At 64.1% G+C, this 54,862-nt stretch carries 54 protein-coding genes; 24 read left to right on the top strand and 30 right to left on the bottom strand.

Features of this window, described 5'->3' with window-relative positions:
- Positions 1-194: 194 nt before the first annotated feature.
- Entirely contained in the window at positions 195-731 is a 537-nt protein-coding gene (locus D3227_RS25120) for a MarR family winged helix-turn-helix transcriptional regulator (RefSeq protein WP_120016960.1), read from the bottom strand.
- A gap of 204 nt (positions 732-935) precedes the next feature.
- On the opposite strand from D3227_RS25120, the gene D3227_RS25115 reads away from it, so the two are divergent.
- From D3227_RS25115 to D3227_RS25105, 3 genes are all read left to right on the top strand, one after another.
- Positions 936-1,220, top strand: coding sequence for an acylphosphatase (locus D3227_RS25115; protein WP_120016959.1), 285 nt, complete (start codon positions 936-938; stop codon positions 1,218-1,220).
- Between the two features lie 72 nt (positions 1,221-1,292).
- Positions 1,293-1,949: a TetR/AcrR family transcriptional regulator gene (locus D3227_RS25110; protein WP_120016958.1), complete on the top strand. Its 657-nt coding sequence runs from the start codon at positions 1,293-1,295 to the stop codon at positions 1,947-1,949.
- A gap of 65 nt (positions 1,950-2,014) precedes the next feature.
- Positions 2,015-3,178 (top strand): isovaleryl-CoA dehydrogenase, encoded by a 1,164-nt coding sequence (locus tag D3227_RS25105; RefSeq protein ID WP_120016957.1) that lies wholly within the window; start codon positions 2,015-2,017, stop codon positions 3,176-3,178.
- Positions 3,179-3,195: 17 nt separating this feature from the next.
- On the opposite strand, the gene D3227_RS25100 is transcribed toward D3227_RS25105, so the two are convergent.
- Positions 3,196-3,543, bottom strand: coding sequence for a hypothetical protein (locus D3227_RS25100; RefSeq protein ID WP_208646425.1), 348 nt, complete (start codon positions 3,541-3,543; stop codon positions 3,196-3,198).
- A gap of 297 nt (positions 3,544-3,840) precedes the next feature.
- Between D3227_RS25100 and D3227_RS25095 the strand changes: the two genes are divergently transcribed.
- From D3227_RS25095 to D3227_RS25080, 4 genes are all read left to right on the top strand, one after another.
- A complete protein-coding gene (locus tag D3227_RS25095) occupies positions 3,841-5,448 on the top strand; it encodes a carboxyl transferase domain-containing protein (protein ID WP_120016956.1) in 1,608 nt (535 codons plus the stop codon).
- Position 5,449: 1 nt separating this feature from the next.
- Entirely contained in the window at positions 5,450-5,980 is a 531-nt protein-coding gene (locus D3227_RS25090) for an O-acetyl-ADP-ribose deacetylase (protein WP_120016955.1), read from the top strand.
- 120 nt (positions 5,981-6,100) lie between these two features.
- Positions 6,101-6,475: a hypothetical protein gene (locus tag D3227_RS25085; RefSeq protein ID WP_120016954.1), complete on the top strand. Its 375-nt coding sequence runs from the start codon at positions 6,101-6,103 to the stop codon at positions 6,473-6,475.
- A 49-nt stretch (positions 6,476-6,524) separates the two neighbouring features.
- Positions 6,525-8,489, top strand: coding sequence for an acetyl/propionyl/methylcrotonyl-CoA carboxylase subunit alpha (locus D3227_RS25080; RefSeq protein WP_120016953.1), 1,965 nt, complete (start codon positions 6,525-6,527; stop codon positions 8,487-8,489).
- A gap of 62 nt (positions 8,490-8,551) precedes the next feature.
- On the opposite strand, the gene D3227_RS25075 is transcribed toward D3227_RS25080, so the two are convergent.
- The 3 genes from D3227_RS25075 to D3227_RS25065 form a co-directional block, all read right to left on the bottom strand.
- Positions 8,552-9,673, bottom strand: coding sequence for an ABC transporter substrate-binding protein (locus D3227_RS25075; RefSeq protein WP_120016952.1), 1,122 nt, complete (start codon positions 9,671-9,673; stop codon positions 8,552-8,554).
- Positions 9,674-9,741: 68 nt separating this feature from the next.
- Positions 9,742-9,924: a hypothetical protein gene (locus D3227_RS25070; RefSeq protein ID WP_120016951.1), complete on the bottom strand. Its 183-nt coding sequence runs from the start codon at positions 9,922-9,924 to the stop codon at positions 9,742-9,744.
- A gap of 223 nt (positions 9,925-10,147) precedes the next feature.
- Entirely contained in the window at positions 10,148-10,414 is a 267-nt protein-coding gene (locus D3227_RS25065) for an SEL1-like repeat protein (protein ID WP_006199745.1), read from the bottom strand.
- 437 nt (positions 10,415-10,851) lie between these two features.
- Here D3227_RS25065 and D3227_RS25060 point away from each other — a divergent pair, with 437 nt between their 5' ends.
- The 5 genes from D3227_RS25060 to D3227_RS25045 all read left to right on the top strand — a co-directional run bounded on the left by D3227_RS25060 (position 10,852) and on the right by D3227_RS25045 (position 14,540).
- Entirely contained in the window at positions 10,852-11,193 is a 342-nt protein-coding gene (locus D3227_RS25060; RefSeq protein WP_120016950.1) for a DUF2147 domain-containing protein, read from the top strand.
- A gap of 250 nt (positions 11,194-11,443) precedes the next feature.
- Positions 11,444-11,596: a hypothetical protein gene (locus tag D3227_RS41755; protein WP_167480829.1), complete on the top strand. Its 153-nt coding sequence runs from the start codon at positions 11,444-11,446 to the stop codon at positions 11,594-11,596.
- A gap of 40 nt (positions 11,597-11,636) precedes the next feature.
- The gene (locus D3227_RS25055; RefSeq protein ID WP_120016949.1) at positions 11,637-11,831 is read left to right on the top strand and encodes a hypothetical protein; all 195 of its coding nucleotides are present in this window, start codon (positions 11,637-11,639) and stop codon (positions 11,829-11,831) included.
- Between the two features lie 117 nt (positions 11,832-11,948).
- Positions 11,949-13,409 (top strand): AMP nucleosidase, encoded by a 1,461-nt coding sequence (locus D3227_RS25050; RefSeq protein ID WP_245451861.1) that lies wholly within the window; start codon positions 11,949-11,951, stop codon positions 13,407-13,409.
- Positions 13,410-13,511: 102 nt separating this feature from the next.
- Positions 13,512-14,540, top strand: coding sequence for an endonuclease/exonuclease/phosphatase family protein (locus D3227_RS25045; protein ID WP_120016976.1), 1,029 nt, complete (start codon positions 13,512-13,514; stop codon positions 14,538-14,540).
- A gap of 62 nt (positions 14,541-14,602) precedes the next feature.
- On the opposite strand, the gene D3227_RS25040 is transcribed toward D3227_RS25045, so the two are convergent.
- Entirely contained in the window at positions 14,603-15,202 is a 600-nt protein-coding gene (locus D3227_RS25040) for a DUF922 domain-containing protein (RefSeq protein ID WP_120016947.1), read from the bottom strand.
- A 143-nt stretch (positions 15,203-15,345) separates the two neighbouring features.
- On the bottom strand, positions 15,346-17,025 hold the full coding sequence (locus D3227_RS25035) for an electron transfer flavoprotein-ubiquinone oxidoreductase (protein WP_120016946.1): 1,680 nt from the start codon (positions 17,023-17,025) through the stop codon (positions 15,346-15,348).
- Positions 17,026-17,222: 197 nt separating this feature from the next.
- On the opposite strand from D3227_RS25035, the gene D3227_RS25030 reads away from it, so the two are divergent.
- The 3 genes from D3227_RS25030 to D3227_RS25015 all read left to right on the top strand — a co-directional run bounded on the left by D3227_RS25030 (position 17,223) and on the right by D3227_RS25015 (position 19,840).
- The gene (locus tag D3227_RS25030; protein WP_120016945.1) at positions 17,223-17,867 is read left to right on the top strand and encodes a hypothetical protein; all 645 of its coding nucleotides are present in this window, start codon (positions 17,223-17,225) and stop codon (positions 17,865-17,867) included.
- 218 nt (positions 17,868-18,085) lie between these two features.
- A complete protein-coding gene (locus D3227_RS25020) occupies positions 18,086-18,967 on the top strand; it encodes a uracil-DNA glycosylase (RefSeq protein ID WP_120016943.1) in 882 nt (293 codons plus the stop codon).
- A 54-nt stretch (positions 18,968-19,021) separates the two neighbouring features.
- The gene (locus D3227_RS25015) at positions 19,022-19,840 is read left to right on the top strand and encodes a helix-turn-helix domain-containing protein (protein WP_120016942.1); all 819 of its coding nucleotides are present in this window, start codon (positions 19,022-19,024) and stop codon (positions 19,838-19,840) included.
- Positions 19,841-19,888: 48 nt separating this feature from the next.
- On the opposite strand, the gene D3227_RS25010 is transcribed toward D3227_RS25015, so the two are convergent.
- Both D3227_RS25010 and D3227_RS25005 read right to left on the bottom strand, forming a co-directional pair.
- Positions 19,889-20,866 (bottom strand): DMT family transporter, encoded by a 978-nt coding sequence (locus D3227_RS25010; RefSeq protein ID WP_120016941.1) that lies wholly within the window; start codon positions 20,864-20,866, stop codon positions 19,889-19,891.
- Positions 20,863-23,169: a xanthine dehydrogenase family protein molybdopterin-binding subunit gene (locus tag D3227_RS25005; protein ID WP_120016940.1), complete on the bottom strand. Its 2,307-nt coding sequence runs from the start codon at positions 23,167-23,169 to the stop codon at positions 20,863-20,865. Before D3227_RS25005 ends, D3227_RS25010 begins: the two co-directional genes overlap by 4 nt.
- Positions 23,170-23,324: 155 nt before the next feature.
- Between D3227_RS25005 and pepN the strand changes: the two genes are divergently transcribed.
- Complete coding sequence (gene pepN, locus D3227_RS25000; RefSeq protein WP_120016939.1) at positions 23,325-25,970, top strand: aminopeptidase N; 2,646 nt, start codon at positions 23,325-23,327, stop codon at positions 25,968-25,970.
- 306 nt (positions 25,971-26,276) lie between these two features.
- Entirely contained in the window at positions 26,277-28,598 is a 2,322-nt protein-coding gene (locus tag D3227_RS24995; protein WP_120016938.1) for a PAS domain-containing sensor histidine kinase, read from the top strand.
- On the opposite strand, the gene D3227_RS24990 is transcribed toward D3227_RS24995, so the two are convergent.
- From D3227_RS24990 to D3227_RS24965, 6 genes are all read right to left on the bottom strand, one after another.
- Positions 28,595-28,981, bottom strand: coding sequence for an ester cyclase (locus tag D3227_RS24990; protein WP_120016937.1), 387 nt, complete (start codon positions 28,979-28,981; stop codon positions 28,595-28,597). The two genes, D3227_RS24995 and D3227_RS24990, sit on opposite strands and share 4 nt — an antisense overlap.
- A 62-nt stretch (positions 28,982-29,043) precedes the next feature.
- Positions 29,044-29,520: an EF-hand domain-containing protein gene (locus D3227_RS24985; protein ID WP_120016936.1), complete on the bottom strand. Its 477-nt coding sequence runs from the start codon at positions 29,518-29,520 to the stop codon at positions 29,044-29,046.
- A gap of 61 nt (positions 29,521-29,581) precedes the next feature.
- Positions 29,582-32,548, bottom strand: coding sequence for a bifunctional [glutamine synthetase] adenylyltransferase/[glutamine synthetase]-adenylyl-L-tyrosine phosphorylase (locus D3227_RS24980; protein WP_120016935.1), 2,967 nt, complete (start codon positions 32,546-32,548; stop codon positions 29,582-29,584).
- Complete coding sequence (locus D3227_RS24975; RefSeq protein WP_120016934.1) at positions 32,548-34,023, bottom strand: sensor histidine kinase; 1,476 nt, start codon at positions 34,021-34,023, stop codon at positions 32,548-32,550. The genes D3227_RS24980 and D3227_RS24975 overlap by 1 nt, the downstream gene beginning before the upstream one ends.
- A gap of 7 nt (positions 34,024-34,030) precedes the next feature.
- Positions 34,031-34,705 carry a response regulator transcription factor gene (locus tag D3227_RS24970; RefSeq protein WP_006199726.1) on the bottom strand — a complete coding sequence of 225 codons (675 nt, stop codon included), beginning with the start codon at positions 34,703-34,705 and terminating at the stop codon, positions 34,031-34,033.
- A 260-nt stretch (positions 34,706-34,965) separates the two neighbouring features.
- Complete coding sequence (locus D3227_RS24965; protein ID WP_120016933.1) at positions 34,966-36,516, bottom strand: Do family serine endopeptidase; 1,551 nt, start codon at positions 36,514-36,516, stop codon at positions 34,966-34,968.
- Positions 36,517-36,713: 197 nt separating this feature from the next.
- Here D3227_RS24965 and D3227_RS24960 point away from each other — a divergent pair, with 197 nt between their 5' ends.
- Complete coding sequence (locus tag D3227_RS24960) at positions 36,714-36,983, top strand: CopG family ribbon-helix-helix protein (protein WP_120016932.1); 270 nt, start codon at positions 36,714-36,716, stop codon at positions 36,981-36,983.
- Positions 36,980-37,288, top strand: a complete 309-nt coding sequence (locus D3227_RS24955; protein ID WP_120016931.1) for a type II toxin-antitoxin system RelE/ParE family toxin — start codon at positions 36,980-36,982, stop codon at positions 37,286-37,288. Before D3227_RS24960 ends, D3227_RS24955 begins: the two co-directional genes overlap by 4 nt.
- On the opposite strand, the gene D3227_RS24950 is transcribed toward D3227_RS24955, so the two are convergent.
- From D3227_RS24950 to D3227_RS24905, 10 genes are all read right to left on the bottom strand, one after another.
- Complete coding sequence (locus D3227_RS24950; RefSeq protein ID WP_120016930.1) at positions 37,285-37,749, bottom strand: cytochrome c-type biogenesis protein; 465 nt, start codon at positions 37,747-37,749, stop codon at positions 37,285-37,287. The two genes, D3227_RS24955 and D3227_RS24950, sit on opposite strands and share 4 nt — an antisense overlap.
- Positions 37,746-39,728, bottom strand: coding sequence for a heme lyase CcmF/NrfE family subunit (locus tag D3227_RS24945; protein ID WP_120016929.1), 1,983 nt, complete (start codon positions 39,726-39,728; stop codon positions 37,746-37,748). The genes D3227_RS24950 and D3227_RS24945 overlap by 4 nt, the downstream gene beginning before the upstream one ends.
- Before the next feature lie 5 nt (positions 39,729-39,733).
- Positions 39,734-40,177 carry a cytochrome c maturation protein CcmE gene (ccmE, locus tag D3227_RS24940; protein ID WP_120016928.1) on the bottom strand — a complete coding sequence of 148 codons (444 nt, stop codon included), beginning with the start codon at positions 40,175-40,177 and terminating at the stop codon, positions 39,734-39,736.
- A gap of 2 nt (positions 40,178-40,179) precedes the next feature.
- Positions 40,180-41,316: a c-type cytochrome biogenesis protein CcmI gene (gene ccmI, locus D3227_RS24935; RefSeq protein ID WP_120016927.1), complete on the bottom strand. Its 1,137-nt coding sequence runs from the start codon at positions 41,314-41,316 to the stop codon at positions 40,180-40,182.
- A gap of 125 nt (positions 41,317-41,441) precedes the next feature.
- A complete protein-coding gene (locus D3227_RS24930) occupies positions 41,442-41,885 on the bottom strand; it encodes a hypothetical protein (RefSeq protein WP_120016926.1) in 444 nt (147 codons plus the stop codon).
- A 111-nt stretch (positions 41,886-41,996) separates the two neighbouring features.
- Positions 41,997-43,430 carry an ATP-binding protein gene (locus tag D3227_RS24925; protein ID WP_120016925.1) on the bottom strand — a complete coding sequence of 478 codons (1,434 nt, stop codon included), beginning with the start codon at positions 43,428-43,430 and terminating at the stop codon, positions 41,997-41,999.
- A complete protein-coding gene (locus tag D3227_RS24920; RefSeq protein ID WP_006199718.1) occupies positions 43,414-44,079 on the bottom strand; it encodes a response regulator transcription factor in 666 nt (221 codons plus the stop codon). The genes D3227_RS24925 and D3227_RS24920 overlap by 17 nt, the downstream gene beginning before the upstream one ends.
- 90 nt (positions 44,080-44,169) lie before the next feature.
- Positions 44,170-44,469, bottom strand: coding sequence for a hypothetical protein (locus tag D3227_RS24915; protein ID WP_120016924.1), 300 nt, complete (start codon positions 44,467-44,469; stop codon positions 44,170-44,172).
- Positions 44,470-44,582: 113 nt separating this feature from the next.
- Positions 44,583-44,990: a DUF3168 domain-containing protein gene (locus tag D3227_RS24910; protein ID WP_120016923.1), complete on the bottom strand. Its 408-nt coding sequence runs from the start codon at positions 44,988-44,990 to the stop codon at positions 44,583-44,585.
- Between the two features lie 133 nt (positions 44,991-45,123).
- Positions 45,124-45,909, bottom strand: coding sequence for a TetR/AcrR family transcriptional regulator (locus D3227_RS24905; RefSeq protein WP_147377669.1), 786 nt, complete (start codon positions 45,907-45,909; stop codon positions 45,124-45,126).
- A gap of 161 nt (positions 45,910-46,070) precedes the next feature.
- Here D3227_RS24905 and D3227_RS24900 point away from each other — a divergent pair, with 161 nt between their 5' ends.
- A complete protein-coding gene (locus D3227_RS24900; RefSeq protein ID WP_208646424.1) occupies positions 46,071-46,373 on the top strand; it encodes a cupin domain-containing protein in 303 nt (100 codons plus the stop codon).
- Between the two features lie 135 nt (positions 46,374-46,508).
- Here the strand turns inward: D3227_RS24900 and D3227_RS24895 are convergent, their stop codons facing one another.
- Positions 46,509-47,420 carry a LysR family transcriptional regulator gene (locus D3227_RS24895; RefSeq protein ID WP_120016921.1) on the bottom strand — a complete coding sequence of 304 codons (912 nt, stop codon included), beginning with the start codon at positions 47,418-47,420 and terminating at the stop codon, positions 46,509-46,511.
- A gap of 98 nt (positions 47,421-47,518) precedes the next feature.
- On the opposite strand from D3227_RS24895, the gene D3227_RS24890 reads away from it, so the two are divergent.
- Both D3227_RS24890 and D3227_RS24885 read left to right on the top strand, forming a co-directional pair.
- On the top strand, positions 47,519-48,448 hold the full coding sequence (locus tag D3227_RS24890) for an SAM-dependent methyltransferase (protein WP_167480828.1): 930 nt from the start codon (positions 47,519-47,521) through the stop codon (positions 48,446-48,448).
- A gap of 17 nt (positions 48,449-48,465) precedes the next feature.
- Complete coding sequence (locus tag D3227_RS24885; protein ID WP_167480827.1) at positions 48,466-49,098, top strand: NAD(P)-dependent oxidoreductase; 633 nt, start codon at positions 48,466-48,468, stop codon at positions 49,096-49,098.
- 223 nt (positions 49,099-49,321) lie between these two features.
- Here D3227_RS24885 and D3227_RS24880 read toward each other — a convergent pair whose 3' ends face one another.
- Positions 49,322-49,588: a DUF1488 family protein gene (locus tag D3227_RS24880; protein WP_120016918.1), complete on the bottom strand. Its 267-nt coding sequence runs from the start codon at positions 49,586-49,588 to the stop codon at positions 49,322-49,324.
- Entirely contained in the window at positions 49,585-49,839 is a 255-nt protein-coding gene (locus D3227_RS24875; RefSeq protein ID WP_120016975.1) for a hypothetical protein, read from the bottom strand. The genes D3227_RS24880 and D3227_RS24875 overlap by 4 nt, the downstream gene beginning before the upstream one ends.
- 319 nt (positions 49,840-50,158) lie before the next feature.
- Between D3227_RS24875 and D3227_RS24870 the strand changes: the two genes are divergently transcribed.
- Positions 50,159-50,548 carry a hypothetical protein gene (locus tag D3227_RS24870; protein ID WP_120016917.1) on the top strand — a complete coding sequence of 130 codons (390 nt, stop codon included), beginning with the start codon at positions 50,159-50,161 and terminating at the stop codon, positions 50,546-50,548.
- A gap of 101 nt (positions 50,549-50,649) precedes the next feature.
- Positions 50,650-50,814, top strand: coding sequence for a hypothetical protein (locus D3227_RS41750; protein WP_167480826.1), 165 nt, complete (start codon positions 50,650-50,652; stop codon positions 50,812-50,814).
- A gap of 16 nt (positions 50,815-50,830) precedes the next feature.
- Here D3227_RS41750 and D3227_RS24865 read toward each other — a convergent pair whose 3' ends face one another.
- The gene (locus D3227_RS24865) at positions 50,831-52,384 is read right to left on the bottom strand and encodes a trimethylamine methyltransferase family protein (RefSeq protein ID WP_120016916.1); all 1,554 of its coding nucleotides are present in this window, start codon (positions 52,382-52,384) and stop codon (positions 50,831-50,833) included.
- A gap of 12 nt (positions 52,385-52,396) precedes the next feature.
- Positions 52,397-54,811, bottom strand: a complete 2,415-nt coding sequence (locus D3227_RS24860) for a GcvT family protein (protein ID WP_120016915.1) — start codon at positions 54,809-54,811, stop codon at positions 52,397-52,399.
- Positions 54,812-54,862 lie beyond the last annotated feature (51 nt).

The following is a 54,862-nucleotide window of genomic DNA, read 5'->3' as shown; positions in this document are numbered from 1 at the left end:
GGCTCAACTCGGCCATTTTATTGCTCCTGTTCTCAAGATTGCGCTTCAACAGCCGCAATCCTCCAAAACAGAAGCTTCACCCGCAAACCGACCCGCCAAATGCCGCGTCAGCGGCTTCGTTCAATCCTGAATGTCGATTGGTCCTAGCGCATGGCCCGACTTTCGGGAGCGCGCGCACTCGCCAAGCGGCATGCCTATTGGCGATTTCCGCTCGTAGCGGTTTCACCCATGTCGCCGCCGAGCAGGCGCGTGACCCGTTTCAACGCGTCTGAAAGCTGCTGGGCTTCGTCATCGGCAAGGCCGGCCGTCAGGCGGGCGAGGTCTTGGTTCGCCGTCATCTGCAACCTTGCCAATGCCCGATTGCCGCAGGCCGTCAGGGACAGGCGGCGGCGATGCCGGTCGTTCGGGTCGGCGCGCATTTCGGTCAGGCCGGTAGCCGCGAATTTTCGCAGGATACGCGTGAGATAAGTCGGTTCGAGCCGCAGCTCCCTGGCCATTTCGGAGGCCGCCGGCCCGATATCGAGATGGAACATCCGCGCAAGAAAACCCGCCGTGCCACCCGTATCGGCAGCAGGAGCGCCCGACCTGCGATCCAGCTCGAACAGCACCCGCGCCTCGGTCAGCGTATAGGCACTGTGCGTCAAGGTCTCGTCGAGCAGCCCGATCAGGCCGGTATAGAACCGGTTGAAGCGGCGGATGTCGCCGACCAGGGCATTGCGTTCGACCGGCATGTCAGGCCTTCCTCAAACGATATCCGCCGCTGGACTCATCCTCAATTATTTGATCAAGTCAACTATTTATTGGATTGAGTCATCCATCTGCAGCCTAGGACGTGAGCATTCGGCCCCCGCGATCCCGATGGAAGCGGCTTGCATTCGCCGGGTGAAGCGCCAGATTCATGTGCACAATTGCATGGAGACGCTTCGGGGCGAGCGATGAATGATCGGCAAAGGGCCGTGCAGGCGCGCGTTTTCGGCAGAGTGCAAGGCGTCAGCTACAGGGTCTGGGCGCGAAGCGAAGCCATCCGGCTCGGCCTTGCCGGCTGGGTGCGCAACGAAAGCGATGGTTCGGTGACGGCGCGGATGGCCGGAGCCGACGCCGCGGTCTCGTCAATGATCCAACGCCTCTGGAAAGGCCCGGCGGGCGCATCGGTCTCGCGCGTTGACGTCGAGGAACTCGACTCCTGGACCGCGCCAACGAGCTTCACGATCGTTGTGTGAACAGGGCACGCAGATTGCGCCCTCTTGAATTAATTGAACGTTTGTTTTATTATTTGCCTCGATGAGGTGAGCATGGCCCGCACGACAGGTTCCGATGGCGAAAAGACCGAGGCTGCCGTCCGCGAGGCGGCGGTCAGCCTGATCGCGCGTCTCGGCTATGAAGCGATGTCGATGCGCCAGTTGGCCAGCGAAGTCGGCGTACAGGCGGCCGCGCTCTACCGCTATTTTCCGACCAAGGAAGACCTGCTGTTCATGCTGATGCGCGAGCACATGGAGGGCCTGACCGCGGCGTGGACAGCGGCGCGCCCCGCGACGGCCGACCCGGCGGCGCGGCTCGCCGCCTATGTCCGGAACCACATCGCCTTCCACATCGAACGCCGCCACGCCACGCATGTCTCCAACATGGAGTTGCGCAGCCTGTCGCATGAGCGGCTGACGCAGATCCTGCGCCTGCGCACGGCTTACGAGAAAGAACTGCGCGCCATCCTGCGCGACGGCGTGGAGACAGGCGCTTTCGACATCGACGACACCGGCCTGACCGCCATGGCGCTGATCCAGATGATGACCGGCGTCATCGTCTGGTTCCGGCCCGGCGAGCGGCTGTCGATCGCCGAGGTCACGGCGTCATATCTTTCGATGACAATGCGCCTCGTTGGCGCGAGGATCGACACTGGTACCTACAACGCCGCGCGTCCCTTCGGACGCGCGAAGGACGCTGTAGCACTTTGATTTCACGCATGATCCCTTCCGAAAATCGAAGTCGATTTTCGGGGTCATGCGGCAGGAGGAAAGGCATGTACACGAACACGCTCAGCTTCGGGCTTGACGAAGACATCGAGGCGCTGCGCGACCTGGTGCGGCGCTTCGCCCAGGACAGGATCGCGCCGATCGCGGCCGAGATCGACCGCTCGAACGAATTCCCGGCGCATCTGTGGGCCGAGCTCGGCGCACTTGGCCTGCTCGGCATCACCGCCGATCCCGATTTCGGCGGCACCGGCATGGGCTATCTCGCGCATGTCGTGGCGGTGGAGGAGATCTCGCGCGCCTCGGCTTCGGTCGGCCTTTCCTACGGCGCCCATTCCAACCTGTGCGTCAATCAGATCAACCGCTGGGCGACGCCGGCGCAGAAGGAGAAATACCTGCCGCCGCTCTGCAGTGGCGAAAAGGTCGGCGCGCTGGCGATGTCGGAATCCGGCGCCGGCTCGGACGTGGTATCGCTCAGGCTGCGCGCCGAAATGCGCAACGACCGCTATGTGCTCAACGGCTCGAAAATGTGGATCACCAACGGTCCGGATGCCGAGACTTTGGTGGTCTATGCCAAGACCGATCCGGAGCGTCACTCGCGCGGCATCACCGCTTTCATCGTCGAGAAGGCGATGGCCGGCTTTTCCGTGGCGCAAAAACTCGACAAGCTCGGCATGCGCGGCTCGAATACCGGCGAACTGGTGTTCGAGAATGTCGAGGTGCCATTCGACAATGTACTGCATGAGGAAGGACGCGGCGTCGAGGTGCTGATGTCGGGCCTCGACTATGAGCGCACAGTGCTTGCCGGCGGCCCGATCGGGCTGATGGCGGCCTGCCTCGACGTGGCTATCCCTTACGTGCATGAGCGCAAGCAGTTCGGCCAGCCGATCGGCGAGTTCCAGCTGGTGCAGGGCAAACTGGCCGACATGTACACGGTGATGAACGCCGCCCGCGCCTACGTCTACGCCGTGGCCGCCGCGTGCGACCGCGGCCAGACGACACGCAAGGACGCCGCCGGCTGCGTGCTGTTCGCCGCCGAAAAGGCGACTCAGATGGCGCTCGACGCGCTGCAGTTGCTCGGCGGCAATGGCTATATCAACGACTATCCGACCGGCCGACTGCTGCGCGACGCCAAGCTCTACGAGATCGGCGCCGGCACCAGCGAAATCCGCCGCTGGCTGATCGGCCGCGAGATCATGGCGGAGGGGGTGTGATGCTCCCCTCCGCCACCTCAGCCGAATGCCCTCGGCAGGTCAGTGGTGGGCCTGGCGACGACCTGATGCGAATCGCGCCAGAGAACCTCGCGCTGTTGCCAGGACGTAATCGACCGTACCGGCAAGCCGCCTTCCTCGATCAGCCATGCACAGTAGCGGGCGCGGCTGATTGCTTCCCTGGCACCCGGATCGAACCAGCAGATGCCCCAGATCGAATTGCGGCGCCTGAAATGCCGGCCAACCCGACCGGGAACGGGCAGGTGCTCGTTGAACCAGTCGAACTGGTCCTGCAGTTCGTCGTGAATCCAATCGGGGCAGCCGTTCCGGTACAGATACCAGGACGCCCGGAAAAAGCCGGTCTCCACCCGGCTTCCGGATGGATCAGCGGCGTTACAAACCGCACATACATGATGACACCCACGGCACGCGCAGGCGCCGTGTCCTCTTGCTCAAATTTGGGATGTGGAATGCCGCCCTTCGGCGGCGCTAGCCCAATGCCGAAGGGAGACGTCTTGTGAAATGCATGTCCATGCCTTTCATCTTTGCCTCCAGAGGGTGTCGCTCAAAAATGAACGCCGCATGCTAAGCAAGACACGCGACGTTCGGGGGCGCGCTGATACACCGCTTCCGCTGCGGCATCAAGGTGAGGAAACGACGACAAAATGGCCACGCTGCAAACCCAAATCTCCCCTTCCTCCGAAACCTTTCACGCCAATGCCGAGCGCATGCGGGCGCTGGTTGCCGACATCGCGGAGAAAGCGGTGAGCGTGGAGCGCGGCGGCTCGGATGAGGCGCGCGAGCGCCACCAGGGCCGCGGCAAGCTTCTGCCGCGCGAGCGCCTTGCCCAGTTGCTCGACACCGGCTCGCCCTTCCTCGAGATCGGCCAGTTCGCGGCCTGGTCGATGTATGGCGAGGACATCTCCGCGGCCGGCCTCATCGCCGGCGTCGGCCGTGTCGAGGGCACCGAGGTCATGGTCGTCGTCAACGACGCCACGGTGAAGGGCGGCACCTATTACCCGTTGACGGTGAAGAAGCACCTGCGCGCGCAGGAGATCGCGCTGCAGAACAATCTGCCCTGCGTCTATCTGGTCGACAGCGGCGGCGCCAATTTGCCCAACCAGGACGAGGTGTTTCCCGACCGCGAGCATTTCGGCCGCATCTTCTACAACCAGGCCAACATGTCGGCGGCGGGCATTCCGCAGATCGCCTGTGTCATGGGGTCGTGCACGGCGGGCGGCGCCTATGTGCCGGCGATGTCGGACGAGACGATCATGGTGCGCAACCAGGCGACCATCTTCCTCGGCGGCCCGCCGCTGGTGAAGGCTGCCACTGGCGAGGACGTTAGCGCCGAGGAACTCGGCGGCGCCGACGTACACACGCGGCTCTCCGGCGTTGCCGACCACTACGCGATGGATGACGAACACGCGCTGGCCATTTGCCGGCGCATCGTCAAGAACCTGAATCGGAACAAGGCCGTAAGCCTGAACTTACAGAAATCGAATCCACCGCTTCACGATCCGCATGAGCTCTACGGCATCGTGCCGACGGATCTGCGTCAGCCCTATGATGTGCGCGAGGTGATCGCGCGTGTCATCGACGGTTCGGAGTTCGACGAGTTCAAGCAGAACTACGGCACCACATTGGTCACCGGCTTTGCCCATCTCCACGGCATGCCGGTCGGCATCATCGCCAATAATGGCGTCTTGTTTTCCGAAAGCGCGCTGAAGGGCGCGCATTTCATCGAGCTTTGCTGCCAGCGCAAGATCCCGCTGGTGTTCCTGCAGAACATCACCGGCTTCATGGTCGGACGCAAATACGAGGCCGGCGGCATCGCCAAGGACGGCGCCAAGCTGGTCATGGCGGTCGCCACCGCCAAGGTGCCGAAGGTCACCATGATCATCGGCGGCTCGTTCGGCGCCGGCAATTACGGCATGTGCGGCCGCGCCTATTCACCGCGCTTCCTGTGGATGTGGCCGAACGCCCGCATCTCGGTGATGGGTGGCGAGCAGGCCGCAACGGTGCTGGCCATGGTCAAGCGCGAGGGCATCGAGCGCAAGGGCGGTGAGTGGAGCGCCGAAGAGGAAGCGAAATTCAGGAAGCCGATCCTGATGAAATACGAGCATGAGGGTCATCCTCTCTATTCCTCGGCGCGGCTCTGGGACGACGGAATCATCGACCCGGCGAAGACGCGCGAGGTGCTGGCGCTAAGCCTCTCGGCCGCGCTCAATGCCGAGATCGAGGAGACACGCTTCGGCGTGTTCAGGATGTGAGATGAGCGAAGTCGGCAGCAGGATCAGTGTCCACACCGGCGACATCACCAAGCTGGCTGTCGACGCCATCGTCAATGCCGCCAATTCGTCGCTGCTCGGTGGCGGCGGAGTAGATGGCGCAATCCACCGAGCGGCCGGTCCCGAGCTTGAGGTCGAATGCCGGATGCTGAACGGCTGCAAGACGGGCGACGCCAAACTCACCAAAGGGTACAGGCTGCCGGCCCGCTACATCATCCACACGGTCGGACCGGTCTGGCAAGGCGGCGGCAAGGGTGAGGCCGAACTGCTCGCCTCCTGCTACCGCCGCTCACTCGAACTTGCCGCGGGCCGAGAATGCCGGACGGTGGCGTTTCCGGCGATCTCCACCGGTGTCTACCGCTACCCGAAGGATGAGGCGACGGCGATTGCCGTCGCCACGGTAGACGCCTTCATGGAGAAGAACACGGCTCCAGAAGCCGTCATCTTCTGCTGTTTCGACGAGCAGACAGCCGAACTATACCGGCAGGTCGTTGCTGCCCATCGTGGAGCCTAGACTGCATGGCCGAAGCGACCGATCCACAGCTCGAAGTGCGATTTTTCATTCCAGAACTGGCGGCGCCGGAAATTAGGCGCTATTGCTCATCCTGCACTTTCCAATGGGCATGGGGTGAAAATGGAACTGAAATACTTTCGCAAGACGACTGTCTCGATACTTGCAGGATTGCTTATATTCGCGATACCCGGCGTCGGGTCGACGGCATCTCTGGCTGGAAACAAGGGCGATATTCATTTCCACCCGACTTTGTCGGGAAACCCGAAATCCGATTGCACCAAGGCATACAATGCCTATGTGGCGGCCAGCGGCCACTCGGCCTATGCGACCACCCCCTACATGCGGGTGACGTCGATCTACATCATCTGCGGCGCGCATCTGAATGCGCAATCGCAGAAGGCGGCCGAGGACCTGGCGATGAAATCCTGCAAGGCCACCCGCGCTCATTACAAGGTGACAACCGGCGGAGCTTGCGAGATCGCAGCTTCCAAGTAGGCTGGTTCCTGCCAGACTGGCGCCGCCCGAAGCAAACCCGGGAGGCTCCATGTTCGCCAAGATCCTGATCGCCAATCGCGGCGAGATCGCCTGCCGGGTGATCCGCACCGCGCGCAAGATGGGCGTGTGCTGCGTCGCCGTCTATTCCGACGCCGACGCCAAAGCCATGCATGTCACGATGGCCGACGAAGCCGTGCATATCGGCGCCTCGCCGGTCGGCGAAAGCTATCTGCGCGGAGACAAGATCGTCGCCGCGGCCTTGGCGACGGGCGCGCAAGCGATCCACCCAGGCTACGGCTTCCTTTCGGAAAACCCCGACTTTGTCGACCAGGTGACCGCGGCGGGGCTCACCTTCATCGGCCCGTCGGCGGCCTCGATCCGCGCCATGGGGCTGAAGGACGCGGCCAAGCGGCTGATGGAAAAGGCTGGGGTGCCAGTGGTGCCCGGCTATCATGGCGAGGCGCAGGAGATCGTGCTGCTCGCCTCCAAGGCGCGCGAGATCGGCTATCCCGTGCTGATCAAGGCGCGCGCCGGCGGCGGCGGCAAGGGCATGCGGCGGGTCGAGCATCCCGACGATTTCTCCGAAGCCCTGTCGGGCGCGCGCCGCGAGGCCAAGGCGGCGTTCGGCGACGACCGCGTGCTGGTGGAAAAATATGTCGACAAGCCCAGGCACATCGAGGTGCAGGTGTTCGGCGACAATTTCGGCAACGCCGTGCATCTCTACGAGCGCGACTGCTCCGCGCAGCGCCGCCACCAGAAGGTGATCGAGGAAGCGCCCGCTCCCGGCATGACGCCGGCATTGCGCAAGGCGATGACGGAAGCGGCGGTGAAGGCCGCCAAGGCGATCAGCTATTCCGGCGCCGGCACGATCGAGTTCATCGTCGATGCCTCGCAAGGGCTGAAGGCGGACCGCTTCTGGTTCATGGAGATGAACACCCGCCTGCAGGTCGAACATCCCGTCACCGAAATGGTCACTGGCACCGACCTGGTCGAGTGGCAGCTCAGGGTAGCGGCCGGCGAGAAGCTGCCGAAGACACAGAGCGAAATAACGCTCTCCGGCCACGCCATCGAGGCACGCATCTATGCCGAGGACGCGGCAAAGGGATTCCTGCCGGCGACAGGCACGCTGCATCATCTGAAATTTCCCGACGCAGCACCCGAAGGCGCTACCATACGCATCGAGACCGGCGTGCGGGCGGGCGATGCGATCTCGCCCTTCTACGACCCGATGATCGCCAAGCTGGTCGTGCACGGCAGCGACAGGCAAGCGGCACTCGATGCGCTCGGCTCCGCGTTGTCGCAGACCGAAATCGCCGGCTCGACGGTCAACACCGCGTTTCTTGCGGCGCTTGCCACCGATACGGATTTTTCGGCCGGCGATGTCGACACCGGTCTGATCGGCCGGCATCAGGAGGCGCTGACCGTCGTCCCGCCGCCGAGCGGCGAGACCGTCGCCGCGGCAGCGCTCGCGGCGTCTGGTGCCGGAGTTCAGGCGCCGTCCGACGATCCCTGGTCATCGCTTTCCGGCTATGCGCATTTCCACACGGTGGCGCGGCGCACGCGGCTGCGCCATGGCGAGGAGGATATCCTCGCGCGGGTTTCGGTGCGGCAGGACGGACGCTTCGAGGTCGCGCTGGACGCTCCCTATGAAGCTGTCAATTCGCACGATCTTCGCGCCGTCCCTCGCCTCGCCCGCTGGCCCGGCCACATCACCGTGTTCGAGGGCGCGACCAGCTACAATTTCGCGGTGCCGGATCCGCTGGCCAAGACGGACGAAGCCGCCGCCGCTTCAGACACCCTGCGAGCACCGATGCCTGGCCTGGTCAAGCTGGTGCGCGTGGGCAAAGGCGACGCCGTCACCAAGGGCCAGCCACTGCTGATCCTGGAAGCAATGAAAATGGAACACACGATTGCCGCGCCGCATGACGGCGTGATCGCCGAGATCGCGGTCGAGGGCGCGCAGGTCAGCGACGGCACCGTGCTGGTGCGCTTTGCCGAGCAGGACCAGGGATAGCTGCCCGAAAATGAAAATGGCCGGGCAAGCCCCGGCCATTTCCAACTGTCAGGTAGAGAAGATCACGGCTGGATCGGCGCATATTTGCCGTCGTGCCACTGGTTGATGTCGTAGCTGGCGTTCTTCAGGTCACCCTTCTCGTCGAAGGTGACCTGGCCGACAACGGTGCTGATCGGCTGGCCGTTCTTCAGCGCTTCGGCGACCTTGGCCGGGTCATCGCTGCCGGCGCGCTTGATGCCTTCGGCAAAAGCCTGGACCACGGCATAGGAGAACAGCGTAAAGCCTTCCGGCACGAAGCCGCCGGCCTTGATCTTGGCGATGGCGTCCTTGGCTTCGGGCTTGGCCTGCGGGTCCGACGGGAAGACGAACATGGTGCCTTCGCCGGCCGGGCCGGCGATCTGCCAGAATTCCGGCGAGGCGATCGAGTCCGGCATGATCAGCTGGAACTTGACGTTCTGCTCGGCAGCCTGGCGCAGGATGAGGCCGGCTTCGGGGTGGTAGCCGCCGAAATAGACCACGTCTGCCTTCAGTTCCTTCAGCTTGGTGACGAGAGCCGAATAGTCCTTCTCACCGGCATTGATGCCTTCGTAATTCACCTCGTTGAGGCCGCCGGCATTCATCGTCGCCTTGACGGCGTCGGCAACGCCCTGGCCGTAGGCGCTCTTGTCATGCAGGATGACGACGTTCTTGCCGGCGTATTTCTTGGCGATCCACGGGCCGATGAAGGCGCCCTGCGCATCGTCGCGCGTATAGAGGCGCATGATCGTCGGCCAGCCGGCCTTTGCCGCGGCATCGGTCAGCTCCGGATTGGATGACGCCGGGCTCATCATCAGCGTACCGGCTTCGGCATAGACGGCCGAGGCCGGAATGCTCGAACCCGAGCAGGCATGGCCGTCGACGAACTTTGTGCCGTCGGCGACGATGCGGTTGGCGACCGAAACAGCCTGCTTCGGATCGCACTGGTCGTCCTGGATGTCGAGTTTGATCTTGTTGCCGTTGACGCCGCCGGCGGCATTGATGGCGTCGGCGGCTGCCTGTGCGCCCTGCTTGAACTGGTCGCCGATGTTGGCGAGCTGGCCGGTCATCGGGCCGACCACCGAGACGGTGATGTCGTCGGCGAACGCAACCGATGCGCTCATCATCAGGCCCAATACGGCCGCGCTCAAAATACCCAATTTTTTCATGGTGATAGTGCTCCTCCACTCACGCGCGACCCTTCCGGCCACGCTTCTTCCACAGAGGCGGGACAATTTCACCCTTCGCCCGACATGTCTTGGCGCATCGCCGGCACTCGATTGGGCCTGCGCTGTGTCACCGCCGAACATACTTCAGTCATCGACGAGGTTTGGTCTTGTTGTATGACCATGATCTTGGCCGGGCCGAAACAGCCAAAAGCCGCGCCGGCCTTGTCCCGGCCGGTCGCGGCTTTTGCCAATGGAGCTTCCCCGAACGCCCCCGCGCCGCGAAACCCCGCTTACTTCCCTGCCTGCCGCACGGCTTGACCGGATTTGGCCTGCCGTGTTCTTGGTCTTGTTCGTATGGCCGTCTTCTCGCGACCTTGTCCCTGGTGGGCCGGCCGTCTTTCGCGGCCTTGACCAAAAGCGTTCCTGCCCCGTGATCTCACTGCACCTGATCTTCGGGCACCGGGAGCCCGGTGCTTAGTGCATCGTCATCCATTCGCGCGCTTCGCGCAGCGCCTTGGCGATCTCGACCTTGGACATCGCGGCCGACAATTCCGAGCGCAATTCCGCGGCGCGGACCGAACCCTTAATGGCGGCGATGTTGAACCATTTGTGGGCGGCGACGACATCGGTCTCGCAATCGCGGCCGGTCGCATACATCATGCCCAGTTCGAAAAGAATGTCGGCCTGGGCAGTTGCCCCCATGGCGCCGAAGCCGGCTTCAAGCATTTCAAAACGTGCCATTTCAAATCCCCTGTCTGGCTCCCGAGAGCTGCCTCCTTCTGTCCCTTGGTGTCCCTTGGGGGGCCGCTCTTTCGATGCTTTCGAGAATGCAGCCGAGCCTTGAATCCGTCGTTAAATGGCGTGCTTAATTTGAGGAAAACAAAGCTAAAACAAGAGGTAAACACGGAAATTCGTTAAGGATACAAAGCCAGCTATTCTGCCTTCTTGCGAAAAATTTGACGAAAATTCCGAGACCGGGGATCAAGACTCCGCTAACCACGAGAACCAAAGGCCCTGCTTAGATCGCTTCATTTGTTCGCCGACGGGTAGCTAATAAATCCCGCAACCTTCCGTGGCGGCACCGCTTTTGTTTTTCCGGCAGCTGGATTAGCTTACGTTTGCGTAAGGGGCGGGAAGGCGGAACGGAGCCCCACCGGAAACCCATAGGGAGGATAGACATGTATCAAAAACTGAGCCTGGCCCTGGCGGCCACATTGATCATGGCGGGTGCTGCATGGGCCGACCCGATCGAAGGCAATTGGAAGACACAGGCCGGCGATACCGCGGCCATCGCTGGCGGCGGCTCATTTTCGATCACGCTGAAGACCGGCAAACATGCCGGCAAGACCATCGGCTCGCTCAAACCTGCCGGCGACAACAAATATGCCGGCAGCATCACCGATCCGGCAAACGACAAGACCTATTCCGGCAAGGCGACGCTTTCGGGAACCTCGCTCAAGATGAGCGGCTGCGTGCTCGGCGGGCTGATCTGCAAGAGCCAGACCTGGCACAAGCTCTGATCGTCTTCATCGCCACAGAATGAGAGAACGGGGCCTTCGCGGCCCCGTTTCTTTTTTTGCGCCGACCCCGCTGCCGGCTGCCGGTCGGTGCTTTGCGCTGCCCAAGCAGCGGATCGCGGCCTCCAGACCGGGCCGTCGCGCCGCGTCAAAGCCGCGTCAATCAATTTGAACGGCAGATGAACGCCGGCATCAGAGCCGGTTCAGAGGCACTCGGGCATTCTCCTCGGCATTGAAGGAGGACACCACGCCAATGCTCGCTCGCCGCTTCACCATCGTCTGCCTGCTGATGAGCCTGTTCGGCATGTTGTTCGCCATTCTCGTCGCCGAAGCAGGCCGTCCGGCCCGCTCCTGGGACGCGGCCAATTCCTGCAGCTTCGGCTGTTCGAACCATCTTCGCCACTGAAACGACAAAGCACCAGAAACCCAGAGAAAAGCAAACGACCATGAACCGCACCGCCACCAGCGCCCTGATGATCCTTCGGCTCCTGCCGCGGACAGCGCTCATCCTGACGCTTCTCGCCGCCCCGGTGCTGGCCGTGCCGATGATGCGCGCCGATCCCGGTTCGACGATCGAGGCGCCGGCTTTGAAGAAGACCGGCGTGGGCTTTGTGTTGCTGGTCAGCCTGCAACGCGGTTGAAGAAAAACACTCGCTTCAGCCGGGTTCGGCCCGCCTCCCCCTCCCAAGCGCTCTTCCAAGTCTCTATATTGAGCCATGGAAAAGCGAATCTACCCCCAAGCTATCGAATCGGTCGTCATGCCGGAGCCTTTCGGCAAGGAGAGCTTCGACGACGCCAAGAAGGCGGTCGCGGCCTTGCAGGTGCTTTACGACCGCAACACCAAATTCCTGCGTGATTCCTTCACGGCGCTGGCCGCAGGCGGCGACAACAACAAGCGCTACCGTGCCTTTTACCCCGAGATCGGCGTCACCACGAGTTCCTTCACCCAGATCGACTCGCGGCAAGCCTATGGCCATATGCCGACGCCGGGGCATTTCTCGACCACCATCACCCAGCCAATGCTGTTCGAGAGCTATCTCATCGAACAGCTTCGCCTGATCATGCGCAATCACGGCGTTCAGGTCACCGTTTCGGAATCGACCACGCCGATCCCACTGCATTTCGCCTTCCTTGAGGGCACCCATGTCGATGGCGCCGCCGCCGAGCGCATCAAGCGACCGATCCGCGACCTGTTCGACGTGCCTGACCTCGACGGAACCGACGACCAGATCGCCAACGGCACCTTCGAAGTGGCGTTCGGCGAGCCGCGGCCGCTGGCGCCGTTCACGGCGCAGCGCATCGACTATTCGCTGCACCGGCTGTCGCATTATACGGCGACCACTCCGCAGCATTTCCAGAACTTCGTGCTGTTCACCAACTATCAGTTCTACATCGACGAGTTCGTCGGCCGTGCGCGCGAGTTGATGGCCAATGGCGGCGGCGGATATGCCGAGTTCATCGAACCAGGCAATGTCGTCACCCGCCCCGGGGCAAGCATGCCCGGCGAAGGCACGCCGCCGCAGCGCCTGCCGCAGATGCCGGCCTATCATTTGAAGAAGCCGAACCATGGCGGCATCACCATGGTCAATATCGGCGTCGGCCCTTCGAACGCCAAGACGATCACCGACCATATCGCGGTGCTCCGCCCGCATGCCTGGGTGATGCTCGGCCACTGCGCCGGGCTCCGCAACACGCAGGCGCTGGGCGACTATGTGCTGGCGCATGCCTATGTCCGGGAAGACCATGTGCTGGACGACGACCTGCCCGTCTGGGTGCCGATCCCGCCACTGGCGGAGATCCAGGTGGCGCTGCAGGAGGCGGTCGCCGAAGTCACCGGGCTGTCCGGCTACGATTTGAAGCGCATCATGCGCACCGGCACCGTCGCCACCATCGATAACCGCAACTGGGAACTGCGCGACCAGCGTGGACCGGTGCAGCGGCTGTCGCAGTCGCGGGCGATCGCGCTCGATATGGAATCGGCGACCATCGCCGCCAACGGCTTTCGCTTCCGGGTGCCCTACGGCACGCTGCTTTGCGTCTCCGACAAGCCGCTGCATGGCGAGTTGAAGCTGCCTGGCATGGCGACCGAATTCTACAAGCGGCAAGTGGCGCAGCACCTGACCATCGGCATCAGGGCGATGGAAAAACTGGCCGAGATGCCGATGGAAAGGCTGCATTCGCGCAAGCTCCGAAGTTTTTCGGAGACGGCCTTCCAGTAGGCGCGGCCCGCAGGCTCCCCGCGAGGCATTTGGTCATCTTGATTGGGCCGCATTTTGGCCGATAAACAGGCTGGACACCTCGGCGATGCAAACCCTGGTCTGATGGCACGCGTGCGAAACATGATGGCTTCGATGGCGTTCCCGGCAATGCTGGGTCTCTCGGTCGCGCTGGTGGCCGGGTTTTTTGGCACGTTGCATCCGGCTTTCGATTCCTTTTCCCACTTCCGCGTCCATCTGGCCGTGCTGATGGCACTGTGCGCCTTGCCGCTGCTTGCCACCTCGTTTCGGCTGCAGGCGGCCGCGGCGCTCGTCTTTGCGCTGGCGGCCTTCGCCACCACGTCGAACGCCTTGCCTCGCCTGTGGCAGGTGCAGGCGGACGCCAAACCCGCCAACCAGATCGTCTACAGACTGCTGCAGATGAATTTGCGCTACGACAATCCGACGCCGAAGAAGGTGCTGTCGCTGATCGGTCGGACCAACCCCGACGTGATTACCCTCGACGAAGTGTCGGAGATGTGGACGACCGAGCTTGGCTATATCGCCAGCGCCTATCCCTACCGGATCCTCTGTCCCTACCCCAATGGCGTGTTCGGCGTTGCACTGCTGTCCAGACGACCGTTCGTCGCCGGCACCGAGCCCTTTTGTGAACGGCGCGGCGCGATGGCCATCGCGAAGGTCGATTTCGGCGGCAGCGCCGTCGATGTCGCAGCCATCCATCTCAGCTGGCCATGGCCGCGGGAACAATCATGGCAGATCGGTGAGTTGTCGCAGCAGCTGGCCTCGCTCGGCGAGACGGCGATCATGGCGGGCGACTGCAATGCCGTGCCGTGGAGCGCGGCCGTGCGGCGCGTCGCCTCGCTCGGCGGGCTGACGGTGATGCCCTCGGCCGGACCGACCTGGATCCTTCTCCGGTTGCCGGACTTCCTGCGGCGCTACGCCGGGCTGCCGATCGATCAGGTCTTCAGCAAGGGTGGCGTCGTCATCCATTCGGCGTCGCGGCTGGAGGACACCGGCTCCGACCACCTTCCGGTCATGGTCGAGTTCTCGCTGCGGCCCGATGATAAGAAGCCCAATGACGAGCATGAGACGGCGCTCGCCGCAGTGAGGCAGTCGGGTCAGACGAAAAGCTGACTGCCGCGATCCGTCACGCGGCCCTTTGTCCCGCCAGCATAGGTTGGTTCAGAGCCCACCCTTCAAGGCTTGATCAAAGCGATGATGAGGTGCTCGACATGACCACCGTTTCGATGCTCGCGGGCATCGAAAGCGTTCTGCTTCGCCTCATATACGGCATAGGCGGCTTCGATGCGCCGCCGCGCCTCGCGGCGTGTCTTGTAGCAGAACGGGTCGTCGGCAACTTTCAGCCCCCGGATCGACCTCTCGGTGGCGCGCATCATCTCCCTGGCGATGCGACCGTGGGTCTCCTCATGAGCGCGGACGCCAGTGAAGAACCGCTTCCAGCGCTTCTGGAGAGCTGGCGTCGTGGCTGAGGCGACACGGGGATACGTATAGAAAAGATTGAGCGTGCCGTTGGCCCGCCGCATGCGGCAGGCGCCATTGTCCTGGCCGGCGTCAAGGTCCCAATCGACGGTATAGCCGGTCTGCGCGATAGCATGCGTCATGAAGCCGTGCTTCGGCCCCTTGCGGCCCATGGACTGCATCAGCGCCAGCCCCGTGGTCCCGGTGATGTCATAAGTCCTGGTCTTGACCACCACCTTGCTGCCGCCTGAGGCGGCAGCAGCGGAACCGCACAGGGCGGTGATCGCCACAAGGCATGTCAGAACCGCCAAGCGCATTGGCCATCTCCGTATCATCCGAGAATGGAACCATAAGCGCGTGGCAGTTTCAACAGTCCCTAATGTCTCACATGTTCTGATAGACCGGCCCCTCTCCGGCATCTTTGCCGGCGCCGGTCGAGACGGCCCGGTCGGCGCGTGGCTTACAAGTTTTGATAGACCGGGCCTTCGCCGCCTTGCGGCGGTACCCAGTTGATGTTCTGGTTCGGGTCCTTGATGTCGCAGGTCTTGCAGTGGACGCAGTTCTGCGCGTTGATGACAAAGCGCACGTCCTTGGCCGTCGGGTCTGCGGCGGCGTTGCCGTCCTTGTCGACCCATTCATAGACGCCGGCCGGGCAATAGCGTGTCGAGGGCCCGGCAAAGACATCGTGCTCGGAGCGCTGCTGCAGGGCCATGTCGGCGACCAGCAGATGCACCGGCTCGTTTTCCTCGTGGTTGGTATTGGACAGGAACACCGAGGACAGGCGATCGAAGGTCAGCACGCCGTCGGGCTTGGGATAGGCGATCTTCTCGTGCTTGGCGGCCGGCTCAAGCGTCGCATAGTCGGCCTTGCCGTGTTTCAGCGTGCCGAAGGGCGAGAAGCCGAACAACGTGTTCAGCCACATGTCGAGGCCGCCGAGGCCGACGCCGATGATGGTGCCGAAGCGCGACCACAGCGGTTTGACGTTGCGCACCTTCTTCAGGTCCTTGCCGATGTCGGTCGCGCGCCACGCGGCCTCATAGGATGCCAATTCGTCATTGGCGCGCCCGGCGCCGATCGCCTCGGCGACATGCTCGGCCGCCAGCATTCCGGAGAGCACCGCATTGTGCGAGCCCTTGATGCGCGGCACGTTGACGAAGCCCGCAGCACAACCCATCAGCGCGCCGCCCGGGAAGGACAGTTTCGGCACCGACTGAAAGCCGCCCTCGGTGATGGCGCGCGCGCCATAGCCCAACCGCTTGGCGCCGGCGAAGGTTCCGGCGATGGCCGGATGGGTCTTGAAGCGCTGGAATTCCTCGAACGGCGACAGATATGGGTTCTTGTAATTGAGGTGGAGGACGAAGCCGACCGCGACCTGGTTGTCCTCGAGATGGTAGAGGAAGGAGCCGCCGCCGGTCTTCATGTCGAGCGGCCAGCCGAAGGAATGCTGCACCAGGCCCGGCTTGTGGTTCTCCGGCTTGACCTGCCACAGTTCCTTGAGGCCGATGCCGAACTTGGCCGGTTCGCGGCCCTCGGAAAGCTTGTATTTGGCGATCAACTGCTTGGCCAGCGAGCCGCGCGCGCCCTCGCCGATCAGCACATATTTGCCCATCAGCGCCATGCCCGGTGCGAAGCCCGGGCCGTGCGTTCCGTCCTTCTCGACGCCCATGTCGCCGGTGACGACGCCGGTGACCGCACCCGCATCATTGTAGAGCAGGCCTGCCGCGGCAAAGCCCGGATAGATCTCGACGCCGAGCGCCTCGGCCTTGGTCGCCAGCCAGCGGCAGACATTGCCGAGCGAGACGATGTAGTTGCCGTGATTGTTCATCAGCGGCGGCATCAAGATGTTGGGCAGACGGAACGAGCCGGCAGGGCCGAGAACCAGGAAATGGTCGTCGGTAACCGGCGTCTTGAAGGGATGCCCCTCTTCCTCGCGCCAGCCCGGCAGCAGGCGATCGATGCCGATCGGATCGACGACGGCGCCGGACAGGATGTGGGCGCCGACCTCACCGCCCTTTTCCAGCACGACGACGGAAAGCTCGGGATTGACCTGCTTGAGACGGATCGCAGCGGCGAGGCCGGCAGGGCCCGCGCCGACGATGACCACGTCGAATTCCATGCTCTCGCGTTCGATGTCGCTCATCAACCCCTCCGCACTGGCTTATCCCATCCGGGCATCTTGCTGGCTTATCCGCTGCATAGCGCATCAATTCGCGACGGGAAACCGGCGCTGACGTGACAACACCGATTTCGACAAAAAGTCGCGGCTGATGGGCAAGAACATCTTGCCTCCGCTTTTTCGTTTGGTCGACGGCTTGCTTATCGGCCATACTTCGGCCCATGCGCCCGCCTGAGCCATCCGGCTTTTCATTGTCGCGCTTTTTCTCCATGCCCGGCCAGGCCTGCCGCGTGGCTCTTCTGCTCCTTTCGCCGCTGGTTGCCACCGAGGCCCATGGCGAGCAGCTAAAGGTCTGGGCGACCGGCGCCTATTCCTTTTCCGACGAGCTCGGCGGCTTCCACATCACCGGCGTTTCGGGCATCGGCACCAAAGACGATCCGATCGTCATCACTGAAGAACTGAATTCGGCGACGCCGGTGACGCTGACCATCCGCACCACCAAACCGATCGAGGCGTTCGGCAGAGCCGGTGATGTCGCCAACGGCATCATGTACATGCGCATCGAAGTGCTCAACAATAGCGGCCAGGCCTGGGTGGAGTTCCAGTTCGAGTTGCAGGAGATCCTCAACCAGCCGAGCGTGTTCGGCGATGGCCTGTCGTTCGACCAGCGCAACAAGACGCCCGACAACATCGTATCGAGCAGCTTTGCCGATTTCGACCGCGACTTCGAACCCTATGACCGGCTGCTGTTCAAGAACGGCAAGATCGATCCGCTGCTGACGGGCCGCTTCGAATTCCTGATCACCGACTACACGCCGCGCTGGACGTTTTATATGGTGCAAGATCCGCGCATACCCACCGGGTGAAGTATGCCGCCATTCGGGAGCGATGCCGGCCTGCAGATGGTGATTTCCTGCGCTTCCGGTGCTCACGTGTTTTATGTACGCTCCGCTCCGGTTCTCGGAACCCACCTGTTTGGTCGCTTCGCGCCCGTCTTTGACGCACGGCCCGACCCGAATCTCGGCATACTTCAACGCACGGTCCAAACCTTGCAAATCAACGCGGCGCGGACAATGGTGGCGGCATGACTGCTGCCTCCCCCATCAACCGATCCGACCTCGCCGACTTGCTCGCCTTCTATGCCAGTGCCGGCGTCGACGACGCGCTCGAGGACGCGCCGGTGAACCGGTTTGCCGAGGCGGCGCCGAAGCGGTCGGAGCGCGCGCCGGCGACAGCCGCGCCAGCCGGCGAAAGCGCAGCACCAAGCCGTCCAGAACCACCCTCGCGCCCCGACATGAGCCGGTTGCCGGATGCCCCACCTGCCCGCGTGCCTGCCGGCACGGCGACGGTGCCCGACGAGGCGCAGGCCGCACTTGCACGACAACTGGCGGCGACGGCCTCGACGCTTGAGGAGCTGCGTCAGCACATGGCCGCCTTTGACGGCTGCAACCTCAAATTCACCGCCAAGAACCTGGTGTTCGCCGACGGCAACCCGAACGCGGAACTGATGCTGGTCGGCGAAGCGCCGGGCCGCGACGAGGACCTCGAAGGCCTGCCTTTCGTCGGCCGCTCCGGCCGGCTGCTCGACCGCATGCTGGCGGCAATCGGCCTCGACCGGACCTCTGCCTATATCGCCAATGTCATCCCGTGGCGGCCGCCCGGCAACCGCACGCCGACGCCGCACGAGACCGAGATCTGCCGTCCCTTCATCGAAAGGCAGATCGAGCTGGTCAATCCCAAGGTGCTGGTCAATCTCGGCGGCCCCTCGGCAAAGACCTTGCTCAACACCACCGAGGGAATATTGCGGCTCCGCGGCAACTGGCGCGTCCACACCACCGCGTCGGGCATCGCCATTCCGGCCATGCCGACCCTGCACCCGGCCTATCTGCTGAGGACGCCGGCGCACAAGAAGCTGGCGTGGCGGGATTTTCTCGAGGTGAAGGCGAAGCTGCGGGCGCTCACTTAGCGATAACCTCCCAGGTAATTGAAATGCGCCTCCCGCCGGCCTAGTCATGCACCCATGACAACAGCCCAGACCTCCGCCGCCGGCAGCCTGATCCGCGAATGGCGCACGCGCCGGCGCATGTCGCAGCTCGACCTCGCTATGGAAGCCGAGATCTCACAGCGGCACCTGAGCTTCGTAGAGAGCGGCCGTGCGGCACCCTCGCGCGACATGGTGCTGCATCTGGCCGATCAGCTTTCGATCCCGCTGCGGCAGCGCAACCAGCTTCTGCTGGCGGCGGGCTTTGCGCCGAGCTTCAGCGAGCGGTCGCTCACCGATGCCTCGCTGGCGCCGGCGATGGCCGCGGTCGAGACCGTGCTCAGGGGGCACGAACCCTTCCCGGCGCTGGCGGTCGACCGCCACTGGAACCTGGTTTCGGCGAATGCCGCCATCGGCCCGTTGCTGGCGGATGTCAGCGAAGCGTGGTTGCTCAAGCCGCCGGTCAATGTGCTGCGGCTCAGCCTGCATCCGGGCGGCGTCGCGCCGCGCATCGTCAATTTGGCGGAATGGCGGGCGCATCTCCTGGAGCGCCTGAAGCACCAGAACGATGCCAGCGGCGACCCGGTGCTGATCGAGCTGGAACGCGAACTGCGATCCTATCCGTCCGGCCTCAAGGGCGGTCGTCCTCTACCGGTCGAGTCTGATGGTATTGTCCATCCGCTGAAGCTCGCGCATGGCGACCAGGTGCTGTCGTTCATCAGCACCATCACCGTCTTCGGCACGCCGCTGGATGTGACCCTGTCGGAACTGGCGATCGAATCTTTTTTCCCGGCCGACGACCAGACGCGGGCGGTGCTGGTGCGGCTGGCGAAGGAGCGGGCGGCGAAGGTGTCGTAGCCGGAAAGGTCGCGGGGTTTGAAGGAACTCGACAGAACGAAGTCAGCCTCACCCCTGCGGCGGCGTCGCCTTTCTGGTGCGGGTGCGCTCCAGCCCCAACTGCCGCTCGCGCCAGATGATGAAGATGCCGGCCGCCACCACGATCGCGCCGCCAGCCAGCATGTTGAGCGTCGCCACGTCGCCGAACACCAGGTAGCCGACGACGACGCCGAGGATCATCGAGGTGTATTCGAACGGTGCTACGACCGAGGCCTCGGCATGGCGGTAGGCCGCCGTCATCAGGATCTGGCCGAGCCCGCCGCAGAACCCGGCCGCGACTAGCAGCGCAGTCTGCGCCGGCGTCAGCGCCTGCCAGCCGAACGGCAGCGACAACAGCGCCATGACACTGGCCGTCGCCGAAAACCAGAGCACAATGGTCGCCGTCTTCTCGGTCTGGACGAGGTTGCGCACCAGGAGCATGGCGACGGCCGATATCGCCGCGGCAATCAGCGCTGCAATCACGCCGAGCACCTCCTGGTCGCCAAGGGCGGCGCCCGAACCCAGCAGCGTCAGCTCTGGCCAGGAGATGATCAGCACGCCGACAAGGCCGACCGCGACCGCGCTCCAGCGATAGACTCGGATCGCCTCGCCAAGGAAGATCGAGGAGAACACCACCACCAGCAGCGGCTGGGCATAGTTGAGCGTGATCGCCTCCGGCAGCGGCAGCCTGGTCAGCGCGAAGAAGCCGAGCCCCATGGCGCCGACGCCGACGACACCGCGCGCAATATGGTTGAACGGCCGTTTGGTCGTGAACGCGGTGCCGAGCTTTCCCCTGAAGGCGAGGAAAGCGATGATCGGAAAGATGGCGAAGAAGGAGCGGAAGAAGACGATCTGCCCGGCCGGCACCGTGCCTGCCGCCTTGATGCAGGTCGACATGCCGACGAAGACCGCCACCGAAACGATCTTGAGCGCGATGCCCCGCAATGTGCTGTGGCCGACAGCATGATCGCCGGTGGCCTTCGGCTTGGCCCCCTTCTCCGCCGTCACGTCGGCGTTGCTTCCTGGATCGCGGTCCAGACACGCGCCGGTGTTGCCGGCATCTCGATGTGCCTGATGCCATAGGCCCGCCAGAGCGCGTCGGTCACCGCATTGAGTGCTGCCGGTGTCGCGCCGATCGTGCCGGCCTCGCCGGCGCCCTTGATGCCCAGTGCGTTGGTGGTCGAGGGCACGTTGCGGGTCTCGAAATGGAAGAACGGGAAATTGTCGGCGCGCGGCATGGCATAGTCCATGAAGCTCGCCGTCAGAAGCTGTCCGTCCTCGCCATAGATAGTGTCTTCGGTCAGCGCCTGACCAATACCCTGCACGACACCGCCATGCACCTGGCCGGCAAGCAGGATCGGGTTCACCGTGACGCCGAAATCATCGACGATGGTGTAGCGCACGATGTCGGTCGTGCCGGTATCGGGGTCGATCTCGACCTCGCAGATATGGGTGCCGTTTGGATAGGTGCATTCGTCCTGGACGAATTCGCCGAAACCCTTGAGATCGTCAGGGGTTTTCGCCGCCTTGGCGATGCTGGAAAAGTCGATCATGCGGTCGGTGCCGACGATGCGGGCGACGCCGTCCGACAGTTCGATGTCGCCGGCCGAGGCTTCCAGCTCGTCGGCGGCAATGCGCTTGATCTTGTTGGCGAGGTCCTCCCCGGCGCGAGAAGCCGATACTCCGCCAAGGGGGATGGAGCGCGAGCCGCCGGTGCCGCCGCCGTCCTTCAACTCGTCGGTGTCGCCCTGCCGGACATGGATTTTTTCGATCGGCAGATTGAGCTTTTCCGACAGGAACTGCGCATAGGCCGTCGCGTGGCCCTGGCCGTTGGTCTGGGTGCCGATCTTCAGTGTCACCGTGCCGTCGCCATTGAGCTCGACGAAAGCGGGCTCCGAGCCTGGAAAGGCGCAGGCCTCGATATAGGTCGCCATGCCGATGCCGCGGATTTTTCCGCCTGCTTTCGACTGTTCGAGCCGTTTCGGGAACGCCTTCCACTCGGCCTGCTCGATGGCGCGGTCCATATGACCGGCGAATTCGCCGGTGTCGTAGAGACGGCCGGTCTGCGTACGGTAGGGGAATTGCTCGGGGCGGATGAAATTCTTCCGCCGGATTTCCTCGACCGACAGGCCGAGATCGTGGGCGCAGGCGTCGACCAGTTTCTCCAGCAGCAGGGCCGCTTCCGGACGGCCGGCGCCGCGATAGGCATCGACCGGGCAGGTGTTGGTGTAGAGGCCGGTCACCGACACGTCGAGTGCCCCGATATCATAGACGCCGGTCGACATGGTGACGCCGACATAGGGGATGAACGGCCCGTATTGCGAGACATAGGCGCCCATATTGGCCAATAGCTCGACCTTCATGCCGAGGAAGCGGCCGTCCTTGTCGAGCGCCATCTCGGCTTTGACGACATTGTCGCGGCCTTGCGCGTCGGTGAGGAAATGCTCGGTGCGGTCGCCCGCCCATTTGACCGGACGTCCGAGGCGCTTGGCCGCCTCCAGCACCAGCGGATATTCGCGGTAGACGAAACTCTTCGGACCGAAGCCGCCGCCGACATCCGGCGTGATGACGCGCAGTTCACTCTTGTTGATCTTGAACAGGTCGGCGAGGATGTACTGCATGGAGTGCACGCCCTGCGACCCCGTGGTCAGCACGAAGCGGTTCTCGTCCACATTCCACTCGCCGATCGCCGAGCGCGGCTCCATGTAGTTGCAGACCAGGCGGTTGTTGACGAACTCGATGCGGGAGACGTGAGCGGCCTTGGCAAAGGCGGCCGCAGTCTTGGCCTTGTCGCCGATGTGGTAGGTGAAGGCGCGGTTGGAGCCGAGTTCCGGCCAGACCAGCGGCGTACCTTCATCCAGCGCGCTGGCGGTGCCGGAGGCGGCGTCCTCGCTGTCGTAGTCGACCTCGATCATCTCGGCCGCGTCCTGCGCCAGCGCGCGGCTGTCGGCGACAACGAAGGCGACGGCATCGCCGACATAGTTGACCCGGTCGCCGCATAGGATCGGGATGTCGCGGGTCGGCGCCTTCGTGCCATCGGGCTGCCGCTGCATGACACCGGACTTCAGCTTGCCGAGATGGGCGAGATCGGCACCGGTCAGCACCAGATGGACACCGGGCGCTGCCCTTGCCGCCTCGGTCGAGGCAATGGTGAAGCTCGCCTTGGCGACCGGCGAGCGCAGCACATAGCCGTGCAGCAGGCCGGCAGGGCTGATGTCGTCGGTGTAATGCCCCTCCCCCTTGATGAAAGCCTGGTCCTCGCGCCGCAACACGGAAGCGCCCATGCCGAATTTCGGTGTGACGACGGTCATGAATGCCTCGCGATGATGATTGGGAAACGAGTGCCTGAAATAGGCACTGCCGCAGTTTTGTCGAGTGACCGTTTCGTGTAAAGAGCGCGGACTTCAAATTTTCTGGACCAGCGGACACACTTTCCGCCACGCAAATCGACGGGAAACCCAAGGGAATGCGCACCGATACCGGCCATGTCTTCAGGCTCGAAGACTATCGCCCCAGCGACTATCTCATTTTGGAAACCAGCCTTGTTTTCCGCCTTTCCCCGGAGGCGACCCGCGTCACTGCAACACTGACGATCGAACGCCGCGACGGCGTCGCCGCATCGGCACCGCTGGTTCTGGATGGCGACGGGCTGACGCTGGTGCGCATCGCCATCGATGGCCGCGAACTTCAGCCCGCGGAGTTCCTGGCGACGCCGGATCAACTGACCATTTCCCAGCCGCCGTCGGCGCCTCGCTTTCAGTTGCTGATCGAGACCGAAATCGCGCCGGCGGGCAACGAAACGCTGATGGGCCTCTATCGCTCCAGCTCTGTCTATTGCACGCAATGCGAGGCCGAGGGCTTTCGCCGCATCACCTATTTCCTCGACCGTCCCGACATATTGTCGGTCTACACGGTGCGCATCGAGGCCAAGCTGGACGAGGCGCCGCTGCTTCTCTCCAACGGCAACCCGGCCGGCAGCGGCGACCTTGCCGACGGCTGGCACTATGCGGTCTGGCACGATCCCTTCCCCAAGCCGTCCTATCTGTTCGCGCTGGTGGCCGGCGCGCTGGGCAAGGTCGCCGACAGCTTCGTCACCATGTCCGGCCGAACGGTCGAGCTCGGCATCTTTGTCGAGCCCGGCAAGGAGCGGCTCGCCGGCTACGCGATGGATGCGCTGAAGCGCTCGATGCGATGGGACGAGGAAGCCTTCGGGCGCGAATACGACCTCGAGGTCTTCAACATCGTCGCCGTGTCCGACTTCAACATGGGGGCGATGGAGAACAAGGGTCTCAACATCTTCAATGACAAATATGTGCTGGCCGACGAGGAGACCGCGACCGATGCCGATTTCGCCAATATCGAGGCGATCATCGCGCATGAATATTTCCACAATTGGACAGGCAACAGAATCACTTGCCGCGACTGGTTCCAGCTTTGCCTGAAGGAAGGGCTGACGGTCTTTCGCGATCACGAATTCTCCGCCGACCAGCGCTCGCGGGCGGTCAAGCGCATCGCCGAGGTGCGCACTTTGCGGGCGCATCAATTCCCCGAGGACCAGGGGCCGCTGGCGCATCCAGTGCGGCCGCGCCGCTACCGCGAGATCAACAATTTCTACACGGCGACAGTCTACGAGAAAGGCTCGGAAGTGGTGCGCATGATCCGCACCATTCTCGGCACTGATGCCTTCCGTGCCGGCATGGATCTCTATTTCGAGCGCCATGACGGCGAGGCGGCGACGATCGAGGATTTCCTGAAAGTGTTCGAGGATGTCTCCGGGCGCGACCTGTCGCAGTTTGCGCTCTGGTACCATCAGGCCGGCACGCCGAACCTGACGGTGAGCTCGACGCACAGTCCGGCCGCGCGCGAGTTCACGCTTGAGATCGAGCAGTCGGTGCCGCCGACGCCGGCGGAGAGCCGCAAGCGGCTGATGCACATTCCGTTGGCCTTCGGCCTGGTCGGCGCCGATGGCAGACCGGTCGCCTATAGCGGGGTCGATGGCGCCACCGTCGAGGACGGCGTCATCCACATCCGCAAGCGCCGGCAGGTTGTGCGCTTCTCGGGCGTGGCCGAGCGCCCTGCGGTGTCGCTGAACCGCGGCTTCTCCGCGCCGATCACGCTCTCGGTCGAACAGAAGGCCGACGACCAGTTCTTTCTGGCCGGCCATGACAGCGACAGCTTCTCGCGCTGGCAGGCGTTCAACACGCTGCTCACCGACGCATTGATTGCAGCCTTCCGCCAGATCCTCGGTGGAGGAGAGCCGGTCTACATCGCGCGGCTGACCGAGCTTGCCGGCAGGGTCGCCGCCGACGAGGCGCTGGAGCCGGCCTACCGGGCGCTGGCGCTGGCGCTTCCCGGCGAGGCCGACATCGCCCGCGACATCGGCAAGGGCATCGACCCGGACGCCATCTTCAGCGCCCGCGAGGCGCTGGCGCTGGCGATTGCCAAGGCCAACGAACAAGCCTTCTCGAGCCTCTACGACCGCCTTGCCGACAAGGGGCCGTTCAGCCCGGACGCGGCGAGCGCCGGGCGGCGGTCGCTGCGCAACATCCTGCTCGACTATCTCACGCTGCTGCCGGAAGGCACCGAACTCGCGGCCCGGCATTTCCGCTCCGCCACCAACATGACCGACCGCGCCGCGGCGCTGACCGTGCTCGCGCACCGCCATCGCGGTTCGCCGGAGACGGCGAAAGCCCTGGCCGATTTCGAGGCGAAGTATGGCAGCGATGCATTGGTGATGGACAAATGGTTCCAGATCCGGGCCGGCGTGCCCGGTCCACAAACCGTCGAGACGGTGCGCGCCCTGACCAAGCACGCGGGGTTCTCGATGGCCAATCCGAACCGGGTGCGCTCGCTGGTCGGCACGTTCTCCAGCGCCAACCAGACCGGCTTCCACCGCCGCGACGGCGAAGGCTACCGCTTCTTTGCCGAGACGGTGCTCGAGGTCGAAAAGCGCAACCCGCAAGTGGCGGCCAGGCTGGCGACGGCGCTGCGCTCATGGCGCTCGCTGGAGCCTGTCCGGCAGGCCAAGGCCAGGGAGGCGCTGCTGACGATCGCCAGCGCCGAAAACCTCTCGGCCGATTTGCGCGACATCGTTGAGCGGACGCTGGCGTGATCCCTCCCCTTGTCCGGCCACAGGCCGGGGGTGCTCGTCTCTGAAGCGCTCCGGCACTCTGAAGCGCCGACAGAAGAAAACGCGAGCACTGCCGCAACGACCCCACCTGTCCATCCGCCTTCGGCGGCTGTCCACCGTCCCCCTCAAGGAGGAGGGAGATCCCGTTTCGACATTATTTTAGTCGATTTTTAATCTTTTTTGGCCGCGCCTCTGGACAAGGCGAATCACCTTTGATTCCTTACAGACGATTCGGACGTGCGGTGTTGCCGGGTCGTCAAGCATAGGGAATTCGGGGAGTAGCCATTTATGGCCAAGGCGGACGCGTGGGGCGCGCCCGGAGGGACGGCTTTTGAGCGGCGTGAGGCGCGCGGCGACGGGCTTGCGGGCAACACGCGGCTGATCGCCGAACCCGCCTATCGGCGGCTCCTGGCAGCCGAACCCTTGCTGCGCCGTTCGATCCCTGCCCTCATCATCCTGTTCCTGGTCGTCATCGCGGCGCTGCGCGTCTTGTCGCTGATGAACGAGCGCGACGAGGTGGAGCGTGACACCAAGGCCATTCTCTCGCTGGCGGCGGGCCAGATGGCGAGCGCGATTGCCGCCGACCCCAACGCAGCCTCCACCGGCGCACTGGACCTTCTGGAGAATGCAGGACGGCTGGGCGCCATGGGCCGAAGCCATGTGCTTGCCGTCACCGACCGCGCCTTCAAGATCATTGCCGTTTCACCTCTGTCGACCGGCTGGCAGGGACGCTCGCTCGACAGTCTCGTCCAGGGCGGCCAGCCGTTGTTCATGTTCGGTGAGCGCGCCGGCGTCATGAACGTCAGCATCGGCGGACAGAACTGGTACGCGGCGGTGAGCCTGACGGCGAGCCGCAAGAACGCAGCCGCCGTTCTGGTGCCGCAGGAAGCGGTCCTCGACAGCTGGCGCAAGACCGTCTCGCTCAACGTCACGCTGTTCGTGCTGACGGCCGGCGTACTGATCATCATCCTCTATGCCTATTTCGGCCAGGCGGCGCGGGCTCAGGCCGCCGACCGCATCTACCTCGAAGCGCACCAGCGCATCGACATGGCGCTGGTGCGCGGCCGCTGCGGCCTGTGGGACTGGGACATGGTGCGCGGCAAGATGTACTGGTCGCGCTCGATGTACGACATGCTGGGCTACGAGCCCTGCGACACGATGCTGTCCTTCGGCGAGGTCGACGAAATCATCCATCCCGAAGATGGCGACCTGTTCGAACTTGCCAACCGCATCGTCGAGCGCGAGATCGACCATATCGACCAGGTGTTCCGCATGCGGCATGCCGACGGGCAATGGGTGTGGATGCGCGCCAGAGCCCAGGTGATCGACCCGGAAGCGCCGGAGATCCAGCTCATCGGCATCGCCGTCGACGTCACCGAGCAGCGGCATCTGGCGCTGCGCTCGGAAGCCGCGGATCTGCGCCTCAGGACGGCGATCGAGAACATCAACGAATCCTTCGTGCTGTGGGATGCCTCCGAGCACCTGATCATGTGCAATTCCAAATTCCAGAAAGACAACGGCCTGTCGGACCGCGACGTCATGCCGGGCGCGGCGCGCACGGCGCTGGAGGAGCACATGCTGGCGTTCGCCTCGGAGCGCAGGCTGGCCAACAGCAACGGACCGCAAGGCGGCGTGACGCTAGAGCGGCAGCTTGCCGACGGTCGCTGGCTGCAGGTCAACGAACTCAGGACCAGGGATGGCGGCACCGTCTCGGTCGGCTCCGACATCACCCAGATCAAGCTGCACCAGGAAAAGCTAGTCGACAGCGAGCGCCGGCTGATGGCGACGATCCACGATCTCAGCCTCGCCCGCCGGGCGGAGGAGGAACGGGCGCGAGAACTCGTCGAGCTCAACCGCAAATACATGAAGGAGACCGAACGCGCCGAGGCGGCCAACCGCGCCAAATCCGAATTCCTGGCCAACATGTCGCACGAATTGCGCACGCCGCTCAACGCCATCATCGGCTTTTCCGAACTGATGGAACAGGGCCTGTTCGGGCCGCTCGGCTCGCCGCGCTACGAGGAATATGCCACCGACATCAACGGCAGCGGCAAGTATCTGCTCGGCGTCATCAACGACATACTCGACATGTCGAAGATCGAGGCCGGCCAGTTCTCGGTGGACCGCGAGGAGATCGACCTCTGCCCGCTGATCAAGGAGACCGTGCGTGTCGTCTCGCTGCAGGCGGCCGAGAAATCGATCACGGTGGAGACCCGCATCGCCGATTCGATGCGGCTTTACGCCGACCGCCGCGCGATCAAGCAGATCGTCATCAACCTGTTGTCCAACGCGGTGAAATTCACTGGACAGGGTGGCCACATCTCGGTCAGGGCGCGCAACACCTCGGGCGCGCTGGTGCTGACCATCGAGGACAATGGCTGCGGCATCCCCAAGGAAGCGCTGGGCAAGCTCGGCCGGCCGTTCGAGCAGGTGCAGAACCAGTTTTCCAAGAACCACGCCGGATCGGGCCTCGGCCTGGCCATCTCGCGCTCGCTGGCCGAACTGCAGGGCGGCGCGCTGAAGATCCGCTCGACCGAAGGCGTCGGCACCATCGTGTCGGTGCGCATCCCGGTGAAGAAGGCGACGCCGGCGGTGAAGGCGGCGGCCTAAAGCTGAGCTTCGATGGCCGCCTTATCTATGACCGACCACACTTCTACGATCTTTCCGCCGCGAAATTCGTAGATCACGTTCTCGGTGAAGGACACTCTCTTGCCGTCTATGTCGAGGCCAAGGAACTTTCCCCTTGGCGTGCAGTCGAAGCCTAGTCGGCTCGCAACATAAGGCGGATCGGAAATCAGCATTTGGACGTCAAAGTAGAGGTCCGGAATTTCATCGAAGTCCCTCTCCAGCATTCCGCGATAGCCCGACAACCCGATCCGCCGGCCATTGTGGATCGCTTCGTCATCGACGAACTGTTCGAGCTTCGGCCAATCCTGCCTGTTCAGGCAGGCGATGTAGTCCCGGTAGATACCGGCGAGGGCAGTCTTGGTCATGGCAATTGGCCCATCTTCCCGCAAGGCCCGGCGGCTTACGCCGCCGGCGCCGGTTTGCGGGGTCACTGCATGCCGTCTTCGTCGTTGGCGCCCGATGGACGGTGACGGCCAAAGCGGCCGCCCTTCGGCAGTTCGCTCTTGTCGATCTTGCCGTCATTGTTCCTGTCTAGCACGGCGAAGATCTTCTTCTGGCGGCTGGTGATGTCGTTGGTGGTCAACGTGCCGTCGCCCCTGGTGTCGTAGCGTTCGATGATGCGTTTGGCCATGCGCTCGTAACGCGCCTTCTCCAGCGCATCGGCGAGCTGGGCGACGGTGAGCTTGCCGCCATTGTCGGCGACCATCTTCTTCAGCCGTGCGTTCATGGCGTCGGAAAACTGGTCGAAGGTAATGGTGCCGTTCGAATCCCTCATCGTCTTGTCGAGACGCATCATCATGTCGTCACGCATCTTGGCACTGGCATTGTTTTCGGCATAGGCCGTGGTGCCGACGGCGCCGGCAAGGGCTGCGAAAGCGAGGGCAAGTTTGGTCGACTTTCTCATTGGTCTTCTCCTGTTGCATCGTCACCCCCGATGCGGGCCAACAACCTAAGGCGCTACGTCCTCACGGTCGTTTGGCACGAAGCAAAAGGTCGAAATCCTTTCTGACCTTTCGCGACGTCTCCTTGAGGTGTGCTTCCAGCACACCGAAATCCGGCAGGTCGGTGACCGCCAGAAGCAGATCGGACAGACCCGGCGGAACGTCGTCGCGCTCGAAGACGCCGGTAAGGCAGAGCCTGATCATCTGGGTCAGCGCCAGATAGACCCGGTAGGCATCGCAGAGTTCCTGCCTGATGTCGGCGCCAGCGAAATCCGGCGCCAGCCGCGCCAGGATGTCGGCCGTCGCGGTTACCCTGCGGCCGGCCTCGACGTGGCCTATAATCACTGCCACCTGGGCAAGGAATTCGAGATCGATCAGCCCGCCGGGGATCAGCTTGATGTCCCAGAGATCGCGCGGCGGCTTCTCCTTCTCAATCAGCGCCCGCATCTCCGAGGCCTCCGCTATCACCTTGGCGGCGTCGCGCGGCAGAGCGAGGACAGCGGCCACCTCGGCCTCGACCTCGGCGCACAATGCGGTATCGCCACCGATCGCGCGCGCTCTCACCAGCGCCATGTGCTCCCAGGTCCAGGCGTCCTGGCGCTGATACTTTTTGAAGGCATCGACATGAGTGGCGACCGGCCCCTTGTTGCCGGAGGGGCGCAGGCGAAGGTCAAGCTCGTAGAGCACGCCCTCAGCGGTCGGCGCCGAGACGGCGGCGATCAGCCGCTGTGTCATCCTGGTGTAGTAGTGGGACGGCGCCAGCGGCTTGTCGCCGTCGGACTCTTCAGCATCGGCATCGTGGTCGTAGAGCAGGATGAGGTCGACGTCTGAGCCCGCCGTGAGTTCGCGGCTGCCGAGCTTGCCCATGCCGAGCAGCGCCACCCTGGCCCCGGCGATGCGGCCGTGCCGCAGCGCGAACTCGGCCGTGACAGCCTGCAGTGCTGCCTCGATGGTGAGATCGGCGAGGTCGGAAAAGGCGCGGCCGGCACGAGCCGGATCGATGGCACCGGCGAGCAGCCGCACACCGATCAGGAATTTCTGCTCGGAGGCGAAGATGCGCAAGCGGTCGAGCACGTCCTCATAGGCGCGGTCGCCTTCGATGAAGGCGGCAAGCCGCGCCGACAGATAGGCGCGGTTTGGCAATTCGTTGAGCAGCGCCGGGTCGAGCAGGCCGTCGAAGACATGCGGCCGCCGGGTGATGATCGCCGCCAGCCTGGGTGCCGCGCCCATGATCGTCGCCATCAGTTTCAGCAGCGCCGGGTTGGACTGCAGCAGCGAGAACAGCTGGATGCCGGCCGGCAGGCCGGCGAGGAATTCGTCGAAGCGCATTACCGCCTCGTCGGCCCGACGTGTCTGGCCGAAACCCTTTAGCAGCGCCGGCGTCAGTTCGGTTAGCCGCTCGCGCGCTTCCGCCGACTGGGTGACGCGGTAGCGGCCGAAATGCCAGCCGCGGATGACGCGGCAGATGTCGCTCGGGCGCTGGAAGCCGAGGCGCTGTAGGGTCTGAAGCGTGTCGGGATCGTCGACATCGCCGGTGAAGACCAGATTGCCGACGCCGGCCGACAGTTCCGGCGCGGTCTCGAACAGCGCCGCATAGTGGCGCTCGACCTGTTGCAGCGACGCACGAAAGGTTTCGGAAAAGGTCTTGGCATCGGCAAAGCCCAGCATGCGGGCGATGCGCTCCAGCCCCTCGTCACTGTCGGGCAGGATATGCGTCTGCTCGTCGGCGACCATCTGGATGGCATGCTCGACGCGGCGTAGGAGCCAGTATTGCCTGGTGAGCGCATCGCGCGCGTCGGCGGTGATCCAGCCGCGCGCGGCGAGCTGGCCCAGCATCGGCACGGTTTCGCGGCCGCGCAGCTCCGGGAAGCGGCCGCCGGCGATAAGCTGCTGGGTCTGGACGAAAAACTCGATCTCGCGGATGCCGCCACGGCCGAGCTTGACGTTGTGCCCTTTGACCGCGATCTCGCCATGGCCCTTGTGGGCGTGGATCTGGCGCTTGATGGAATGGACATCGGCGATCGCGGCATAGTCCATGTATTTGCGCCAGACATAGGGCTGCAATTCCTTGAGGAACCCCTCGCCCGCGGCGAGATCGCCGGCCACCGGACGCGCCTTGATCATGGCGGCGCGCTCCCAGTTCTGGCCGCGCCCCTCGTAGTAGTTAAGCGCGGCCTCGACCGGGATCGCCAGCGGCGTCGAGCCGGGGTCGGGCCGGAGTCTCAGATCGGTGCGGAAAACATAGCCGTGTTCGGTGCGATCCTGCAGGATGCGCACCAGGCGGCGGGTGAGACGCGAGAACAACTCCGTCGCATCGAGCGGATCGATCACCGCCGGCGCCTCCGGATCGAAGAAGACGACGAGGTCGATGTCGGAGGAGAAGTTCAGTTCATGCGCGCCGAGCTTACCCATGCCGAGCAGGATCCAGCCCGACTGGCGCGCCGGATTTTCGGGATCGGGCAATTTGAGCTTGCCTTGTCCATGCGCGTCGCGGAGCAAAAAATCGACGGCGGCGCGGGTGCAGGCGTCGGCGAGATCGCTGAGGCGGCGCACCGTTAGCGCGGGCTCGGCCTCGCCGGCGAGATCGGCAAGCGCGATCAGGAAATGCGCTTCGGCTTTGCACAGCCGCAGCTCCATCATCAGGCTCGTTTCCGAAACGGAATCCGTAAACGCCGCCTTGCCGATCGCTTCGCCGATTGCCATCAGCCGGGCCTCGACATCGGAGTCGAACAGCCGATCGAGAATGCCCGGCCGGCGGCGCGCCACATCACGCAGGAACGGCGACAGGTCGAAGACCGCGGCGAGGAGATCCTGAACAGTGCCCTCGGCTGCCAGGAACTTCGCCAGCCGGGGCAGGCCCTCTTCCTCGGCGGCGTCAGCGATCTCCGACAGTTCACGCCTCGAGCAGTTTTCATCCAGCGACAAAAGCCTTGCCGCCGGTTGCAAACGCCATTCGGTTTCAATCCGCTGCACAGGCTTCCTCGCCGCCATCAATGGTCGTCCCGTGCGGGAAAACCCATGACCACGGACAATCCGGGATTGGCGGGTAAAAGATCAAGCCTGCCGTTGTGGAAAGTCATGATTGCCTTGGCAAGGCTGAGGCCCAGGCCCGATCCCGGCTGCGAGCGGCTCTTTTCCAGCCGCACGAAACGCTCGGTCGCGCGGGCGCGGTCGGCGTCGTCGGAAATGCCCTGGCCGTTGTCGGAGACCGAAAGCCGGATTTCACCGCCGACACGCTCGAGCGTCACGCGCACCGCGGGCTTGCCGGTCGCGTCGGTCGAATACTTGATCGCATTGTCGACGATGTTCGACAGCGCCTGGCCGATCAGTTCGCGATTGCCGTTGACGGCAAAATCACCCGCGACCGAGCTCTCCAGCGTCACGCCCGCCTCCTCGGCCACCGGCTCATAGAGCTCGACGACATCGCGCACGGCAGCGGCGAGATCGACGCGGCTGGTGCTCTCGGAGGAATACCCGGCCTCCAGCCTGGAGATCATCAGGATGGCGTTGAAGGTCTTTATCAGCTGCTCTGACTCGGCAATCGTGCCTTCCAACGCCTGCCGGTAATCGGTGGTCTTGTGCTTGCCGGAAAGCGTCGCCTCGGCACGGTTGCGCAGCCTGGTCAGCGGCGTCTTCAGGTCGTGGGCGATGTTGTCCGAAACCTGCTTCAGCCCTTCGTTCAGCGTGGCGATCCTGGCCAGCATGGCATTGAGGTTTTCGGACAGGCGGTCGAATTCGTCGCCGGCGCCGGTGACCGGCAGGCGCCCGGACAGGTCGCCGCCCATGATGCGGCGGCTGGCTTCGGAGACGCTGTCGATGCGCTTCAGCGCCGCGCGCCCCACGAAGAACCAGATCAGCAGCCCGCCGAGCCCCATCATGCCCAGCGCCAGCATCAGAGAGCGGCGGATGACGGCGCGGAACCGCTCGGGTTCGCCGAGATCGCGGCCGACCAGCATGATCATCTGGTTGGGCAGGCGCAGCACCAGCGCAATCGCATTGTGGCCCTTCTCGCCCTCGGCCTGGACTTCGTTCTGGCCGGGCTGCGCCTCGTTCTGGTCGGCGGCCGTATTGCGCTGCCGTTCAAGCTCGCCCTCGCCGAAGCGCCGGTAGGAGAACGGCTCCGTCGTCCAGCCTTCGGCCTCGATCACCCCCGGCTCGAGGCTCTGTACATTGCCAGTCAGGATCTGGCCGTTGGTGTCGGCGATCAGATAGAGGTTGGCGCCGGGCTGGCGGGAGCGGGCCTCGACCACGCGGACCAGCACCGGCAGCCCGCCGCGCTGATAGGCGCGGGCAAGGCCGAGCACCTCGTCGTTGATGGTTTCCTGCGTCTGCGCGGTCAGCATGCGCGCCGACAGCGAGGTCATGTACAAGACCAGCAGAACCGCACAGAGGGCGAAAAGCAGGAAATAGAGCGCCGAGAGCCGCGCCGCCGTCGTTCTCATGATGGCCGGCAGGGAAAGGGCCATGCTAGGTTCAGCCGCTCTTCAGCATGTAGCCGGCGCCGCGAACCGTATGCAGGATCGGCTTGTCGAAGCCTTTTTCGATCTTGCCGCGCAGCCGCGAGACATGGACGTCGATGACGTTGGTCTGAGGATCGAAATGGTAGTCCCAGACATTCTCCAGCAGCATGGTGCGCGTCACCACTTGGCCGGCGTGGCGCATCAGATATTCGAGCAGGCGGAATTCGCGCGGCTGCAGCGTGATTTCGCGCGCTGCGCGGCGGACCGAATGCGAGAGACGGTCGAGCTCGAGATCGCCGACCCGGTAGACGGTTTCGGCTTCGCGGGCGCTGGCGCGGCGGTTCAGCACCTCGACGCGGGCGAGCAGCTCGGAAAAGGCATAGGGCTTGGTCAGATAGTCGTCGCCGCCGGCGCGCAGGCCGGTGACTCGGTCGTCGACCTCGCCCAGCGCCGACAGGATCAGCACCGGCGTCGTGTTGCCGCGCGAACGCAGGCCAGCGATGACCGACAGGCCGTCGCGGCGCGGCAGCATGCGGTCGACCACCATGACGTCATAGTCGCCGGCATCGGCAAGCGTGAAGCCGGTCTCGCCGTCGCCGGCGACATGGGCGGTGTGCCCGGCCTCGGCAAAGGCTTTCTCGAGGTAGTCCGCGGCCTCGCGATCGTCTTCTATGACAAGAATCTTCATAGAGCTGTTATACGCGATTTCGCTGGAAGATTGAGTGGTGGCCGGCATAGCGTTTAGGCCTTCGTTGAGGCGCATGTCGTTGTCCCAAAACCGCTGCACGCTTTTGGGCGACATGCTCTGGTAAAGCGGCAGCGGGCGATGGGAAGCCCGCTGCCGCCGGGGGCGGAACACGATGACTGACTAACGCATTCTGGCCCCGTGCTTTCCCGTGCGGCGGCTCGGGGGTGTTGAAACCGCCGCACCGGAAAAGTTCTGGATCGTCAGCCCTTGGCGACAGGCAGGGCGACGAAGCGATTCGAGTCGTCGCGGGTGATCTGCATCAGCACCGCCTTGCGGCCCGACTTCACCGCATCGGACATCGCCTTGGTGACATCGTCGGTTCCGTTCACCTCCACCGAATTGACCGAGGTGATGATGTCGCCGGGCTGGATGCCGCGATCGGCGGCGTCGCTGTCCGGGTCGACATCGGTCACCACCAGCCCCTTGCCTTTTTCGGACTTGGTGACGGTGAGACCGAGATCGGCCAGCGTGTCGGGCTTTGCCGGAGCGGCGGGCTGCTGCTGGTCGGCTGAAGCCTGCTTGTCGCTTGCCGGCAGCTTGCCGAGGTCGACCTTGATGGTCTCGCTCTTGCCGTCACGCCACACGGTGACGTCGACCGGCTTGCCGGGCGAGTAGGCGCCGATCAGACGGGCGAGTTCCTTGGGCGAAGCGACGTCCTTGCCGTCGACCTGGGTGATGACGTCGCCGGCGGTGATGCCGGCCTTCTTGCCGGGGCCGTCGTCCTGCGCGCTCGACACCAGCGCGCCCTTCTCGGACTTCAGTCCGAGCGACTCGGCGATGTCGGATGTGACCGGCTGGATCTCGACGCCGAGCCAGCCGCGCTGGACGGAGCCGTTCTTCATCAGATCCTCGACGACCTGCTTGGCGGTCGAAGCCGGGATGTCGAAGGCAATGCCGACGCTGCCACCCGAGGGCGAGAAGATCGCGGTGTTGATGCCGACGACCTGGCCGTTGAGGTTGAAGGTCGGGCCGCCCGAATTGCCGCGGTTGACCGAGGCATCGATCTGCAGGAAGTCGTCATAGGGGCCGGCGCCGATATCACGGCCGCGGGCGGAGACGATGCCGGCGGTGACAGTGCCGCCGAGGCCGAACGGGTTGCCGACGGCCACCACCCAGTCGCCGACGCGAACCTTGGAATCGTCGGCAAAGTCGACATAGGTGAACTTGCCGACACCATCGACCTTGAGCACGGCGAGGTCGGTGCGCGGGTCGGTGCCGATCAGCTTGGCGTCGAGTTCCTTGCCGTCATTCATCACCACGGTGAAGGCCGAGCCTTCCTCTACGACGTGGTTGTTGGTGACGAGGTAGCCATCATCGGAGATGAAGAAACCGGAGCCTTGCGCGACCGGGCGGGGCTGGTCGTTGTTGTGATCGCGATGATTGAAGCGGCGGTTGCCGAATTGGCCGCCCTGGTCGCCAAAGCCACGGAATTCCTTGAAGAAGCGACGCAGCTGTGGATTGTCGGGCAGGTTGTTCATGCCGTCCTGATCGTCGGACTGGTCCGAACCGTCATCGGCCGCCGGCTCGATCTTGGCCTTGACCTTGACGCTGACCACCGCCGGCGAGACGCGTTCGACGATATCGGCGAAGCCGGGGACCTGCGGCGCCTCGACACGCACCGCATCGGCCAGAACCGGAGCCGTTCCGGTGGTGACGACACCAAAGCCGATCGCGCCGGCGACAGCCAGCGAGGCAACGGCGGCCAGAAGGCGCTTGCGGGTGCGGGAATATGAATTGGGGGCAATATTCATGGGTCTCGTATCCTCTTTTGATTGGATGCGGCTTAGCCAGGACATCCTCGATCGAGAGGAATAGAGAGGCGCACATTACGGCGCCATTTCCGGTGCATGAAACTTTTGTAATGTACCGGCAACAATGGCGCACAAATCCCTTGGTTGCACCCGCCTGTGGCACTATGTTGTACACAGCTCAGCACAAGGCTTTCACCATGACAGCAAGCACCACCATGACCATTCGGGTTTCGTCCGAAACCAAGCTGAAGCTTGAGCGGATCGCCGCCGACACTCGGCGGAGCAAATCCTTCCTCGCGGCCGAAGCGGTTTCGGCCTATGTCGATCGCGAGCTTGAGATCATCGAAGGTATCAAACGCGGCATGGCTGACGCGGCGGCTGGCCGTGTCGTGCCCCACGACGAAGCCATGGCGGAAATCGACGCCATAATCGAAGCGGCGGAAGCCAAGCGCGCGGGCAAGGCGTGAAGCGGTTCGTCACCTGGTCGCGAGAAGCGCTGGACGACATCAAACAGCAAGTCGCCTTCATCGCGCGGGACAATCCGGCGGCCGCCAGACGCCTCGCGGATCGCATTCGCGATGTGGGCAAGGGTCTTGGCGACATGGCGACGGGCCGGCCTGGCCGGATAACAGGCACCTATGAAAAGCCCATCGGCCGCCTGCCCTACATCATTGCCTATGAGCTGCGGCCGATTGGCGGCCGTGAGGGCGTCGTTATCTTGCACATCATTCACACGTCGCGGGATTGGCCGCTGGAGGAATGGCCGGATTAGCTATCCAGCATCTTGTCCAGCGCCGCCTGCTCCTCGGCGGTCAGGGCGTTCGTTGCCGTCGAACGTCGCGATCGCGCCGCGAGCACGATGAAGATCCCGCCTGCGAGGAGCAGGAGCACCGGCGTGCCCCAGAGCAAGGCATTGCGTAGGCTGAAGCGCGGCTTCAGCAGCACGAACTCGCCGTAGCGAGAGACGATGTAGTCCATCACCTGCTGGTCGGTATCGCCGGCGACGAGCCGCTGACGCACCAGGATGCGTAGGTCGCGGGCGAGATCTGCGTCGGATTCGTCGATCGACTGGTTCTGGCAGACCATGCAGCGCAGCCCTTCCGACAGGGTCCGTGCCCTCGCCTCCAGCGCCGGATCGGACAGCACCTCGTCGGGCTTCACCGCGAAGGCGCTGCCGGCGAACAACAGGCCCAGCAGCAGCACCAGCGAAGCCAGCGAGACCCTTGCCGTCATGACAGGCTCGCGGAAGGTACGAGTTCCTTGCGGCGCGCCGGCGCGCCGACGCGCAGGCGGCGGTCCATCAGCGACATCGCAGCGCCCGCCATCATCACCACGGCGCCGCCCCAGATCAGCGTCACCAGCGGCTTCCACCACAGCCTGACGACGACGGAACCGTCATTGCCCTCGTCGCCCAGCGACAGATAGAGTTGGCTGAACCAAACAGTCCTGATGCCGGATTCGGTTGTGGTCGTCTGGCGCACCGGAAAGAAGCGCTTGGCCGAGCTTATTTCGCCCTTGGCATTGCCGTCGGCGCCGATGACGACGAAGCGGCCGCGATCCTCGCTGTAATTTGGCCCCTGCGCCGGGTAGAGCCCTTCGAAGCGCAGCGTGTGGCCGGAGAGTTCGACGGTCTCGCCGGCATGCATCGACAGGATCTTCTCGGTGCCGAAGCTGAGCGTGCCGACGATGCCAAGCAGCGTCAGGCCAAGCCCGAGATGGGCGAGCGCGGTGCCGAACACCGAGCGCGGCAGGCCGGCGAAACGTCGTAGCATGATGGCAGGCGTAACGGAACCGAAGCCCGATTTGACGGCGAGATCGGTCAGCGCGCCGCAGACCAGCCAGACGGCAAGGCCAACGCCAAGCGCGGCAAACACCGAAGCGCCATCGACGAACAGGCCTGTCACCAGCATGGCGGCAAGCGCTGCCGCAAAGGCCGCCATCAGACGCTGGGCGGCGGCGAAGACATCGCCGCGCTTCCAGGCAAGCAGCGGACCGAACGGCACGATCGCCAGCAGCGGCAGCATCAGCGGGCCGAATGTCAGGTCGAAGAACGGCGCGCCGACCGAGATCTTGCCGCCGGTGACGGCTTCGAGCGCCAGCGGATAGAGCGTGCCGACGAGAACGGTGGCGGTGGCGGTGGTGAGGAACAGATTGTTGAGGACTAAAGCGCCTTCGCGCGAGATCGGATGGAACAGGCCGCCGGCCGTCAGCCTCGAGGCGCGCAAGGCGAACAGCGCCAGCGAACCGCCGATGAACAGCGTCAGGATGCAAAGGATGAAGACGCCGCGCGTCGGGTCGGTGGCGAAGGCATGCACCGAGGTCAGCACGCCGGAGCGCACCAGGAAAGTGCCGAGCAGCGAGAGCGAAAAGGTGAGGATCGCCAGAAGCAATGTCCAGATTTTCAGCGCCGAACGCTTTTCCATGACGATCGCCGAATGCAGCAGCGCGGTGCCCGCCAGCCACGGCATGAAGGAGGCGTTCTCGACCGGGTCCCAGAACCAGAAGCCGCCCCAGCCGAGCTCGTAATAGGCCCAGTAGGAGCCCATGGCGATGCCGCCGGTGAGGAACATCCAGGCAACCAGCGTCCATGGCCTGACCCAGCGCGCCCAGGACGCGTCGATGCGACCCTCGATGAGGGCGGCGACCGAGAAGGAAAAGCAGATCGAGAAGCCGACATAGCCGAGATAGAGCAGTGGCGGATGAATGGCGAGGCCGAGATCCTGCAGGACGGGGTTGAGGTCGCGGCCCTCGATCGGGGCCGGGTTGAGGCGGGTGAAGGGATTGGACGTCGCCAGGATGAACAGGAAGAAGGCGGCGCCGATCGCGCCCTGCACGGCCAGCACATTGGCCTTGAGCGTTGCCGGAAGATTGGAGCCGAAGACGGCGACAAGGGCGCCGAAGAAGGTCAGGATCAGCACCCAGAGCAGCATCGAGCCTTCGTGATTGCCCCAGGTTCCCGTGATCTTGTAGATCAGCGGCTGCAGCGAATGCGAATTCTCCCACACGCTCGCCACCGAGAAATCGGAGCTGGCATAGGCGGTTGCCAGCGCCGCGAAGGAAAGTGCTGTAAGCGCGAAGCCGGTAACCGCCACCGGACCGCCGACCGCCATCATCTTCTGGCTACCGGCGCGCGCGCCATAAAGCGGCACCAGCATCTGCACGAGCGACAGCGCGAAGGCAAGGACGAGGGCGAAATGTCCGGTTTCAACCAAGCGCGTTACTCACTCTTGCTTTCCTGCCAGACACCCTTGGCCTTGAGCCCGTCGGCGACTTCCTTGGGCATATAGCGCTCGTCATGCTTGGCCAGCACGCTGTCGGCGACAAAGACGCCGTCCGGACCGAAGCTGCCCTCGGTGATGACGCCCTGCTCCTCGCGGAACAGGTCGGGCAGGATACCGGTATAGGTGACCTTGACCGATTTCTGCTTGTCGGTCACCGAAAAGGCGACGGTCGCGCCCTGCCCGCGCTCGATCGTGCCCTTTTCGACCAGACCGCCGAGCCGAATGCGCTGTCCAGGCTGGACGGTTGCGGTGGCGAGATCGCCGGGCATGTAGAAATAGGAGGCCTTCTGGCCGAGTGCGTAGAAGGTAAGACCCGTGGCGGCACCAAGGAAAGCCAGCCCCGCGACGATCACCGACAGTCTCTTCTGCTTGCGCGTCATGACTACTCCGTCGCCGTCAGGCCGAGCGAGGCGGCAAAGGCGGTGAACTTTTTCGCTTCCTCGCTGTCGGCGCCAAAAACGGAAATGCCGCGGCTGAGCGCATCGCGTGCCTGGTCGGCCTTGCCAAGCACGACATAGGAACGAATGAGCCGCATCCATCCTTCCGTGTCGTGCGGGTTTTGTTTGAGCTTCTCGTCGAGCCCGGCGACCATGGTTTCGATCATCGCCTGCCGGTCCTGCGGCGACATGGACTGCGCCGCTTCGACCGCCTGTGCATCCGGGCCGATGGCGGGCGTTCCCGACGCGACGGCCCTCTTCGCGTTTTCGGCCAGCGCCTGCTCGACGGCGCGACGCCAGGGCGATTCCGCCGGCAATGTGCCGAGCATGTTCTGCCAGGCCACCGTCGCTTCGCCTGTGCGGCCTTCCTGCGCCAGGCCCATCGCCAGATAGAAGCTTGCCTTCGGGTTGGCCGGATCGAGCTTCAGCGCCGCCTCGAACGCGTTCTGCGCCTCCGCCGAGACGATACCGCCCGCGGCATTGGCGATCGCCTCGCCAAGGCCGGACTGGCGGGCCGCGCTTTCTCCGTCGAGGCGGATGGCGTTGCGATAGGCGCTCACCGCGTCGGAATAGCGCTGCAGGCGCAGGTAGATCGGCGCCAGCACGTCCCAGCCGCGGCCATCGGAAGGGTTGGCAGCCAAATGCGCCTCGGCGCGCGCCACCAGTTCGTCCACGGAGGAGTCGGCGGGGTTCTTGGCGAGCCGCTCTGCAAGCGGCTGCGAAGGCAAATCGGGCGAGCCGAGCTTGATGTAAAGCCCCCAGCTGACCAGCGGAACCGCCAGCACCGCCACAGTCGCCACCAGCCTTGTCGCCACCGATGGTCGTCGCGCCGTCGTGTCGGCCTGACCAGCAGCGCCCAGACGCAGGATGCGGCGGCCGATTTCGGCGCGCGCCTCTTCGGCCTCGGCCGGCTGGATCAGGCCACGCGCCACGTCGCGGTCAAGCTCGGACAGCTGGTCGCGATAAACTTCGAGGTCATGGTCGCCGGGCGCCGACGCGCCCTTCGGGCCGCCGGCCAGCGGCAGCAGTACCGCAAGGCTGGCGCCCAGCGTGAGGATTGCGGCTATGACCCAGAACAGCATCTTTCATCCAATACCGGCAGAGCCCTGCCCTGCCAACATGGGCATCCTGCGACGCTTTGACGGCAAGTGCGCCGTCCATCCTTGATCGACATCAACCGGACCGGGTTCAGTCCAAAATACGAATGCTAGGTTAGCGGCGTCCAGCTGCCGTCGGCATTGCGGCAGGCGGTGCCGCGCGCGGTGGCGCCGTCGGTGCCGCTGAACACCGTATGGGTGTACTGCCGACAATCCTGCGAGCCGACACGGTAAGGCTGGGCGGCAACGACTTCGCCCGAGCGGCCCGAACTGTCGCTCTTCCATGTCACCTTCTGGCCGCTCGCCGTGTATTCGAGCGCCTTGTATTCGGCTTCCAGCGCCTTGCGTTTGTCGGCATCGCTCAGGCCGGAACCGATCGATCCGCCGACGAGGCCGCCGCCCATAGCCGAAATGATCGTCGTCGCCACCTTGCTGCCGGCGGGAGGCGTGGCGGCCGGCGCCGGCGTGACCGCCGCGCCAGGGCCGCCCTTGCCCAACGTCCCACAGCCGGAAACGGCGAGCAGTGCGGAAAGGAGCGCGACGCGAATCTTCATGCCAACAACCGGATTTCTCGAGCAGGATGAACTGGGGGCCGCGCCATCGGGAAGTCGGCAAGGCCATAGTATTGATATTTGTCGGAAATTTGGCCGCAGTCCACCATAGCATCACTGAAGGCTCCGCAACCGCACCGCCGCCTTCAACCCGCCCATGGCGGAGCGTTCAAGCGCCAGACCGCCTCCATACTCGTTGACGAGGTCGGCGACAATGGCAAGGCCGAGCCCTGTGCCCGGCTTGGTCTCGTCGAGGCGCCGTCCGCGCTTCAACGCCTCGCGCGCCTTGTCCTCGGGAATGCCCGGACCGTCATCCTCGATGGCGATCTCGAACAAATTGGTGTCCTTGCCGGGGACAGGTGCCAGCGTGACAGTGACCGCGCCCTTGGCCCACTTCATCGCGTTGTCGAGGAGATTGCCGAGCAATTCCTCCAGATCCTCGCGTTCGCCGCCAAAGATGATGTCGGTGGCCGGCAGCGTAAGCGTCAGGGTTGTCCGCGGGTTGAGCTTTTGCAGCACGCGCACGATGCGCTGGACCAGCGGCGCCACCGGCGTGCGGTAGACGACGCTGTCGCGTTGGGCTGCGACGCGCGCCCGTTGCAGATAATGGTCGACCTGTTTCTGCATTGAGGCCGCCTGCTCGGTGATGAGCTGGCCCTTGGCGCCGCCGAGCGCCCGCCCCTCGTTGAGCAACACGGCCAGAGGCGTCTTCAGCGAATGGGCGAGGTTGCCGACCTGCGTGCGCGAGCGTTCGACGATGCGCTTGTTGTTCTCGATCAGCGCATTGGTTTCGTTGGCCAGTGGCTCGATCTCGGCCGGAAAGCTGCCGTCGAGTCGCTGCGCCGTGCCCTCGCGCACCATGGCGAGTGCGTTGCGGACGCGGCGCAAGGGCTGCAGGCCGATCAGGATGGCGAAGGCGTTGATGGCGATCATGCCGACGCCGAACAGGGAGAGATAGGTCAAGAGGCGGCGCTGGAAGCTGGCGATCTCCTGCTCCAGTTCGGTCTGGTTGCCCATGACGCGAAAGCGTGCGGCGCGGTTCTTGGCATCGAGGACGAATTCGCTTTCGAACACCTCCAGCTCCTCGCCATGGATGCCTTCGGTGCCATAGCTGCGCTGGAAGCTGGAGTTGAAGGGAACCTCGGCGACGCTCGGCGAAAGAATCGCTTTGGTCATCGAGGAAGAGTGCAGTTCGCCATGCACACCCTCGGAGGCCGGCTCCACGGTCCAGTACCAGCCCGAATTCGGTTCGGAAAAGCGCAGGTCGCCGAGGTCCGGCGCGCCGGTCAGCTGGCCGCTTTCGGAAACGCCGACCGAGCCGATCAGGTTGAACAGATGCGCCGAAAGCAGGCTGTCGAAGCCGCGCTCGCTGGCCTGGCGGTAGAGCGTGGTGATGAGGGTGAAGATGACGACCAGCGTCAGGATCGCCCACAGGGTCGAGAAGGCGATGACGCGGAACGCCAGCGATCGCGGCCAGGACCGCGCCGAAAGCGTCTTGGAGACGGCCGGTTTTGCAGGAAGAGGTTCCGCGTTACGCCTCCGGCTCACGCATGCGGTAGCCCATGCCGCGCACGGTTTCGATCATGTCGATGCCCATCTTCTTGCGAAGTCGGCCGACGAAGACCTCGATGGTGTTGGAATCGCGGTCGAAATCCTGGTCGTAGAGATGCTCGACCAGCTCGGTGCGCGACACGACCTCGCCCATATGGTGCATCAGATAGGCCAGCAGCCGGAATTCATGCGAGGTCAGCTTTAGCGGCTGGCCGTCGACATCGGCCTTTGAGGCCTTGGTGTCGAGGCGCAGCGGCCCGCAGGTCAATTCCGACGAGGCATGGCCGGCGGCGCGGCGGATAAGCGCCCGCACCCGCGCCAGCACCTCCTCGATATGGAACGGCTTGGTGACATAGTCGTCGGCGCCTGCGTCGATGCCCGACACCTTGTCACTCCAGCGGTCGCGCGCCGTCAGGATCAGCACCGGCATCTTGCGGCCGCCACGGCGCCAGCGCTCGACGACGCTGATGCCGTCCATCTGCGGCAGGCCGATGTCGAGCACGACGGCGTCATAGGGTTCGGTATCGCCGAGGAAATGCCCTTCCTCGCCGTCGAAGGCGCGATCGACGACGTAACCGGCATCGACCAGCGCATCCGCTATCTGCCGGTTGAGATCCTTGTCATCTTCGACGACGAGCACGCGCATGACGGTTAGAACCTGTTGACGGATCCGGGGTCAGATATAGGCCGATTCCGGCGGCCTGGGAAACGGAGGCCTGTTAGGTGGAAGATCGGGTCAGTTCAGCGGAACGACGATTTCGGCGCGGCGCGGACGCTGGCCTTCCTTGCCCGGCACCAGCACGACGATGACGCAGACCGGCTGGCCGCCGCGCGTCGACTGCGAGGCCTTGGCCAGCGTGCCCCCATTCTGCTCGGCCACCTGTTGGCCGATCGCGTAGCAGTCCGACGCAGCCAGCACGATCGGCTGCGTGTCGGCGGGCGCGACGACCGGTATTGCCGTCGCCTGCGACGCAAACAGGCCGGCCGCTGCAAGCGCCAGCGTCGCGGTTCGAAGATGGGAGCGAAGCGTGTTCATGGTCAGCGTTGTAACGCATCGGTGCTGAACGTGAAATGAACGGTGAACGCTCGAAAAACCATGCCCGCCACACCCCTGCAACCCGAGATCCACCGCCCACCCGGTGATACGCGTCAGGCGTTTTCCTGCGTGATGGCGCGAAAGCGCAGCAGCCCATGATGGACCGCCAGATCCTCGTCATAGCGGGCCTCGGCGAATTCCAGTGACAGGCGTGTCTGGCCATGTGGGCCGAAGGCCAGTGCCGCATCGGCAAGGCGCGCCTTGATGCTGTCCATGATGACACGCGTTTCGGCATCGCCATGGGCTTTCGACCAGACATGCAGCGTCACAAGCTGATCGGCGTCGTTGTCGGCGCCAGTGTCCAGGTCAAAAGCGCTGGTCCGGCCACAGGTCACGTGGGGAAAGGCAGCGTTGTCGGTTGCCTGCTCGAGCAGGCCGGCGCCGCCCAGCAGCGCCGACAGTGTCGCATCACTTCTCAGCCTCTGGAACAAGGCCTGCAGCAAATCGCCGGGCGCCGTCATCTTTTTCTCCCTCGCCCGTTACGCCTTGAACAAGCCTTGATACCAGCCATTCGCTAGCAGCGTAGCCGCGTTCGACGCATTCTGCCAGATCACGCCATTCCAAAGGAACCCGCCAATCGGCCCATACTGGCCTTCAGGCTGATGGTTTCTCGCCGCGGCAGTCCGCCAAACTCGAGCTCACGCAACGGACCAGGACCAGCATGGCTTCTACCGCCTCGTCTTCCGAAAGGCCCTGGTTTTCGACAAGCGAGCGCCACGTCGTGAAGTCCAGCGCATGCCCTATCGCGGCAACAAGAAGCCGTGCGTTTTCGCTGCCCGGGCCGAGCCAGCCCGTTTCGAGGATCGCGACACCTTTTGCGAGAACGTCTCGCCGGCGGACGAGTGCCGCAGCGACAACCGGCATTTCGGCATCGCGATACAGATTTGCAAGCAGCTGGCGCTTGCGGCTGTAGTAGCCGTAGAGCTGCAGGAGCGCCGTCCGCAGCCTGGCTTCCGGCTCGGCGATCGATCGCCAGACCTCGGGGTTGGGCGGCGGGTCCTGGCCGAAGGAATAGGCGGAACAGGCACTGAAGACCGCTTCCTCGTCGGGAAAATGGCGATAGACGGTCAGCCGCTGCACGCCGGCTTTCTCGGCGATAGCGCTCACCGTGGTCCGCGATGGGCCCATCGAACTGTGCAACTCAAAGGCCGCGCGGGCGAGTGCGAGATGGGTTTCGGCCTGCTTGACCGCACGGCGCTGTAATCTGTAAGAGCGCCGTTGGCCTTCTTTCGGTAAACTCACGTGATCACCGATATTGACATGGGTTGGAAGAGCGCCTAGAAATGAGTGATCGGCAGCGTACACCCATTTTCGGGAAGATGATATGGAACGCATTGCCTGACCACGATCCCCATCATGCGACGGCTCGTTCGGCTGCAAAACCGGCAGCCGCGCCCATCACAATCTGGGCGGTTTCGGCATCCATTGGAAAATAGACGAGTTCGATACCGGCATCATCCGCTGGCGCCGCGCGCACTGGCGGCGCCATTACACCGGCATCACCGCGAAGACGAATACTCATATGTGCTGAGCGGGGCGCTTTGCTCGGCAATGATGTCGTTACCGCCGGTCCGGGCACATGGGTGTTCAAGCCGCGCGGCCAGTGGCATACGTTCTGGAATGCCGGCGACACGCCATGCGAAATCATCGAGGTGATTTCGCCGGCCGGATTCGAGGACTATTTCCGAGAACTGGTCGCCATCTGGCCCGACAGGACAAAGTCCGGCGACCTGTTGCGGAAATACGAACTGGACATGGACTTCGAGAGTGTTCCGAGCCTGTGCGCCCGCTTTGGACTGACATCGGCCCGACCTGCCGCTACACCAACGCTTCTGCAAGGATAGAAGTCTTTGATGGCCTCCGGCTTGCAAGTCGCACGCCTGGAGCGTGCGATGTGGCGGCCTTGATGAAAGCCCCAGGGGACCGGCAGCGCCCCGCCATCTCGGAACAAGACTTCCGCTGCGGCGGGTTGCCTCGCGTCAGGAGACCGGCGCAGTTGGTCTTTGGCCGCCGATCAAGGCGGAATGCGCCTTTATGACGGAGACGACAAAGCGGATCACCGCGCGCACCGGCGCCTCGGCGGCAATTTCGCGGCGATAGACGAGCGAAACCGGATTGCTGCCAAGAATGTCAGGCACCAAGCGTAGCATGCGCGGTTCGGTCTCGGCCAGCATGCAGGGCATCACGACGAGACCGGCGCCACTTAGCGCCGCCGCCAGCATCTCCGTCATCTCGGTGACGCGAAAGACTGTCGTCGCGCCGGCGCCGTGCGCCTCCACCCATCTGGCGCCAGGCACACCGGCAAGGCTGCCGTGAAAGCCGATGATTTCGTGTCCGGCCAGCCGGCAGGGATCGATCGGCGTCCGGTGACGGTCCAGATAGCTGCGGGAGGCATAGATCGACCAGCCCGAGTCACAAAGTTTCCGTACGGTCAGCGTGTCGTCGGCGACTACACCCATCCTGATTGCGAGCTCCGCCTCGCCATGCTGCAGATCGACCGGCCGGCTGCCGCTCATCAGCTCGAGGCTGATGTCAGGGCAGGCTTTGTGGAAAGCCGCCATGCGCTCGGCAAAGAACGGACTGAATCCGGTCGGCAGCGCCAGACGGACACGGTTGCTGCCAGAGCGCACCAGCGACAGCATTGCCTGCATGGCGCGTTCAACATCATCGCCGAGCGGCAGCAATGTGCGGCCGAGCGGGGTAATCTCGATACCCTGCGGCCCGCGCAGCACAAGCGAGACCCCCAAAGCATTTTCAAGAGCGGTCAGGCGCCGGCTGATCGTCGTGTGCCGGACGCCAAGCGCGCGCGCCGCGCCCGACAACGTCCCCTCGCGTGCGGCGGCGAGGAAATAGCGCAAGTCGTTCCAGTCGGGTTCGCCTGATGTGATCACGAGCCAATTCTAGTCCAATTCGTCGCCGGATGCCTGTGCAGTTTTGCACAGGCATGTACGGAAATCGCCAATCGTCCAAACCTGGCGGGCGCGCGAGAATGGAGCTGACCAAAATTCAGGGAGCGAGCCATGACATCGAAGGTTTGCGAACGATCGTGGCTCGGCAAGCGATTTCGGCGAATGCGCTTGCAGCACTCGGCCTTGCAATGGAGGCGCGTGTGCAGGACAAGCCCCTCGACAGCGATACCGCCCGGCGCATCGAAGCGGTGCTTGGTGAATTCGGCGTCTCGGGCATTGTGGCGGATGCGAGCGCCGCAGAACTGGCTCCGGTGCTGGCTGGCATCAGGGTCGATCTATTGTCGGCCGTCAAACTTCTGTCGCAACCATCGGCGGACGGAGAGACCCGGCGTCTGGAAGCCAGCATGCGGCAGGCCTTCGGAGATGTCTCGGCCGGCTTCCCGGCGCTGCTGAAGCGGTCGATCGCACCACAGCTTGAAGGCTTGCTGGAAAGGCTGGAGGCACCGGGTGCTGCCTTCCTCGATATCGGCGTCGGGGTCGGCGTGCTGTCTGTTTCGATGCTTCGGCAATGGCCCAATCTGCGGGCAGTCGGCATCGATCCGCTGCCGGACGCCATTGCGCAGGCCCGATCCAACATCAAAGCTGCCGGCCTCCGACATCGCATCGAACTGCGCATCGGGCTTGGCCAGGAAATCATTGACGAGGACGCGTTCGATCTCGCCTTCGTGCCGAGCGCCTTCATCCCCGATCCGCAGGTCAGGGCGATCGTCGCGCGCTGCCGGACTGCGCTGCGCCCCGGCGGCTGGCTGCTGTTGGCCATGATCAACCCCGGACCGGACGCACTCGGAGCGGCTCTCGCCCGCTTCCGAACCACCTTGTGGGGCGGCACGGTGTTCGAAAATGGCGAGGCCGAGGCACTGGTAGAACAATGCGGCTATGCAGACACAAGATTGCTGCCCGGCCCGGCCGGGGCGCCTATCACCTTCGTCGCCGGGCGCAAGCCGGGTTGAGTTCGAGGAGGCTGATCATGGAACTGCTGATCTTCGGCGCCTCGGGCGCGACTGGGCGCGTCCTTGTCCAAGCGGCGCTGGCAGAGGGCCATGCGGTGAGCGCCTTCGTTCGCACGCCGGGCAAGCTTGCGATCCGCCATGAAAGACTGACAGTGATCGTCGGCGATGTCGCCGACCGGCAGGCGGTGGAGCGTACCGTTGCCGGACACGATGCGGTTTTGAGCTGTCTCGGCGTCGGCGTGCCGCTGAAACACGACCCGGCCGTGGTCGCCGGCATCGGCTTCATCGTCGATGCCTTGCAGAGAACGGGGCCTGCCCGGCTCATCTATTTGTCCTTCCTTGGCGTCCACGACAGCCGGCATCAATTGGGGCTGCTGCTCGGCGGCATCGTCGTGCCGCTTTTGCTGCGCCATGAAGTGGCGGATCACGAGGCGAAAGAACGCCTCATCGTCCAGTCCGGACTCGACTGGACCATCGTGCGGCCGCCCAAGCTCAGCAATGGCGCGGCAACCGGCCGGCTCCGGCACGACAACGGCATCCACGCAAAGCCACTGCTGCCGACAATGGCGCGCGCCGACGTGGCAGCCTTCATGCTCGGCCAGGTTGGCGACACCACCTACTCGCGCAAAGCAGTCTCGCTGCTGCACTGAGCCTCAAGACACCGTAGCGCCCCGCCCTCCGCGGTGCGGCGCGCGATGAAGTCGTCGAGCAGGCCGGCGGTGTCGACGGCGCGAACTGGAAACTGGAAAGGGCGTGATCGCGGGCGAAATCGATGATGCCCGCGCCATCGGGATATCGAGCTGGATCGATAGCGGTGTCCGCGGCATGCGCCGCCAAGCAACTCGTCTTCGGGGAGCCGCGCGCGCGACCCAGTTAGCGAAAATCAGCCGCGGTCAGCACATACATGCTCTTGCGGGTGCGGTCGTAGGCCGTCCTGGCGACGTCGTATATGGCGCTGCTGGCCATATCGAAGGCGGTGAGATAGCCGGCCTCGTCGGCTGCGGTTTCGGGTCGCATCTTCGACATCGCATCCGCAGCGACCGAGAAGGAAATCTGGAACATGCCGTCATGGCCGACAAATCGGATGCGTCGACCCGCCGCGTCATAGCTGCGGCTGCGATTGGGGAACGTAAGGCTCATGACTTGACCTCCGTTGCGGCGACCTTCTTGATCACCCGCTTCTTCTTCGGCGTCGGATTCAGGGCCTCCGCCACGCGATCGGCCTCTTCCTTGGCCAGCCGCAATTCGCGCAGCCTTGTCGTCTTGATGATCCGGGCCTTGGCCTCGGACATATATTCGGCTGTCGCCTTGTTTCGCTCCGCAGTCTTCTTCTGCTTGTCGACAAAGCGGGCTTCAGCTTTTTCCATGATACTTTGATTGCCATCGGCCATCGACAAATCTCCGTTGCGCTTGAAATCGTAAAAACGAACTTGTTCGATATAAATAGGCATTCGGTCGACGATATTCAAACTTTGAAATATTTGAGATATTGCGAACATCGGAAAACGATCTGGCAAAATAATACGTTTCAATATTTTCACGTATCGCACGAATAATTCTTGGCACTCCTATCTATCGAGTGCCAATGCGCCTATACAGGAGCAGCGGTCGCCCATGCCGGCTCCAGAAAGAAATTCCCATGAAATTCCGGCCAGTCCGCGACCGGCCGGGCGACTGATTCCAACGCCAATTCAAAGAAGGAACTGTTCCGTGTCCACACAAAGCAGCAAGCCATCTCTCGCGCGTCGATGGGAAGACTACCAGCCGGCCAAATCTACGCTTTTCTGGGCATGCGCGGTAACCCTCATCGCCACACTGATCATCGGTTTCAATTGGGGCGGATGGGTGACAGGCGGCACCTCGCGCTCGCTGATGGCAACGGCCGGCGATGTAGCGCGCGGCAAACTGGCCTCGGCCGTCTGCGTCGATCGCTTCAACGCAGCGCCCGATGCCGTTGCCAAGCTTGTCGAGTTCAAAGCCCTGACCGACAGCTACAAGAAGCGGCAGTTCATTGAGACAGGCGGCTGGGCGACCATGCCCGGAGAAACATCGCCCGACAGGCTGGGCGCCACGAGCTGTGCGGTCGCTCTCGCGGCCTGAACTCTTCGACCTCTTCGAGACAAACGAACTCTTCACGAGAGCCTGAAAGACAGCCGCCGGGGCATCTTCCCCGGCGCGGTCCAGCGGCAAGGAATCGACAAATGATTACGTTCGTACCGAAGCCAAATACCGTCCCGGCGACTGAACCAGCCGAGGAAAGCCGCTTCGACCGCATTCGCCGGCTTGCCGCCGACAAGCACAGGAAAGCCGATTCCGGCACGATCCGCCGCGACCCGCAAAAGGCCGGCGACAAGCGCCCGATGTAACGGGCGCATGCCCCGGTCACGAGACGGGTGCCGCGCCGCCCTGTTCGGTGCGGCGTGCGATGAACTCATCGAGGATGCCTGACGTAGCAGCGACGGATGCCGGTGGCTGGAAGTCGGCGACCAGCCGCTTCCAGATACCCGTTGCACGCTCGGTCGCGCTCTTCGAGCCGGCCTGCGTCCAGTTGCCGAAATTCGACCAGTCGGCCACCAGCGGTTCGTAGAAGGCTGTGCGGTAGCGCGCCATTGTGTGGCCGGCCGCGAAGAAATGCCCGCCCGGCTGCACTTCGGCAATGGCTTCGAAGCCGATCGCATCCTCGTCGCCTGGTGTTGATGCGCAGAGTTCCGCGACCGTCTGCAGCGCCTCTATGTCGGTGATCAGCTTCTCGAAGGAGACGCTCAAGCCGCCTTCCAACCAGCCGGCGGCGTGGATGCAGACCGTTGCGCCTGCTAGCACCGAACCCCAGAGCGCGAACTGCGTTTCGTGGGCTGCCTGCGCGTCGGAAATGTTGGCGGCGCTGCCGCCGCCGGAGCGCCAGGGCAGGCCGGTGAAGCGCGCCAGCTGGCCGGCCCCTAGCGTCGCCTTGACGTGCTCCGGCGTGCCGAAGGCCGGTGCGCCCGACTTCATGTCGACATTGGAGGAGAACGAGCCGTAGACCACCGGCGCACCCGGCCGCACGATCTGGGCAAGGGTCAAGCCCGCCAGCGCCTCGGCATGCTGCAGCGTCAGTGCGCCGGCCACCGTGATCGGCGCCATGGCGCCGGCCAGGCAGAAGGGCGTGATGATCGACACCTGGCCGGCGCGGGCGAAGTCGATGATGCCTTGCGCCATCGGGATGTCGAGCTGGCGTGGCGAGTTGGTGTTGATGACGGTGTAGCAATGGGCGCCGGCAAGGAATTCTTCTTCGGAGAGGCCGCGCGCCAGCCTGATCATCTCGAACCCGTCCTCGACCTGCGGCGTGCCGCGCGCGAAAATGAAAGGGACTTTGTCCGACAGCGTCAGCTGGGCGCGGTTGACGGCGTAGTGGCGGAAGCGGTTGTCGACATCCTGCGGCTCTATGCACGGGCAAAGCATATGCAGCACGTCGAAATGCTGGATCAGCTTGGTCAATTCCTCAAAAGCGGCAAGCGTTCCCGGCCGCCGGCCGCGTTCGAGATCGGTGACGTTGGGCGCCCCGGCCCCGGCGAGGAAGGTCATCGAGCCGAGTTCGAGCATCAGGTCGCGGCTACGATCGCCCGCCAGCGCCCTGATGGATTTTGGCGCCGAGGCAAGTGCTGTCGCCACGATGTCGCGGCCGATGCGCACCATCTGGCTGTCCTCGTCGACAAGCGCGCCGGCGCGGGCAAAACGCTCACGCGCCTCGGGCAGCAGCACCTTGATGCCGAGTTCCTCAAGCACGCGCAGTGCCGTATCGTGGATCGCCGCCACCTGGTCGTCCGAAAAGACTGGCTGCGGCAGGAAAGGGTTCTTGAGTGACCGATAGTCCGGGCGGCGGCTGGACTCGCTGCCGGCCTCGCCGGTGCGTCCACGCCTGCGCTCGCGCCTGGTGTCGCGTGCAGCGTCATCAACCATGGCAGTTCCTCCTCATTGACGCATCGCCCTGCCCTCGGGGTCGTAGGGTGAGGTCGGAATGACGCGCGCCGGCTGCTCAACGCCGACGACATGCACCGTCAACGCGGTACCTTCCCTAGCAAAATCACTTTCGACAAGCGCCAACGCCAAGCTCTTGCCGACCGTGTAGCCATAGCCCCCCGAGGTGACGAAGCCAACGCGCCGGCTCTTGTGCCAGACCGGCTCGAAGCCGCTGGCGTCGGCGTCGACAGCATCGACCTCCAGCGTCACCAGGCATTGCCCGGCGCCACCGCCATCGCGCTCCCTCAGCGCGGCATCGCGGCCGATGAAATCGCCCTTGCCGAAGGCAATGAAACGGCCGAGCCCGGTCTGGCCGGGCGTGTAGGCCTGTGTGAATTCGCGCGACCAGATGCCGAAGCTCTTTTCCAGCCGAAGCGCATTAAGCGCATAGAAGCCGACTTCCGCCAGGCCGAGATCCTCGCCGGCCGTAAGCAGCGTGTCGCGCAACGTGGCGTGCATGGTGGCCGGACAATTGATCTCGAAGCCTACCTCACCGGCGATCGACAGGCGGGCAACCCGCGTTTGCGCCATGCCGATGTCGAACACGCCGCAGGCCATGAACGGAAGGGCATCAGCCGAGACATCCTGATGCGTCGTTCGCGCCACGATTTCCCGCGCATGCGGCCCGGTGACGAGGAAGCCGGTCATCGTGTCGGAAATGTCGGTGACAGAAACGCCCTCCGCGCCATGCGCCTCGAACCAGCGCATGTGGAATTCCCTGAGATAGTAGGAACCCATGATCCAGTACTCACCGCCGCCCCAGTTGAGGACGGTGAGATCGCCCTTCAGCCTTCCGTCATGGCCAAGCATTGGCGCCAGCCTCGCCTGCCCCGGTTTCGGCAGCCTGCAGGCGAGCAGCCGGTCGAGCCAGGCTTCCGCGCCCGGCCCGGATACAGCGTAGCGGGAGAAGGCGGAGGTATCGACGAGACCGGCGGCGTGGCGCACCTGCAGCGCCTCGTCGCCGACGATGTCGAAGGCGTTGGAGCGCTTCAGCGTGGTGTTTTCGCGAAAACCCATCGGCGCGAAATAGGCCGGGATTTCCAGGCCCCAGGACGACGTCCATTCGCATCCGGCCGCCGTCATCCCGTCATAGGCGCCGGGGCGTTTCAGCGGCCGGCCGGCCGGCAGGCGCTCGTTGGGGAAGGTCATGACGAAGCGGCGGGCATAGAACTGCCGCGTCGTTTGTTTCAAATATTCGCGGTTGGCGGCGAAGGCGCCGTAGCGGGCGATGTCCATGCCGAAAATATCGGCCTGCGGCTCGCCATGGATCATCCATTCGGCCAGCGATTTGCCTACGCCACCGCCCTGGCTGAAGCCGGCCATGACGCCGCAGGCGACCCAATAGTTGCTCAAGCCACGCACCGGTCCGACGATCGGGTTGCCGTCGGGCGTGAAGGTGAAGGCACCGTTGACCCATTTGCGGATGCCGGCCGTCGCCAGACAAGGAAAGCGCTCATAGGCCTTGGCGAGTTCCGGGCTGATGCGGTCGATGTCTTCCGGGATCAGCTCGATGCCGTAATCCCAGGGCGCGCCATCCATGTTCCAGTGTTTTGGGTTCTGCTCGTAGACGCCGAGCAGAACACCTTTGCGCTCCTGGCGGAGATAGGCAAAGCCGTCGAGATCGACGGCGAGGCCAAGCTCCTTGTCGAGCGCGGCGACCTCGGGAATGTCCTCGGTGACGAAATAGTGGTGCTCCATCGGCGTCACCGGCAGATCGACGCCGGCCATGCGGCCTAGCTGCTTTGCCCAGAGACCGCCGGCGTTGACGACATGCTCGGCGACGATCAAGCCCTGTTCGGTGAAGACGTCCCAGCTGCCATCGGCACGCTGCTTGAGGTCGAGCACGCGGTTGCGCAGGATGACATCGGCGCCGCGTTTTTTCGCAGCTCCGGCATAGGCATGGGTGGTGCCATAGGGGTCGAGATGGCCTTCGTTGGAATCGTAAAGGCCGCCCAGCACATCACTGACATCGACGATCGGGCAGATCGCCTTGATCTCGTCGGGCGTCACCAGCCGGGCGGTCTCGATGCCGACCGATTGGAATACCGCCCAGGCCGATTTCAACCACTCCCAGCGCTGCGGGTCGCTGGCCATGTTGACGCCGCCGGTCATGTGCAGGCCGGCATTCTGGCCGGACTCGGCCTCGATCTCGCGATAGAGCTTGATCGTGTAGTCCTGCAGCGCCGCGACATTCGGGTCGGCGTTCAACGCGTGGAAGCCGGCCGCGGCGTGCCAGGTCGAACCGGCCGTCAGCTCGGCGCGCTCGATCAGCGCCACATCGCTCCAGCCGAAGCGCGCCAGATGATAGAGCACCGAGGCCCCGACCACCCCACCCCCGATGACGACTGCGCGATAGTGTGACTTCACGAGCCTCTCCCCTCGTTGGAGGCCCTCACCATACAGGCACTGTACATATGT

The sequence above is a fragment of the Mesorhizobium waimense genome, from assembly GCF_003601975.1.
Taxonomy (GTDB): Bacteria; Pseudomonadota; Alphaproteobacteria; order Rhizobiales; family Rhizobiaceae; genus Mesorhizobium; species Mesorhizobium waimense.
This window is presented reverse-complemented; position numbering and strand designations above follow the sequence as displayed.

What these genes read in the sequence shown, in the direction of transcription:
- D3227_RS25120 (WP_120016960.1), bottom strand. Translation starts at nt 731, where the DNA reads ATGCCGGTCGAACGCAATGCCCTGGTCGGCGACATCCGCCGCTTCAAC.
- D3227_RS25115 (WP_120016959.1), top strand. Translation starts at nt 936, where the DNA reads ATGAATGATCGGCAAAGGGCCGTGCAGGCGCGCGTTTTCGGCAGAGTG.
- D3227_RS25110 (WP_120016958.1), top strand. Translation starts at nt 1,293, where the DNA reads ATGGCCCGCACGACAGGTTCCGATGGCGAAAAGACCGAGGCTGCCGTC.
- D3227_RS25105 (WP_120016957.1), top strand. Translation starts at nt 2,015, where the DNA reads ATGTACACGAACACGCTCAGCTTCGGGCTTGACGAAGACATCGAGGCG.
- D3227_RS25095 (WP_120016956.1), top strand. Translation starts at nt 3,841, where the DNA reads ATGGCCACGCTGCAAACCCAAATCTCCCCTTCCTCCGAAACCTTTCAC.
- D3227_RS25090 (WP_120016955.1), top strand. Translation starts at nt 5,450, where the DNA reads ATGAGCGAAGTCGGCAGCAGGATCAGTGTCCACACCGGCGACATCACC.
- D3227_RS25085 (WP_120016954.1), top strand. Translation starts at nt 6,101, where the DNA reads ATGGAACTGAAATACTTTCGCAAGACGACTGTCTCGATACTTGCAGGA.
- D3227_RS25080 (WP_120016953.1), top strand. Translation starts at nt 6,525, where the DNA reads ATGTTCGCCAAGATCCTGATCGCCAATCGCGGCGAGATCGCCTGCCGG.
- D3227_RS25075 (WP_120016952.1), bottom strand. Translation starts at nt 9,673, where the DNA reads ATGAAAAAATTGGGTATTTTGAGCGCGGCCGTATTGGGCCTGATGATG.
- D3227_RS25065 (WP_006199745.1), bottom strand. Translation starts at nt 10,414, where the DNA reads ATGGCACGTTTTGAAATGCTTGAAGCCGGCTTCGGCGCCATGGGGGCA.
- D3227_RS25060 (WP_120016950.1), top strand. Translation starts at nt 10,852, where the DNA reads ATGTATCAAAAACTGAGCCTGGCCCTGGCGGCCACATTGATCATGGCG.
- D3227_RS41755 (WP_167480829.1), top strand. Translation starts at nt 11,444, where the DNA reads ATGCTCGCTCGCCGCTTCACCATCGTCTGCCTGCTGATGAGCCTGTTC.
- D3227_RS25055 (WP_120016949.1), top strand. Translation starts at nt 11,637, where the DNA reads ATGAACCGCACCGCCACCAGCGCCCTGATGATCCTTCGGCTCCTGCCG.
- D3227_RS25050 (WP_245451861.1), top strand. Translation starts at nt 11,949, where the DNA reads ATGCCGGAGCCTTTCGGCAAGGAGAGCTTCGACGACGCCAAGAAGGCG.
- D3227_RS25045 (WP_120016976.1), top strand. Translation starts at nt 13,512, where the DNA reads ATGGCACGCGTGCGAAACATGATGGCTTCGATGGCGTTCCCGGCAATG.
- D3227_RS25040 (WP_120016947.1), bottom strand. Translation starts at nt 15,202, where the DNA reads ATGCGCTTGGCGGTTCTGACATGCCTTGTGGCGATCACCGCCCTGTGC.
- D3227_RS25035 (WP_120016946.1), bottom strand. Translation starts at nt 17,025, where the DNA reads ATGAGCGACATCGAACGCGAGAGCATGGAATTCGACGTGGTCATCGTC.
- D3227_RS25030 (WP_120016945.1), top strand. Translation starts at nt 17,223, where the DNA reads ATGCGCCCGCCTGAGCCATCCGGCTTTTCATTGTCGCGCTTTTTCTCC.
- D3227_RS25020 (WP_120016943.1), top strand. Translation starts at nt 18,086, where the DNA reads ATGACTGCTGCCTCCCCCATCAACCGATCCGACCTCGCCGACTTGCTC.
- D3227_RS25015 (WP_120016942.1), top strand. Translation starts at nt 19,022, where the DNA reads ATGACAACAGCCCAGACCTCCGCCGCCGGCAGCCTGATCCGCGAATGG.
- D3227_RS25005 (WP_120016940.1), bottom strand. Translation starts at nt 23,169, where the DNA reads ATGACCGTCGTCACACCGAAATTCGGCATGGGCGCTTCCGTGTTGCGG.
- pepN (WP_120016939.1), top strand. Translation starts at nt 23,325, where the DNA reads ATGCGCACCGATACCGGCCATGTCTTCAGGCTCGAAGACTATCGCCCC.
- D3227_RS24995 (WP_120016938.1), top strand. Translation starts at nt 26,277, where the DNA reads ATGGCCAAGGCGGACGCGTGGGGCGCGCCCGGAGGGACGGCTTTTGAG.
- D3227_RS24990 (WP_120016937.1), bottom strand. Translation starts at nt 28,981, where the DNA reads ATGACCAAGACTGCCCTCGCCGGTATCTACCGGGACTACATCGCCTGC.
- D3227_RS24985 (WP_120016936.1), bottom strand. Translation starts at nt 29,520, where the DNA reads ATGAGAAAGTCGACCAAACTTGCCCTCGCTTTCGCAGCCCTTGCCGGC.
- D3227_RS24980 (WP_120016935.1), bottom strand. Translation starts at nt 32,548, where the DNA reads ATGGCGGCGAGGAAGCCTGTGCAGCGGATTGAAACCGAATGGCGTTTG.
- D3227_RS24975 (WP_120016934.1), bottom strand. Translation starts at nt 34,023, where the DNA reads ATGGCCCTTTCCCTGCCGGCCATCATGAGAACGACGGCGGCGCGGCTC.
- D3227_RS24970 (WP_006199726.1), bottom strand. Translation starts at nt 34,705, where the DNA reads ATGAAGATTCTTGTCATAGAAGACGATCGCGAGGCCGCGGACTACCTC.
- D3227_RS24965 (WP_120016933.1), bottom strand. Translation starts at nt 36,516, where the DNA reads ATGAATATTGCCCCCAATTCATATTCCCGCACCCGCAAGCGCCTTCTG.
- D3227_RS24960 (WP_120016932.1), top strand. Translation starts at nt 36,714, where the DNA reads ATGACAGCAAGCACCACCATGACCATTCGGGTTTCGTCCGAAACCAAG.
- D3227_RS24950 (WP_120016930.1), bottom strand. Translation starts at nt 37,749, where the DNA reads ATGACGGCAAGGGTCTCGCTGGCTTCGCTGGTGCTGCTGCTGGGCCTG.
- ccmE (WP_120016928.1), bottom strand. Translation starts at nt 40,177, where the DNA reads ATGACGCGCAAGCAGAAGAGACTGTCGGTGATCGTCGCGGGGCTGGCT.
- ccmI (WP_120016927.1), bottom strand. Translation starts at nt 41,316, where the DNA reads ATGCTGTTCTGGGTCATAGCCGCAATCCTCACGCTGGGCGCCAGCCTT.
- D3227_RS24930 (WP_120016926.1), bottom strand. Translation starts at nt 41,885, where the DNA reads ATGAAGATTCGCGTCGCGCTCCTTTCCGCACTGCTCGCCGTTTCCGGC.
- D3227_RS24920 (WP_006199718.1), bottom strand. Translation starts at nt 44,079, where the DNA reads ATGCGCGTGCTCGTCGTCGAAGATGACAAGGATCTCAACCGGCAGATA.
- D3227_RS24915 (WP_120016924.1), bottom strand. Translation starts at nt 44,469, where the DNA reads ATGAACACGCTTCGCTCCCATCTTCGAACCGCGACGCTGGCGCTTGCA.
- D3227_RS24910 (WP_120016923.1), bottom strand. Translation starts at nt 44,990, where the DNA reads ATGACGGCGCCCGGCGATTTGCTGCAGGCCTTGTTCCAGAGGCTGAGA.
- D3227_RS24890 (WP_167480828.1), top strand. Translation starts at nt 47,519, where the DNA reads ATGGAGCTGACCAAAATTCAGGGAGCGAGCCATGACATCGAAGGTTTG.
- D3227_RS24885 (WP_167480827.1), top strand. Translation starts at nt 48,466, where the DNA reads ATGGAACTGCTGATCTTCGGCGCCTCGGGCGCGACTGGGCGCGTCCTT.
- D3227_RS24880 (WP_120016918.1), bottom strand. Translation starts at nt 49,588, where the DNA reads ATGAGCCTTACGTTCCCCAATCGCAGCCGCAGCTATGACGCGGCGGGT.
- D3227_RS24875 (WP_120016975.1), bottom strand. Translation starts at nt 49,839, where the DNA reads ATGGCCGATGGCAATCAAAGTATCATGGAAAAAGCTGAAGCCCGCTTT.
- D3227_RS41750 (WP_167480826.1), top strand. Translation starts at nt 50,650, where the DNA reads ATGATTACGTTCGTACCGAAGCCAAATACCGTCCCGGCGACTGAACCA.
- D3227_RS24865 (WP_120016916.1), bottom strand. Translation starts at nt 52,384, where the DNA reads ATGGTTGATGACGCTGCACGCGACACCAGGCGCGAGCGCAGGCGTGGA.